The organism is Fictibacillus macauensis ZFHKF-1, from assembly GCF_000269865.1.
Classification (GTDB): Bacteria; Bacillota; Bacilli; order Bacillales; family Fictibacillaceae; genus Fictibacillus_C; species Fictibacillus_C macauensis.
In genome coordinates this window covers 1-55,755 of sequence record NZ_AKKV01000038.1, presented here as the reverse complement: position 1 = coordinate 55,755, position 55,755 = coordinate 1, and the positions used below count along the sequence as shown (strand labels likewise).

The 55,755-nt window shown below is 41.2% G+C and carries 57 protein-coding genes, 2 tRNA genes, 1 rRNA gene and 1 pseudogene; 60 read left to right on the top strand and 1 reads right to left on the bottom strand.

Annotated elements, in window-relative coordinates:
• Nucleotides 1–393 precede the first annotated feature (393 nt).
• The 11 genes from A374_RS16825 to rsmI all read left to right on the top strand — a co-directional run bounded on the left by A374_RS16825 (nt 394) and on the right by rsmI (nt 7,756).
• Nucleotides 394–555 carry a sigma factor G inhibitor Gin gene (locus tag A374_RS16825; protein WP_238535188.1) on the top strand — a complete coding sequence of 54 codons (162 nt, stop codon included), beginning with the start codon at nt 394–396 and terminating at the stop codon, nt 553–555.
• Between the two features lie 161 nt (nt 556–716).
• Nucleotides 717–2,126: an aminotransferase class I/II-fold pyridoxal phosphate-dependent enzyme gene (locus A374_RS16820; protein WP_040340697.1), complete on the top strand. Its 1,410-nt coding sequence runs from the start codon at nt 717–719 to the stop codon at nt 2,124–2,126.
• Between the two features lie 17 nt (nt 2,127–2,143).
• Nucleotides 2,144–2,788 carry a dTMP kinase gene (gene tmk / locus A374_RS16815; protein WP_007203440.1) on the top strand — a complete coding sequence of 215 codons (645 nt, stop codon included), beginning with the start codon at nt 2,144–2,146 and terminating at the stop codon, nt 2,786–2,788.
• Nucleotides 2,789–2,810: 22 nt separating this feature from the next.
• Nucleotides 2,811–3,140, top strand: coding sequence for a cyclic-di-AMP receptor (locus A374_RS16810; protein ID WP_007203439.1), 330 nt, complete (start codon nt 2,811–2,813; stop codon nt 3,138–3,140).
• Nucleotides 3,141–3,160: 20 nt separating this feature from the next.
• Nucleotides 3,161–3,601, top strand: a complete 441-nt coding sequence (locus A374_RS16805) for a YaaR family protein (RefSeq protein ID WP_007203438.1) — start codon at nt 3,161–3,163, stop codon at nt 3,599–3,601.
• 9 nt (nt 3,602–3,610) lie between these two features.
• Nucleotides 3,611–4,597, top strand: coding sequence for a DNA polymerase III subunit delta' (gene holB, locus A374_RS16800; RefSeq protein WP_007203437.1), 987 nt, complete (start codon nt 3,611–3,613; stop codon nt 4,595–4,597).
• A gap of 6 nt (nt 4,598–4,603) precedes the next feature.
• Nucleotides 4,604–5,431 carry a PSP1 domain-containing protein gene (locus tag A374_RS16795; protein WP_007203436.1) on the top strand — a complete coding sequence of 276 codons (828 nt, stop codon included), beginning with the start codon at nt 4,604–4,606 and terminating at the stop codon, nt 5,429–5,431.
• A gap of 15 nt (nt 5,432–5,446) precedes the next feature.
• Complete coding sequence (yabA, locus tag A374_RS16790; RefSeq protein ID WP_007203435.1) at nt 5,447–5,800, top strand: DNA replication initiation control protein YabA; 354 nt, start codon at nt 5,447–5,449, stop codon at nt 5,798–5,800.
• An 82-nt stretch (nt 5,801–5,882) separates the two neighbouring features.
• Nucleotides 5,883–6,626 (top strand): tRNA1(Val) (adenine(37)-N6)-methyltransferase, encoded by a 744-nt coding sequence (locus A374_RS16785; protein ID WP_007203434.1) that lies wholly within the window; start codon nt 5,883–5,885, stop codon nt 6,624–6,626.
• Nucleotides 6,616–6,900, top strand: coding sequence for a GIY-YIG nuclease family protein (locus A374_RS16780; RefSeq protein WP_007203433.1), 285 nt, complete (start codon nt 6,616–6,618; stop codon nt 6,898–6,900). The genes A374_RS16785 and A374_RS16780 overlap by 11 nt, the downstream gene beginning before the upstream one ends.
• Entirely contained in the window at nt 6,875–7,756 is an 882-nt protein-coding gene (rsmI, locus tag A374_RS16775; RefSeq protein ID WP_007203432.1) for a 16S rRNA (cytidine(1402)-2'-O)-methyltransferase, read from the top strand. Before A374_RS16780 ends, rsmI begins: the two co-directional genes overlap by 26 nt.
• Nucleotides 7,757–7,878: 122 nt before the next feature.
• Here rsmI and abrB read toward each other — a convergent pair whose 3' ends face one another.
• Nucleotides 7,879–8,163, bottom strand: a complete 285-nt coding sequence (abrB, locus tag A374_RS16770; RefSeq protein ID WP_007203431.1) for a transition state genes transcriptional regulator AbrB — start codon at nt 8,161–8,163, stop codon at nt 7,879–7,881.
• A gap of 638 nt (nt 8,164–8,801) precedes the next feature.
• Here abrB and metG point away from each other — a divergent pair.
• The 49 genes and pseudogenes from metG to A374_RS16530 form a co-directional block, all read left to right on the top strand.
• Entirely contained in the window at nt 8,802–10,751 is a 1,950-nt protein-coding gene (gene metG / locus A374_RS16765) for a methionine--tRNA ligase (RefSeq protein WP_007203430.1), read from the top strand.
• A 312-nt stretch (nt 10,752–11,063) separates the two neighbouring features.
• On the top strand, nt 11,064–11,831 hold the full coding sequence (locus tag A374_RS16760) for a TatD family hydrolase (RefSeq protein WP_007203429.1): 768 nt from the start codon (nt 11,064–11,066) through the stop codon (nt 11,829–11,831).
• A 101-nt stretch (nt 11,832–11,932) separates the two neighbouring features.
• Nucleotides 11,933–13,153 (top strand): resuscitation-promoting factor, encoded by a 1,221-nt coding sequence (locus tag A374_RS16755; RefSeq protein WP_007203428.1) that lies wholly within the window; start codon nt 11,933–11,935, stop codon nt 13,151–13,153.
• 168 nt (nt 13,154–13,321) lie between these two features.
• Nucleotides 13,322–13,882: a ribonuclease M5 gene (rnmV, locus tag A374_RS16750; RefSeq protein WP_007203427.1), complete on the top strand. Its 561-nt coding sequence runs from the start codon at nt 13,322–13,324 to the stop codon at nt 13,880–13,882.
• Nucleotides 13,879–14,754 (top strand): 16S rRNA (adenine(1518)-N(6)/adenine(1519)-N(6))-dimethyltransferase RsmA, encoded by an 876-nt coding sequence (gene rsmA, locus A374_RS16745; RefSeq protein WP_007203426.1) that lies wholly within the window; start codon nt 13,879–13,881, stop codon nt 14,752–14,754. Before rnmV ends, rsmA begins: the two co-directional genes overlap by 4 nt.
• Nucleotides 14,755–14,904: 150 nt before the next feature.
• Entirely contained in the window at nt 14,905–15,774 is an 870-nt protein-coding gene (yabG, locus tag A374_RS16740) for a sporulation peptidase YabG (RefSeq protein WP_007203425.1), read from the top strand.
• A gap of 279 nt (nt 15,775–16,053) precedes the next feature.
• Nucleotides 16,054–16,314 carry a biofilm formation stimulator Veg gene (veg, locus tag A374_RS16735; protein ID WP_007203424.1) on the top strand — a complete coding sequence of 87 codons (261 nt, stop codon included), beginning with the start codon at nt 16,054–16,056 and terminating at the stop codon, nt 16,312–16,314.
• A 158-nt stretch (nt 16,315–16,472) separates the two neighbouring features.
• The gene (locus tag A374_RS16730) at nt 16,473–16,622 is read left to right on the top strand and encodes a protein sspF (RefSeq protein ID WP_420794953.1); all 150 of its coding nucleotides are present in this window, start codon (nt 16,473–16,475) and stop codon (nt 16,620–16,622) included.
• Between the two features lie 128 nt (nt 16,623–16,750).
• Nucleotides 16,751–17,629: a 4-(cytidine 5'-diphospho)-2-C-methyl-D-erythritol kinase gene (gene ispE / locus A374_RS16725; RefSeq protein WP_007203422.1), complete on the top strand. Its 879-nt coding sequence runs from the start codon at nt 16,751–16,753 to the stop codon at nt 17,627–17,629.
• Nucleotides 17,630–17,703: 74 nt separating this feature from the next.
• Entirely contained in the window at nt 17,704–18,531 is an 828-nt protein-coding gene (gene purR / locus A374_RS16720; protein ID WP_007203421.1) for a pur operon repressor, read from the top strand.
• 3 nt (nt 18,532–18,534) lie between these two features.
• Nucleotides 18,535–18,912 (top strand): RidA family protein, encoded by a 378-nt coding sequence (locus A374_RS16715; RefSeq protein WP_007203420.1) that lies wholly within the window; start codon nt 18,535–18,537, stop codon nt 18,910–18,912.
• Nucleotides 18,913–19,191: 279 nt separating this feature from the next.
• Nucleotides 19,192–19,482: a septation regulator SpoVG gene (gene spoVG / locus A374_RS16710; RefSeq protein WP_007203419.1), complete on the top strand. Its 291-nt coding sequence runs from the start codon at nt 19,192–19,194 to the stop codon at nt 19,480–19,482.
• A 252-nt stretch (nt 19,483–19,734) separates the two neighbouring features.
• Nucleotides 19,735–21,108 (top strand): bifunctional UDP-N-acetylglucosamine diphosphorylase/glucosamine-1-phosphate N-acetyltransferase GlmU, encoded by a 1,374-nt coding sequence (glmU, locus tag A374_RS16705; protein WP_007203418.1) that lies wholly within the window; start codon nt 19,735–19,737, stop codon nt 21,106–21,108.
• Between the two features lie 57 nt (nt 21,109–21,165).
• Nucleotides 21,166–22,119 (top strand): ribose-phosphate diphosphokinase, encoded by a 954-nt coding sequence (locus A374_RS16700; RefSeq protein WP_007203417.1) that lies wholly within the window; start codon nt 21,166–21,168, stop codon nt 22,117–22,119.
• Nucleotides 22,120–22,244: 125 nt separating this feature from the next.
• Entirely contained in the window at nt 22,245–22,865 is a 621-nt protein-coding gene (locus tag A374_RS16695) for a 50S ribosomal protein L25/general stress protein Ctc (protein ID WP_007203416.1), read from the top strand.
• A 195-nt stretch (nt 22,866–23,060) separates the two neighbouring features.
• Nucleotides 23,061–23,624, top strand: a complete 564-nt coding sequence (gene pth, locus A374_RS16690) for an aminoacyl-tRNA hydrolase (RefSeq protein WP_040340696.1) — start codon at nt 23,061–23,063, stop codon at nt 23,622–23,624.
• Nucleotides 23,625–23,695: 71 nt separating this feature from the next.
• Nucleotides 23,696–23,926 (top strand): anti-sigma-F factor Fin, encoded by a 231-nt coding sequence (gene fin / locus A374_RS16685; protein ID WP_007203414.1) that lies wholly within the window; start codon nt 23,696–23,698, stop codon nt 23,924–23,926.
• A 183-nt stretch (nt 23,927–24,109) separates the two neighbouring features.
• The gene (gene mfd, locus A374_RS16680; protein ID WP_007203413.1) at nt 24,110–27,643 is read left to right on the top strand and encodes a transcription-repair coupling factor; all 3,534 of its coding nucleotides are present in this window, start codon (nt 24,110–24,112) and stop codon (nt 27,641–27,643) included.
• A 151-nt stretch (nt 27,644–27,794) separates the two neighbouring features.
• Nucleotides 27,795–28,331: a stage V sporulation protein T gene (gene spoVT, locus A374_RS16675; protein WP_007203412.1), complete on the top strand. Its 537-nt coding sequence runs from the start codon at nt 27,795–27,797 to the stop codon at nt 28,329–28,331.
• Between the two features lie 127 nt (nt 28,332–28,458).
• Nucleotides 28,459–30,051, top strand: coding sequence for a putative polysaccharide biosynthesis protein (locus tag A374_RS16670; RefSeq protein ID WP_007203411.1), 1,593 nt, complete (start codon nt 28,459–28,461; stop codon nt 30,049–30,051).
• Between the two features lies 1 nt (nt 30,052).
• On the top strand, nt 30,053–31,504 hold the full coding sequence (gene yabN / locus A374_RS16665; RefSeq protein WP_007203410.1) for a bifunctional methyltransferase/pyrophosphohydrolase YabN: 1,452 nt from the start codon (nt 30,053–30,055) through the stop codon (nt 31,502–31,504).
• Nucleotides 31,505–31,622: 118 nt separating this feature from the next.
• Nucleotides 31,623–31,895 carry an HU family DNA-binding protein gene (locus A374_RS16660; protein WP_007203409.1) on the top strand — a complete coding sequence of 91 codons (273 nt, stop codon included), beginning with the start codon at nt 31,623–31,625 and terminating at the stop codon, nt 31,893–31,895.
• 1 nt (nt 31,896) lies between these two features.
• Nucleotides 31,897–32,163 (top strand): RNA-binding S4 domain-containing protein, encoded by a 267-nt coding sequence (locus A374_RS16655; RefSeq protein ID WP_007203408.1) that lies wholly within the window; start codon nt 31,897–31,899, stop codon nt 32,161–32,163.
• Nucleotides 32,164–32,275: 112 nt separating this feature from the next.
• A complete protein-coding gene (yabP, locus tag A374_RS16650) occupies nt 32,276–32,599 on the top strand; it encodes a sporulation protein YabP (protein ID WP_007203407.1) in 324 nt (107 codons plus the stop codon).
• Nucleotides 32,596–33,198 carry a spore cortex biosynthesis protein YabQ gene (yabQ, locus tag A374_RS16645; RefSeq protein ID WP_007203406.1) on the top strand — a complete coding sequence of 201 codons (603 nt, stop codon included), beginning with the start codon at nt 32,596–32,598 and terminating at the stop codon, nt 33,196–33,198. The genes yabP and yabQ overlap by 4 nt, the downstream gene beginning before the upstream one ends.
• Before the next feature lie 11 nt (nt 33,199–33,209).
• Entirely contained in the window at nt 33,210–33,590 is a 381-nt protein-coding gene (locus A374_RS16640; RefSeq protein ID WP_007203405.1) for an FtsB family cell division protein, read from the top strand.
• A 66-nt stretch (nt 33,591–33,656) separates the two neighbouring features.
• Nucleotides 33,657–34,127 carry a S1 domain-containing RNA-binding protein gene (locus A374_RS16635; protein ID WP_007203404.1) on the top strand — a complete coding sequence of 157 codons (471 nt, stop codon included), beginning with the start codon at nt 33,657–33,659 and terminating at the stop codon, nt 34,125–34,127.
• Nucleotides 34,128–34,302: 175 nt separating this feature from the next.
• Nucleotides 34,303–34,379 (top strand) — tRNA-Met (locus A374_RS16630).
• 28 nt (nt 34,380–34,407) lie between these two features.
• Nucleotides 34,408–34,482, top strand: a tRNA-Glu gene (locus A374_RS16625).
• Between the two features lie 161 nt (nt 34,483–34,643).
• Entirely contained in the window at nt 34,644–37,133 is a 2,490-nt protein-coding gene (gene spoIIE, locus A374_RS16620) for a stage II sporulation protein E (protein WP_007203403.1), read from the top strand.
• Nucleotides 37,134–37,217: 84 nt separating this feature from the next.
• Nucleotides 37,218–37,967 (top strand): vWA domain-containing protein, encoded by a 750-nt coding sequence (locus tag A374_RS16615; protein ID WP_007203402.1) that lies wholly within the window; start codon nt 37,218–37,220, stop codon nt 37,965–37,967.
• Entirely contained in the window at nt 37,936–38,907 is a 972-nt protein-coding gene (locus tag A374_RS16610; protein ID WP_007203401.1) for a protein kinase domain-containing protein, read from the top strand. Before A374_RS16615 ends, A374_RS16610 begins: the two co-directional genes overlap by 32 nt.
• Nucleotides 38,908–39,001: 94 nt before the next feature.
• On the top strand, nt 39,002–40,402 hold the full coding sequence (tilS, locus tag A374_RS16605) for a tRNA lysidine(34) synthetase TilS (RefSeq protein ID WP_007203400.1): 1,401 nt from the start codon (nt 39,002–39,004) through the stop codon (nt 40,400–40,402).
• Nucleotides 40,403–40,416: 14 nt separating this feature from the next.
• On the top strand, nt 40,417–40,956 hold the full coding sequence (hpt, locus tag A374_RS16600; protein ID WP_007203399.1) for a hypoxanthine phosphoribosyltransferase: 540 nt from the start codon (nt 40,417–40,419) through the stop codon (nt 40,954–40,956).
• A gap of 66 nt (nt 40,957–41,022) precedes the next feature.
• A complete protein-coding gene (ftsH, locus tag A374_RS16595) occupies nt 41,023–42,966 on the top strand; it encodes an ATP-dependent zinc metalloprotease FtsH (protein ID WP_007203398.1) in 1,944 nt (647 codons plus the stop codon).
• 85 nt (nt 42,967–43,051) lie between these two features.
• Nucleotides 43,052–43,831, top strand: a complete 780-nt coding sequence (locus tag A374_RS16590; RefSeq protein ID WP_007203397.1) for a type III pantothenate kinase — start codon at nt 43,052–43,054, stop codon at nt 43,829–43,831.
• A 16-nt stretch (nt 43,832–43,847) separates the two neighbouring features.
• Entirely contained in the window at nt 43,848–44,732 is an 885-nt protein-coding gene (hslO, locus tag A374_RS16585) for an Hsp33 family molecular chaperone HslO (protein ID WP_007203396.1), read from the top strand.
• Nucleotides 44,733–44,815: 83 nt separating this feature from the next.
• Entirely contained in the window at nt 44,816–45,745 is a 930-nt protein-coding gene (cysK, locus tag A374_RS16580; RefSeq protein WP_007203395.1) for a cysteine synthase A, read from the top strand.
• Between the two features lie 209 nt (nt 45,746–45,954).
• Nucleotides 45,955–47,346, top strand: a complete 1,392-nt coding sequence (gene pabB / locus A374_RS16575) for an aminodeoxychorismate synthase, component I (RefSeq protein WP_050979769.1) — start codon at nt 45,955–45,957, stop codon at nt 47,344–47,346.
• Nucleotides 47,347–47,362: 16 nt separating this feature from the next.
• Nucleotides 47,363–47,962, top strand: a complete 600-nt coding sequence (pabA, locus tag A374_RS16570) for an aminodeoxychorismate/anthranilate synthase component II (RefSeq protein ID WP_007203393.1) — start codon at nt 47,363–47,365, stop codon at nt 47,960–47,962.
• Nucleotides 47,947–48,804 carry an aminodeoxychorismate lyase gene (gene pabC / locus A374_RS16565; RefSeq protein WP_007203392.1) on the top strand — a complete coding sequence of 286 codons (858 nt, stop codon included), beginning with the start codon at nt 47,947–47,949 and terminating at the stop codon, nt 48,802–48,804. Before pabA ends, pabC begins: the two co-directional genes overlap by 16 nt.
• 32 nt (nt 48,805–48,836) lie before the next feature.
• Entirely contained in the window at nt 48,837–49,676 is an 840-nt protein-coding gene (gene folP / locus A374_RS16560; protein ID WP_040340699.1) for a dihydropteroate synthase, read from the top strand.
• Between the two features lie 2 nt (nt 49,677–49,678).
• A complete protein-coding gene (gene folB / locus A374_RS16555; protein WP_007203390.1) occupies nt 49,679–50,041 on the top strand; it encodes a dihydroneopterin aldolase in 363 nt (120 codons plus the stop codon).
• A complete protein-coding gene (gene folK, locus A374_RS16550) occupies nt 50,038–50,565 on the top strand; it encodes a 2-amino-4-hydroxy-6-hydroxymethyldihydropteridine diphosphokinase (RefSeq protein WP_040340695.1) in 528 nt (175 codons plus the stop codon). The genes folB and folK overlap by 4 nt, the downstream gene beginning before the upstream one ends.
• On the top strand, nt 50,517–50,735 hold the full coding sequence (locus A374_RS20180) for a helix-turn-helix domain-containing protein (protein WP_007203388.1): 219 nt from the start codon (nt 50,517–50,519) through the stop codon (nt 50,733–50,735). The genes folK and A374_RS20180 overlap by 49 nt, the downstream gene beginning before the upstream one ends.
• Nucleotides 50,736–50,749: 14 nt before the next feature.
• A pseudogene (dusB, locus tag A374_RS16545) lies at nt 50,750–51,743 on the top strand (tRNA dihydrouridine synthase DusB).
• Between the two features lie 127 nt (nt 51,744–51,870).
• Entirely contained in the window at nt 51,871–52,287 is a 417-nt protein-coding gene (locus A374_RS16540) for a GreA/GreB family elongation factor (protein ID WP_007203385.1), read from the top strand.
• 12 nt (nt 52,288–52,299) lie between these two features.
• Entirely contained in the window at nt 52,300–53,793 is a 1,494-nt protein-coding gene (gene lysS / locus A374_RS16535) for a lysine--tRNA ligase (protein WP_007203384.1), read from the top strand.
• Nucleotides 53,794–54,217: 424 nt separating this feature from the next.
• Nucleotides 54,218–55,755 (top strand): 16S ribosomal RNA (locus A374_RS16530); the annotation flags it as partial.

Here is a 55,755-nt window from a genome sequence, read left to right as displayed (position 1 = left end):
AGCACTGTTGGAGACATCCAGCGGTGCTTTTTTCTATAAAGATACACAGATAGACAATGCCAGCAATCAGCACGCACAATTCCCCTGATCCTTCTGTTTGGAGAGTAACCGATCTCCTCCAACACGAAGGGTTTTTAAGATCCAATCATTTTCTTGTCATAACTTTATTTTTTCAGGGGTGCGTAAAGTACAGACACGAACAAAAGAATGCCTACATACAATGAGTTAACGTTCGCTAATCACTAATTTCATGAAGGGCGACTTCACTTGATGTTAACATTTTTTTAAAGATTGCTAACTTAGGAGAGTATAAACACACAGCCCACGGGAAACAATAAGGGCATGGAGGTGGCTGAAATGAAAGTATCAAGACAGTCTAATGGGGAAGTCTGTATGATTTGCGAACAATATAAAGAAACGGGAATCCACATTGTTCAACAATATATATGCCTTGAATGTGAAGAGCGTATTGTTGGCTGTGAACCTACTGATCCTTTTTATCAACATTATTTAGCGCAACTACGAAAATTAAACTTAGTTCATATTTCTAGTTAAGGCTTACAATATAAAACTTCTTTTTACGGCAAGAGACCTTCTAAGTAGGTCTCTTTTTATCGTGTTTGTGGAAACTTTTCACTCCTTGTAATCAACAGCAGAATGAGGCGAGTTATGCTAAAATGAAAAGATATTATATATTAACGAAAAAAGGATGAATTATGAGATTACCATTGTACGAGGCATTGTTGCAACACGCGGAAAAATCAAAAGGGATTTTTTACGTGCCAGGACATAAAAAAGGAAAAGTGGGCTTTCAACAGCATGAACCTCTTGCTGCAATTGCTTCCTTAGATGCCACTGAACTTACAGGCTTAGATGATCTTCATGAACCAGAGGGTGTTATAAAAGAAGCGCAAACTCTTCTGGCGCAATGGTCAAAAGCGCAACATAGCTACTTTCTAGTGGGTGGAAGTACAGCTGGTAATTTAGTTATGTTATTAGCGGCATTTCAGCCAGGAGATGTTGTGTTTGTACAGCGTAACTGTCATAAGTCCGTTTTAAATGGTTTAGAACTCGCACGGTTACGTCCAGTCTTTTTAGCTCCTGACATTCACACACAAGGACAATTTGCTACGGGTATATCTCTATCTGTCGTAAAAAAAGCGTTAAGACACTATCCTGATGCGAAAGGAATTATGCTTACGAATCCGAATTATTATGGTATATCACGAGACTTAAAAGAATTGATTACCATCATGCATGAACATAACATGGTCGTGTTAGTAGATGAGGCTCATGGAGCGCACTTCGGGGGAGATACAAGGTTACCGACAAATGCAATTGCGATGGGAGCAGATCTCGTTGTGCAATCTGCGCATAAAACGTTGCCGGCACTGACTATGGGAGCTTTTTTACACAGCAATAGTGAGCGCATTGATGAGGATCAGGTCAAACATTACTTACAAATGATCCAATCAAGCTCACCATCCTATCCAATTATGGCGTCATTAGACGTAGCGCGTAACTACGTACAACATTTATCACAGAAAGAATATGACGGCATACTAGCAGATATCTCATCGTTTCGAGAACATCTTAGCCAGATTGCTACCATTACAGTCCTACAAGCAGAAGGAAACGATGAACTAGATCCGCTAAAGGTTACCATTCAAAGTGTTACAGGTGTGTCAGGTTTTGAATTACAAGAAAGGCTGGAAGCACAAGGCATCTATACAGAATTAGCTGACTCGCTTAATGTACTGTTTATTTTGCCATTAGGGAAAATCGAGAACAAGGAGCGTTTGCTAGCCATCATAACAAACACTTTAGAGCAGGCATCAAGGGGTGACGGAGAGTTGAAGCGGACATGCCATACCGAAATTCCTGAAATCTCACCGCTTTCACAACCGTATGAATCCTTACGTACAATGAAAAAAAAGAAAGTATTAATTGCAGATGCAGTCGGCTGTGTGGCGGCAGAAGCGCTAATCCCTTATCCGCCTGGCATTCCTCTCATTGCGAAAGGTGAAGTCATTACAAAACAACAATTACATCAGTTTGAAGCACTGAAACGAGCAGGTGCTCGTTTTCATGGTGGGCAAAATAGGGTAATTACTATATATGAATAATAGAAGGAAGCGTTAAAGTGAACGGATTATTTATAACAGTAGAAGGGCCAGATGGCTCAGGAAAATCAACACAAATCATTTTATTAAAAGAGTTCTTAGAGCAACAAGGCATTCCGCATGTTGTGACACGCGAACCAGGAGGAACAGCAATTTCTGATCGCATTCGTTCCTTAATTCTTGATCCTGCTCATCAAGAAATGGTCGATGAAACAGAAGTGTTGTTATATGCTGCTTCGCGGGCGCAGCATGTTAAGGAAAAGATTATGCCTGCATTAGCGGAAGGAAAAGTCGTATTGTGTGATCGTTTCGTAGATGCATCGATTGCGTATCAAGCATATGGTTTAGGCATACCGGTTGAAGAAGTAAAAGCAGTGAATCGCTTTGCAACGGGAGGATTAATGCCTCATCGCAGTTACTTAATTGATATTGAACCAGGGGATGGTCGTAAGCGTATGATGCATCGCTATGCAGGAGAAAGTATGGATCGCATTGAACAAAAGGAATTAGACTATCATGAGCGCGTCCGTGCAGGCTTTAAATCGCTCTATAACGAAAATGAAGGACGATTTTGTTTAGTGGACGGTAGTCAATCAGTAGAAGCAGTCTTTCATACGATTGAAAAAGATATGAAAATCTTACTTTCCAACCGATATAATACGTGAGAAAACAGGAGGGAATTTTCTAATGAAAATGATCATTGCCGTTGTCCAAGATAAAGATGGCACAAAGCTTGCAGATGCCCTAGTCAAAAACGAATTTCGAGCAACGAAACTTGCTTCGACAGGTGGTTTTTTGAAAGCAGGAAATACGACTTTTATGATCGGGGTTAGTGACGATCAAGTCGAGCGTGTAATGGACATTATTAAAGAAAATTGTAAAAGTCGCAATCAGCTCGTGGCGCCTGTATCGCCAATGGGAGGAAATGCAGATGCTTACGTTCCGTATCCTGTCGAGGTAGCTGTTGGTGGGGCAACTGTGTTTGTTTTACCAATTGAAACCTTTCAACAGTTCTAACATAACGGGGGAATAAAGGAATGAAGATCACCCAAGAATTGCGACCGGTTTTTGAACAACGGACGAAAGAACCAATCATCGTTGAAGGACATCAATCACCGTTTCAACAAACGCTAGGTAGTGCACAGAAAAGTGTGCAAACGAATCAACTAGAAGAGTTATTACAAAGAGTAGAGCAACAAGGAAAGCGTGTTATTTATGCGCAAACATTAAAAGATGTTGCAGCGTATCGCCAACTCGTCCAATCTTTTATAAAAAAGGCTCTGGATGTTGGTTTACAACGAGAGCAAAAAGATGGCTGGAATGCTTATGGTCAACATGAAACGATGCAACTTGTTAAAGAAGTTGATCAAAAGCTAATCGCATTAACGGACAACGTAATTGGACAAGAAAGAAAACCGTTGGCCCTGTTAGAAGCAATTGGTGAAATTCAAGGGTTATTGATTAATATATATACGTAGGTGAAGAAAATGAGCTGGGAACCATTGCGTCAACGACAAGATAAAGTGGTAAAAACGTTAACAAATAGCATTAAGAAAAACCGCCTTGCTCATGCATATGTATTCGAGGGTGGACGTGGTACAGGGAAGATGGAGATCGCTCTTCAAGTAGCAAAGACATACTTATGTCGTGTGACACAAGATGCGAACCCATGTGGTGAATGTAAAGATTGCCGCCGGATTGATTCGCAAAACCATCCCGATGTCCATCGTGTTGCGCCTGACGGTCAATCTATAAAAATTGACCAAATCCGTGGATTGCAAAAGGAATTTGCTTATCATGGAATGGAATCGGATAAGAAGGTTTATATTATTGAACATGTCGATCGTATGACTGTCCAAGCCGCCAATAGCTTATTGAAGTTTTTAGAAGAGCCATCTGATGCAACGATTGCTCTTTTATTAACAGAACAAAAACATCGTCTCTTGGATACCATCCTTTCACGGGCTCAACTCCTTACCTTTACTCCTTTACCAACAGCGGCACTCATTGCTTCTCTTCAAGAGGAGGGTGTCTCTTCGCATATGGCTTCATTAGCTGCTGCGTTAACGAATGATCGCTCGGAAGCACTCGAAATTTGTAGGGAAGAGTGGTTTGCACAAGCACGAGACAAAGTGATACAATTAACAGAAGAGCTGAGAAATCGTCCCAACCAGGTCTTGGTTTCCTTACAGGAGAACTGGTTGTCGTTTTTTAAAGAGAAAGAACAGCTCGACTATGCATTAAACCTTTTATTGATCTGGTATAAAGATCTTTTATTTATACAGCTTTCAGAGCCAGAGCACCTCGTATTTGCCGATCAAATGCAAGCGTTGGAGCAACAAGCTCTACATATTTCACAGAAAGTGATCAGTGAAAAAATGCGAGCGGTACTGACCGCAAAACAACGTCTAGGTGCAAACGTTAACCCGCAGCTCTTAATGGAGCAGTTGGTGTTGCGATTACGGGAGGGATAATAGCCTGTGTATGAAGTAGTGGGTGTCCGTTTTAAAAAAGCGGGGAAAATATACTATTTCGATCCTGGCGACCTTGAAATCGACAAAGACACATTCGTAATTGTTGAAACAGCAAGGGGTATCGAGTACGGAAAAGTAGTAATAGCGAAGAAACAAGTAGGGGAAAATGATGTTGTACTCCCTTTAAAGAAAGTGGTCCGGACAGCAAATGAGAAGGATACACTTGCTGTAGAGGAAAATAAAAAAGCAGCGATCCAAGCGTTTGATCTTTGTACAGAAAAAATTACACAACATGAGTTGGATATGAAGCTTGTTGATGTGGAATATACATTTGATCGCAATAAAGTTATTTTTTATTTTACAGCCGATGGACGCATTGATTTCCGAGAGCTTGTGAAGGACTTAGCCTCAATCTTTCGAACGAGAATCGAACTTCGTCAAATTGGCGTAAGAGATGAGGCGAAGATGCTCGGTGGTATTGGTCCATGCGGACGTATGCTTTGCTGTTCTACGTTTCTAGGTGACTTCGAACCGGTATCCATTAAAATGGCCAAAGATCAGAATTTATCGTTGAATCCAGCGAAGATTTCTGGTTTATGTGGACGTTTAATGTGTTGTTTAAAGTATGAAAACGATTATTACGAAGAAGTCAAAAAAGAACTTCCTGATGTAGGTGAGCACATTACAACACCGGATGGAAGAGGTCGTGTTATTGGATTGAATATGCTTGAAAAGCTTGTCCAAGTTGAGTTACCAGAGCTTGAAAAAGTAACGGAATATACGTTGGATGAGTTGATGAAAGAAAAGGAATTGTTTACGCAAGCTACAGAATAATGAGGTGGAAAACACGTGGAGAAAGATCAAATTTTTTCCCGGGTGACCCATATGGAGCAGCAATTGGCCGCTTTAACAGAAGAAATCGGCAATCTAAAAGAAGATTTGGTGGCACTGCTCGAGCAGAATCATCATCTGCAAATGGAGAACTATAATTTGCGGAGTGCCATGAAACCGCAAGTAACAAAAGAAGCTGAATCGTCTAACCAAAAGCGGCCACTGTCACAAGAATCGGCAGATATCGGGGAAGGCTATGACAATCTGGCTAGGCTGTATCAAGAAGGATTTCATATTTGTAATTTGCATTATGGAAGCGTGCGGACAGAGGGCGATTGCTTATTTTGCCTCTCCTTCCTTAATAAGAAGTAAAAAGAGTCTTTCCGCTCGCGGAAAGGCTTTTTTTACAGTATAAAAACCATATGTGGTATGTAATGAAAGGAGTGAAAAAGAAATGGAACCTACTGTACATGAAGGTGAGCGTCTCGATTATTTAGTAGATGAGTCGTTAAAAATCATTCAGAGTCCTTCTGTCTTTTCTTTTTCTCTTGATGCTGTACTATTAAGTCGCTTTGCATATGTTCCTATTCAAAAAGGGAAGATTGCTGACCTTTGTACTGGGAATGGAGCGGTAGCTTTACTATTAACGAAGCGTACGAAAGCACACATTACGGGCGTTGAAATTCAGGAGCGCTTGAGTGATATGGCGGAGAGAAGTGTGCAACTGAATGGACTTCAGGAGCAAATTACTATTCATACAGGGAATTTAACAGCGTTTCCGAGCGTTCATCATAATGGCCGTTTTGATACCGTTGTTTGTAACCCACCGTATTTCTCTTCAAACAATGATCGTGACTACAATGATAATGAACATTTTGCCATTGCACGTCATGAAATTCATTGTACACTTGAAGATGTTGTTGCTGTGAGTAGTCAGCTTGTAAAACAGGGAGGAAAAGTTGCCTTCGTTCATCGTCCAGAGCGACTTTTGGATATAGTAAGTTTAATGCGGCACTATCGAATTGAACCGAAGCGTCTTCAGTTTGTCTATCCGAAAGCGGGTAGTGAAGCGAATATGCTCCTTATTGAGGGCATGAAAGATGGAAAACCAGATTTGCACATTTTACCGCCACTCGTTGTCTACACAGAAGGTGGTAACTATACAGAGCAACTTAAAAAGGTTTTTTATGGGAAATAGTCACTACGTCTATATGATTCGCTGTGGTGATGGAACCTTATATACGGGCTATGCTACTGATGTGCAGAAACGATTTTCTATGCATGAGCGAGGAAAAGGCGCAAAGTATACGAGAGGAAGAGGACCACTCGTTCTTGTCTACGAACAAGCCTATTGCTCAAAAGAAGAAGCAATGAAAGCAGAATATGCAATCAAACAACTGTCGAAACGTAAGAAAGAACAGTTCATTAAGAAAGGAGCTACTCCTCGTGTTTGTACAGAAGAGCTTTCATGAAGACAGTGGAATCTTATATTTAGTGCCCACTCCGATTGGTAATCTAGAAGACATGACCTTTCGAGGAATACGGATTCTAAAAGAAGCAGACTATATTGCAGCGGAGGATACGAGGCAGACGAAGAAGCTTTGTAATTATTTTGAGATCTCAACCCCGCTCGTTAGTTATCATGAGCATAATAAAGAAAGTAGTGGGGAGAAACTTCTCGAGCATTTAAAGAATGGGAAGACAATTGCTGTCGTAACAGATGCTGGAACACCAGCCGTTTCTGATCCTGGTTACGAGCTCGTTGTTAGTGCGTTACAGGAACAGATTACTGTCGTTCCTTTGCCGGGAGCGAATGCAGCAGTTTCCGCACTCATTGCTTCTGGTTTAGAAACGAAAGATTTTTATTTCTATGGCTTTTTACCTCGAGGGAAGAAAGAGCGAAAAGTACAACTTCAGAAGCTTAAAGGATATGGATTTACAATGATGCTGTATGAATCTCCACATCGTTTAAAAGAAACGTTAGCTGCCATGTTGGAGATTCTCGGAAACCGAAAAATTGCGATTGCGCGTGAATTAACGAAGAAATATGAAGAGTTTGTTCGTGGAACGTTACAAGAAGCGGTAGACTGGGCACAAGCAACCGAGCTAAAAGGGGAGTTTTGTTTAATTGTCGAAGGCTGTTCAGACGAAGAGCGTAATGCGTTGCAAGAACAATCGACGTGGTGGGAACATTTATCTCTCATAGAGCATGTGAATCATTATATCGAAGAAGAGCAGGTAAATAGTAAAGAAGCCATTAAGAAAACGGCCAGTGATCGGGATTTGTCGAAACGTGAAGTCTATCAAGCGTTTCATGTGGAACAATAACATAGGGAAGATATGCTTTTAAGCAATAATAACTCCAGCATTGGTACTTATCTTTTCTAGTTTTTTACGATAATACAGAAAAAAAAGACCGTAGCGAGGGAAGTCGCTACGGTCTTTTATACTTACTTGCTTGTTTCAAGTTGTTTTTGAAGCTCGTTCATGATTTCTTGAGCGCCTTCTGGGCTAAGGATGATTTTCCCACCAGCAAGTGAGTAGTTATCATCAGATACTTCACCAGTAACAGCACATGTCATGTTAGGCTTGTATTTTTTAAGGATGATGCGATCATCATCAACGTAGATCTCCAATGCGTCTTTCTCCGCAATTCCAAGCGTACGGCGCAATTCGATTGGAATTACCACACGTCCTAATTCATCAACTTTACGAACAATACCTGTAGATTTCATTTTAGTAATCTCCTCCCGAATAATAAAAAATAGTGTAAACCTCGTATTATCTCTATATAATCGTCATAATTCGACAAAATCTCACGAACTAATCATACCAATATTTCCAGTTGAGGTCAACTATTTTGCTAACAAAAATTTTACTGAATAATTACCCTATTTTCGATATGCTCAATCATATCATATTCTCCTATAAAACAGAAAGCAATAAGTTTTGAAGTTTCTTCTTCATTTACAAATTTATTACTGGTAATTGCGCATTAGCTATTCGTCACTATTCGACAAAACTTTCAGTAAAAAAAAACACTTACTCTTTTCTATTAGATAGACTTCTCTTTACCTTGACAGAACTTTGCCGATTTAGGTATATTTTGAGTGAAGAAATGAGCATAATGAAAGTATTTATATAATGTTTTCGCACCTGTACTGTATTTTATGTCCTGTTTTTACACTTTTTTTAAATAAAATGTCGAAAACAATAGAATAGCAGTGCAATCCCCTTAGATCTGTAAAAATTACAGAAGATTACACCTTAATAATGGTATACTTTTACGTACAATGAACTCTGTCCCTTCTAGTGTAGCTGGGACTTTTTTTAAATACGAGTCTATTACAATTTATCGGAGGAATTTAGAATCATGGGAGAAAAAACGTTTTATTTAACAACCCCGATCTACTACCCAAGTGGAAAGCTACATATTGGTCATGCTTATACGACGGTAGCAGGTGATGCGCTTGCCCGTTATAAACGGTTAAAAGGCTATAATGTCCTTTATTTAACAGGTACAGATGAGCATGGTCAAAAAATTCAACAAAAAGCGGACGAAAATAACGTGTCGCCACAAGCATATGTAGATAACATGTATGAAGGAATTAAAGAGCTGTGGCAAAAGCTTGATATTTCTTACGATGATTTTATTCGTACGACAGAAAAGCGCCATACAGATACGGTAGAGAAAATCTTTAAGCAGCTTCTTGATCAAGGCGATATTTATCTTGGCGAATATGAAGGATGGTACTGTACGCCGTGTGAATCGTTTTTCACAGAAACACAATTAGTAGACGGAAAATGTCCGGATTGTGGTGGTGAAGTAAAACGTGTGAAAGAAGAAAGCTACTTCTTTAAAATGAGTAAATACGCAGATCGCTTGTTGAAGTACTATGAAGATAACCCTCATTTCATTCAACCAGAGTCGCGAAAAAATGAAATGATTAATAACTTCATTAAACCGGGTCTAGAAGATCTAGCGGTTTCACGCACATCGTTTGATTGGGGCGTAAAAGTACCAGGCAATCCTAAGCATGTTGTTTATGTATGGATTGATGCCTTATCGAATTACATTACAGCGCTTGGTTATGGATCACAGCAAGATGAGAAATTTAAAACATTTTGGCCGGCTAATGTACACTTAGTGGGTAAAGAGATTGTACGCTTCCATACTATTTATTGGCCTATTATGCTGATGGCACTTGATTTACCACTACCTGATCAAGTATTTGCACATGGTTGGTTATTAATGAAAGACGGCAAAATGTCTAAATCAAAAGGCAATGTAGTTGATCCAGTTACATTAATCGATCGTTATGGTTTAGATGCCCTTCGTTACTACTTATTGCGTGAAGTTCCTTTTGGCTCAGATGGGGTCTTTACACCGGAGAGCTTTGTTGATCGTATCAATCATGATCTAGCAAATGATCTTGGGAACTTATTGAATCGTACAGTTGCCATGATTCATAAATATTTCGACGGTGAAGTGCCAGCTTATGAAGGAAATGTAACGAGCTTTGATGAAAGTCTTGTTGCGTTTGCGAATGACACGATTGCTAAAGTAGAAAAAACAATTGAATCGATGGAATTCTCTGTAGCGCTAGCGAGCATTTGGCAACTTGTTAGTCGAACGAATAAATACATTGATGAGACGACACCTTGGGTCTTAGCAAAAAATGAAGAAGATCGAGCTGCATTAGGTTCCGTAATGTATCACCTTGCTGAATCATTACGCATCGTATCCATTCTTATTCAACCATTTATGACGCTTGCGCCAAAGAAAATTTGGGAGCAATTAGGCTTACAAGCAGGTGAACATACTGCATGGGATTCACTCTATACGTTTGGAACGCTTCCTAAAGGGACACGTGTTGCTAAAGGGACACCAATTTTCCCTCGTCTTGAAAACGAAGAGGAAGTTGCCTACATTAAACAAGCAATGGTAGGTTCAGCTCCTGCGAAAGCACAAGAACCAATTGTTGAAAAAGAAGAAGTAGACGAGATTACAATTGACGACTTTACGAAAGTAGATTTACGAGTTGCTGAAGTTATTGCGGCGGAGCCTGTTAAAAAGGCAAATAAGCTATTAAAGCTTCAACTTGATTTAGGTTATGAAAAACGTCAAGTTGTATCAGGTATTGCAAAGCATTACTCTCCTGAAGAGTTGGTAGGTAAAAAAGTAATTTGTGTAACAAATCTAAAGCCTGTTAAACTTCGCGGTGAGTTATCAGAGGGAATGATTTTAGCGGGATCAGCTGGTGAAGAACTAATATTAGCGACAGTCGCTCAATCATTACCAAATGGATCAAAAGTGAAATAAACCAAATGAAAAGGATATCAACTCTGTAAAAAATCAGAGAGTTGATATCCTTTTTTGTGAGATTTTCTGACGTTGCAAACAGGGATAATGATATTTTGAAATAATAAAATCTCAGACCCTTTTATAGAATGCAAGTGAAAAAAGTGCTATGTTTCCTAGTGTTTAGAGCTTTTTAGTGATTTTTAAGAAGTTATTTTTCTGTACATTCTTTTTCTAATGTAATCAAATTGTAATGGAATTGTTACTCCGCCGACTTGGAGTATTGGGACTAATGTATGATAGACTGTGAAAGAATTAGGGAGGGTTATCTCTATGTTTGATACACACACGCATTTAAATGCAGAACAATTTCAAGAAGACGTAGAAGCAGTTATACAACGAGCACAAGATGAAGGTGTTACGCATATGGTCGTTGTCGGCTTTGATCGACCAACGATTACCGGCGCAATGAAACTCGCGGATACATATGACTTTATTTATGCAGCTGTAGGATGGCATCCAGTAGATGCTATTGATATGACAGAAGAGGATCTTCAATGGATTGAAGACCTAGCAGCGCATCCGAAAGTTGTTGCGATCGGTGAAATGGGGCTGGATTATCATTGGGATAAATCCCCGCATGATGTGCAAAAACGCGTCTTTCGTCAACAAATACAATTAGCTAAACGCGTGAAATTGCCGATTATTATTCATAATCGAGAGGCAACGCAAGATGTTGTAGACATTCTTAGAAGTGAAGGTGCAGCCGAAGTTGGAGGCATTATGCATTGCTACAGTGGCAGTGTTGAAGTTGCTCAAGAATGTCTTGATATGAATTTTTATATTTCTTTAGGTGGACCGGTTACGTTTAAGAATGCGAAGAAACCGAAAGAAGTAGCAAAGGAAGTGCCATTGGATCGCCTGTTAATTGAAACAGATTGTCCGTATTTAGCACCTCATCCGCTGAGGGGAAAACGCAATGAACCAGCATACGTGAAGTATGTAGCGGAAACAGTAGCTGAATTAAGAGAAATGCCGTTAGAAGAGCTTATTGAGCATACAACTGCTAACGCAAAACGTCTCTTTGGTCTTCAAACGTAGTAAAGCTTTGCTGTTTGATGTAAAAAATAGCCATTTCTTCAAGGTAATAGAACTTTAGAAGAAATGGCGCATGTTTAATTTTTAAAGGGGGAATGAGGAACATGAACAAGGGGAATGAAAAGAAATGGTATCATTTATTTTCAAGAAAACTTGTCTTTATCTCAGTAGCCATTTTGGTATTAGCAGTTACAACGGGTTTTGTAAGCTATGAATCTACAAAGACTGATCTTACCATTGTTGCGGACGGACAGACAAAAGAGTTCAGTTCACATGCGGAAAACGTTAGGGATGCGCTTTCTGATTTTGGTATTCATGTAACAAAGCATGATTTAGTAAGTCCAGGGCTTGATGCCGATTTGAAAAGTGGGATGACCATTGAATGGACACCTGCACATGAAATTACGTATACGAAAAACGGGCAAACGGTAACGGAATGGTCGACTGCTCGAACGGTTAAGCAGTTTTTAAACGATCATCATCTATCACTAACAGCTCATGACCGTGTTTCACCGAGTGTAGATACACTTTTAAAAGATACAAAAACGATTAATGTACAAAAGGCTTTTTCCGTTCTTTTAACAGAAGGCAAGAAGAAGAGTAAGAAAGTATGGACCACTTCGACTACCGTCGTTGATCTTTTAAAGAAGCAGCACATAAAAGTAGGAAAAGAAGATCGTGTGGAACCTTCGCTAGATGCTGATGTAACAGATGGCATGAAGGTAAATGTGATCTCCGTTAAAAAGACCACCGATGTAGTTGAGGAACGTACGCCTTTTAAAACAGTTACGCATAAGGATGGTAGCTTGGAAAAAGGAGAAAAGAAAGTAATTCACCCAGGTAAAAAAGGGAAAATTGCGAAAAAGTATAAGGTCACTCTTGAAAACGGGAAAGAAGTTTCCCGTGAGTTAAAAGATACGAAAACCCTCAAGAAAAGCAAGGATGAAGTAGTTGCTATTGGAACAAAATCTTCTGCTGACGTGTCAGGAGAGAGCACTCATTCACCGACCGTTTCACGTGGAACGAAGTCAGAAGGTAGAGAACTGTTAGTCACAAGCACGGCTTATTCTGAGAGCTGTGCAGGCTGTACAGGACGAACGAGCACGGGAATTGATTTGCGTGCAAACCCAAACATGAAAGTAATTGCAGTCGATCCGAGTGTTATTCCACTCGGTAGCAAGGTGTACGTTGAAGGATATGGATACGCGATTGCTGGTGACACTGGTGGAGCTATTAAGGGAAATCGAATTGATGTCTTTTTCTCTTCGGAATCTCGGTGTTCTGATTGGGGACGCCGTCAAGTACGCGTGAAAATTATTGATTAGCATTTTATAATAGAAGAAACTGGGTATAAAAAGCAGAGGGTACTCCTCTGCTTTTTATTTTCCTATAGAGAAAGTAAGGGTATACTAGGAAGGGAGTTTATTTAGAATAAGTCTATTCCTATGTGGTCTATTGAGCAAAAACATAGCATTCTACGGTTGGAGGAACGAATGAAAATAAAAGAAATAATCGTCGTAGAAGGAAAAAGTGATACACTTGCCATTCGTCATGCAGTGGATGCAGATACATTAGAAACGAACGGTTCTGAAATTAGTGAGGAGACAATTGCCCGCATTAAAATGGCGCAAGAAAAGCGTGGGGTCATTGTTTTTACTGATCCTGATTTTCCTGGTGAGCGCATTCGCAAAATCATTACTGAGCGGGTTCCAGGCTGTCAGCACGCCTTTTTACCTAAAGCAGAAGCGATTGCTCGTAATAAACGAAAATTAGGTGTGGAGCATGCATCTAAAGAGGCGATTCGCGAAGCATTGCTTAATATAAAGCGTGATGTAGTAGATGAGGTTGAAATTATTTCATGGGACGACTTACATGCAGCCGGTTTATTAGGTGGTCCACAAGCGAAGGCGCGCAGAGAACAGCTCGGGAAGCAACTGAAAATCGGATATATGAATGGAAAACAACTCTATAAACGATTAAAAATGTTTCAAATTACAGAACAAGAATTTATTACGGCGCTACAAACCGTTTTAGAGGAGGAACAGCAAGGATGAAGGACATTTCAAATCCTCAAAGCACGAAAGAAATATTAAAGAAACACGGCTTTACGTTTAAGAAAAGTTTGGGCCAAAACTTTTTAATTGATCGAAATATTTTAAGTAATATCGTTGCCCAAGCCAACTTAACTGAAGAATCAGGTGCGATAGAAATTGGCCCAGGGATTGGTGCATTAACAGAATTTATTGCGCGGGAAGCAAAGAAGGTTGTAGCTTTTGAAATCGATCAGCGTCTGTTGCCTATTTTAAAAGAAACGTTAGCGCCTTATCCTCACGCGTCTGTCATTCATTCTGACATTCTTGAAGCAGATGTTCATGAAGTGATTACACGTGAATTTCAGGGCATTGAGGACATTATGGTCGTTGCCAATCTTCCGTACTATGTAACGACCCCGATCATTATGAAATTGCTTACTGAAAAATTACCGATCCGCGGCATTGTTTGTATGATTCAAAAAGAAGTAGCTGACCGTCTAGCTGCAAAGCCGGGTACGAAAGAGTATAATTCCTTATCGATTGCCATTCAATATTATGCAGAAGCTGAAACGGTTATGAAAGTTCCGAAGACTGTTTTCGTTCCTGCACCGAATGTTGATTCTGCAGTAATACGATTAACCATTCGTAAAGAACCGCCAATTAGCGTGAAAGATGAAACGTTTTTCTTTGCATTGATTCGAGCATCCTTTGGACAACGTCGCAAGACATTGTGGAATAACCTCATCAATAACCTAAATCTTAGTAATCAAAAAGAAGCGCTGCAAGCTGTTTTTGATACAACAGGAATCGATCCTAAGCGTCGAGGGGAAACCTTGACGATTGAGGAGTTTGGTATCTTGTCTGATGCCATTGGACCACTTGTAAAGGAATAGTGTAGCGTTAAGCCTCTAGAATTTTCTGGAGGCTTTTTCTTGGTGGACGTGACTTTTTTAGTAAAAGACTTCTAACAGAAACGCCCGATTCATATGTTTAAAAGAAGATAAGGCAGCAAGGCGCTGGTTTTTTAAACAGGGGGAATTCAGGTGAAACTTGAAATCGGAACCGTCGTTGGAAGAACGTCGTATCAATGTGATTTAATGTTTCGAGTGATCGGTTTTAATGACGACAAATCAATCGCTGATTTAGCGGGAGATGAAATGCGTCTTCAAGCTGACGCGCCGGTGAGTGATTTAGTTGTTATGTCACAACAAGATCAGCATGAGCACCGCCAAGTAACTCAAGTAAAGGAAGAATCATCCTATAAATTATTTCGTCAAGATTATCATCTGTTACGTCAAAAGCGCGAATATCTATCAACGAATGGTTATGAATACGATCATTCCTATTTTGAATTGCCGGGCAGAGTGCTCCATGTAGATGGAGATCCTATGTACTTAAATAAATGTCTCGAGCTATATAAGCGTTTTGGTGTACCGGTGTATGGGATTCATATGAAAGAGCCTGATATGCCTGAGCGTGTTCCGGCGCTCGTTGATGAAGTTCGCCCAGATATACTAGTCATTACCGGACACGACGCCTATATGAAGACGAAAGGAGCGGCGGATGATTTACAGGCCTATCGTCATACGAAATATTTCGTGCGGACTGTCCGAGAAATTCGTCGTAAGTATCCACAACTCGATTCATTAATGATTTTTGCAGGAGCATGTCAATCGCATTTCGAATCGTTAATTAAAGCCGGTAGTAATTTTGCAAGCTCTCCTTCACGAATTAATATTCATGCGTTAGATCCAGTTTATATTGTATCGAAAATCAGCCTTACTTCATTTATGGAACATGTGAATGTAATGGATGTTTTACGCAATACGTTAACAGGAAGAGAAGGCTTAGGTGGCGTAGAATCACGAGGATTTCTTCGCACGGGAATGCCTCTTAACACACAAACATTGTAAAGAAACTCTCCGGCAAGCTCGTTGCTGGGGAGTTCTTTTGCTGGTTATAAGAAGTGCTTTTTTTATTCTAGAAAAATGGTGCATTAACCGTAATTTTTGTCTTTCACAACAAAATTCTACAAACTGTACATAATTTTTTTGATTGTCCACATAATAAAAGTGAAAAAAAGGATAAATTATCATTGACATAAGTAATTTAAAATTGCTATAATTTTAGGTTTTAATTTGACAAAAAGTAGCGATTTATGTTACAATTTGTCTAAGTGAGGTGGAGCCGATATGGGTAAAACGATTGTGGACATTAGACAAATTTTAGAGTCTAACGTGGGTAAGAGACTTTCTCTTAGAGCAAACGGCGGCCGTCGTAAGACGATCGAGCGTATGGGAACTTTAGAAGAAACCTACCCTGCCGTATTTATTATTAAACTGGATCAGGACACCAACGCTTTTGAACGTGTTTCTTACAGCTACGCTGACGTATTAACAGAAACCGTTGAATTAACTTTCATAGAAGAATCCCAGGTGGTTAGCGGGCAGTAAGAGGTCTTACTGCTTTTTTTTTGCTTGCACCGACATATGCGCCCAACAACTGGGCGTTTTTTTTATTTCTAATCCAAAAGTAAGACATACATAGAGAACGGCCCTTCGTAAAATACTAGGAAGAAAAGGAGTGAACGAAAGTGGGCAAAAAGCGTGGAATGATGTCAGAATCTTTAAAGACAACACTCGCTAAAGATTTAGGCTTTTACGATACGGTACAACAAGAGGGTTGGGGCAGTATTAGCGCCAATGATGCAGGCAATATGGTGAAGCGTGCGGTAGAAATCGCTAAGCAAAACTTAAAATAAAAAAAGCCAGAGCACACGCATAGAACACATGAGTGACTGCTCTGGCTTTTGTGTACGATAGTAAATCTAGAGTGGATGCGTAATTTATGATAGTATCAACTTATCAAAAAATTTTAGGGGAATCTTTTATGAATGAAACGAAGATATCCATTAAAGCACCTGCGAAAATTAACTTATCTCTCGATGTTTTAGGGAAACGGGCAGATGGATACCATGAAGTGAAAATGATTATGACCACTGTTGATCTCGCCGATCGTGTTGAGATGACCTTGCTTCAAGAAGACAAAATTACAATTGAATCAACAGGCGGATTTGTGCCACTTGATCATCGTAATTTGGCTTATCAGGCAGCGATGCTGTTAAAAGAGACGTTTCATATTAAAAAAGGCGTGGCCATTCATATTGACAAGCATATCCCGGTTGCTGCCGGCCTTGCCGGGGGCAGTAGCGATGCAGCTGCAACATTAAAAGGACTGAACCACATTTGGAAGCTAGGTCTTTCGCTTGATGAATTGGCGGAGCTTGGCGCTAAGATTGGCTCTGACGTATCGTTTTGTGTGTATGGCGGAACAGCCATTGCTAGTGGACGTGGTGAAAAGATACAACATATTACGGCGCCACCACCATGCTGGGTATTATTAGCGAAACCACCAATTGGGGTTTCCACGGCAGAAGTATATCGAAGAGTGAACATGAATACAGTTGTGCATCCTGATCTCGATGGTATGGTGGATGCGATTGAAGATGGAAGCTATAAGACAATTTGCAACAAACTCGGCAACGTTCTAGAATCGGTGACGCTTGCACTTCATCCAGAAGTGAAGCATTTAAAAGAATTAATGCTACGTCTTGGTGCAGATGGTGTGCTCATGAGTGGTAGTGGACCTACTGTATTCGGTTTATTTCAGCATGAAACAAGAGCGAATCGAGCGTACAATGGGTTGCGAGGTTTTTGTCATGAAGTATTTGCCGTTCGATTGTTAGGTGAGGAGCAAGAGGAGAACTAAGTACTTTCCTTATTGATAAAAACCGTATGAAAATGGTATATTAACCATATAATATTCGGTTTTGGAGGAACAGGATGAAACTTAAACGAAGTGGAAGAATGGTCGACCTAACAACATATTTGTTGAATCATCCTCATCAATTGATTCCTTTATCTTATTTTGTTGAACGGTATCAGTCTGCTAAGTCATCAATTAGTGAAGATTTAGGCATTATTAAAGAAAACTTTGAATACCAGGGAATTGGCTCGCTCGTAACGGTAGCGGGAGCCGCTGGCGGTGTAAAATACATTCCTTCCGTTTCAAAAGAAGAAGCAGAAGAAACCATTGAAGAGCTCATTGACCTTCTAGAAGATCCTGAACGGCTTTTGCCCGGCGGATATTTATATTTAACGGATATGATTGGAAACCCTACCCTCGTCAATCAAGTAGGTCGATTGTTTTCGTCTGTGTTCTCACATTTGAAAATTGACACCGTCATGACGGTAGCAACGAAAGGTATTCCGTTAGCTTATGCTGTGGCTACACAGCTTAACGTTCCGGTTGTAATTGTCCGCTCTAACAGTCGAGTGACAGAAGGGTCTACCGTGAGTATTAATTACGTATCAGGCTCTTCCAAACGCATTCAGACGATGGCACTTGCAAGACGAAGTATTAAGAAGGATGCGAACGTTCTCATTATCGATGACTTTATGAAAGCAGGTGGGACTATTCGCGGCATGATTAGTCTCATTCAAGAATTTCAAGCACACGTTGCAGGGATCGGTGTACTCGTTGAATCAGAAGACGGAGCAGAACGACTCGTCAATGATTATGTTTCACTTACTCGCTTAGCAGGCGTGAATGAGAAAGAGAAACGAATTGAAGTGGAACAAGGAAACTACTTTCAAAAAAGGGAGAGTTGATGAATGAAATCCGTACATACAAAGGGAGCACCTGCGGCAATTGGTCCGTATTCGCAAGGAATGATTGTAAATAACATGTTCTATAGCTCAGGACAAATTCCGCTAACAGCAGAAGGTACGCTCGTTACGGGTGATATTGTTGATCAAACACATCAAGTAATGAAAAATGTGCAAGCTGTATTAACAGCTGCTCAAGCTTCTTTTGATTCTGTAGTAAAAACAACGGTCTTTATAAAAAACATGGATGATTTTGTGAAGATCAATGAAGTGTATGGAGAATATTTTGGTGAACATAAGCCAGCGCGCTCGTGTGTTGAGGTGGCAAGGTTACCGAAAGATGTTGACATCGAAATAGAAGTCATTGCCCTCGTTACACCTTAAGAAAGCGGAAGACTCTTTAGACGGAAAACGTCTTAGGGGTCTTTTTTTGTTCAGAAAAAGAGCCAGCTAGTATACGATTTTCATGAAGAAGGAGGAATCTCCGCTGTGCGTGAGATTCCTCTTTCTTCATTTCATGCTTTACAAGAGATATTTAGGAAAAAGCAACCATGGATATTGCTGTAATTTTTTAAAAATTTTTTATTTTATCAGAAGGAATTTAAGAGAAAATGAAGAAATCTTGTAATACGTTCTTATTTATGGAAAAAGGTGGTGTTTGTAATGGAAGTAACAGACGTAAGATTACGACGAGTTACAACAGACGGTCGAATGAAAGCGATTGCTTCGATTACGATTGATCATGAATTTGTGATTCATGATATTCGTGTGATCGATGGCAATAATGGTATGTTCGTGGCAATGCCTAGTAAAAGAACGCCAGATGGAGAGTTTAGAGATATCGCTCATCCGATTACGTCAGGCACTCGCGAAAAGATTCAAAATGCTGTACTGACGGAATATCATAGGATGGGTGAAATGGAAGCTGCTTTTGAAGAAGCAGGAGCATCCTAAAAAAAAACACAAGAACTCCTTCGGGGGTTCTTTTTTGCTTGTTCTCTTACATAAATAGGTAGCTAGTCGTAGAGGGTTGAAACGGAAGTTATGACAAGGATTAGAAATTTTCAAGCAAAGATATACATTATATATTCCTAAAATTAACAATACCTTGACAAATCCTTCACACTGCTTGAAATGACAAGCATTATAGAGTATATTTTTTAATGGAATATTAGAGTGTTTTTAGTTAAAAAAATGGAGGTCATTATGAGTAATCGCTATGCAGTAGTGTTAGCTGCAGGTCAAGGAACAAGAATGAAATCCAGCTTATATAAAGTCCTACATCCTGTATGCGGCAAACCGATGGTACAGCATGTAGTGGATCAGATTACAAAGCTACATACAAACAAAATAGTAACAGTTGTTGGTCACGGAGCCGATTTAGTAAAGGAACAGTTAGGAAGTTCCTCAGAATATGTATTGCAAGAAGAACAACTTGGTACAGCGCATGCAGTTAGCCAAGCGAAGCAACTTCTTGCCAATGAAGAAGGAACGACACTCGTTGTTTGTGGTGATACACCACTTATGACAGCGGAAACGATGGAAAAATTGCTTGCAGAGCATCAGAAGGCAGGAGCAAAAGTAACGATTCTAACTGCTCATGCCGAAAATCCTGCTGGCTATGGTCGTATTATCCGCCAAGCAGACGGTACAGTTGCTCGCATCGTTGAGCATAAAGATGCATCGGAAGAAGAGCGTCTTGTACAAGAAATTAATACTGGAACGTATTGCTTTGATAATCAAGCATTATTTACGGCGTTAGCTTCTGTTAGTAACGATAACGTCCAAGGGGAGTACTACTTACCTGATGTGGCGGAAATATTGAAAAAACAAGGTGAAGTTGTCGCTGCCTATCAAACCGCTTCTTTCGACGAGACACTAGGGGTAAACGATCGCGTAGCGCTTTCGCAAGCAGAGCAAATTATGAAACAACGAATTAATGAGCAGCATATGAGAAATGGCGTGACTCTTATTGATCCACAACAAACGTATATTTCTTGTGATGCTGTGATCGGTCAAGACACCATTCTATATCCAGGAACAATTATAACCGGTGCTTCTGTAATTGGAGAAAACAATATAATTGGGCCGAATAGCGAAATTAAAGATAGTACGATTGGAAACGGAAATACAATTAAGCAATCTGTAGTGAATGATAGCGAAATTGGGAACGATGTATCTGTTGGACCGTTTGCTCATATTCGCCCTGCTTCCTCCATTGAAGATGATGTGAAGATTGGTAACTTTGTTGAAGTGAAGAAGTCAGTCATGGCGAAGGGCAGTAAAGCTTCTCATTTAAGCTACATTGGAGATGCTGAGATTGGTAAGGACGTTAATCTTGGTTGTGGCTCTATTACCGTTAATTATGATGGTACGAATAAGTTTGTTACGAAAGTGAAGGATGGAGCCTTTATTGGATGTAACTCTAACTTAATTGCCCCGGTAACAATCGGCGAAAATGCCTATGTGGCAGCTGGCTCAACCATCTCTAAAGATGTGCCAGGTGAAGCCCTAGCTATTGCTAGAAGTCGTCAGATGGTTAAAGAAGATTATGTTTCCAAGCTTAAAGGCAAGAAATAAAAGCATAAGTACTTTATTTAAAAATAAGCAGTTAAAAAACGGAAGGAATAGGTGTTAATGGCTACTAGTTATGTTGACTCTACATTGAAGGTATTTACGTTAAATTCAAATATTGAATTAGCTGAAGAAATTGCAAAGCATATCGGAATTGATCTTGGAAAGAGCTCGGTTACTCATTTTAGTGATGGCGAAATCCAAATTAATATTGAGGAAAGTATTCGCGGTAGCGAAGTTTACATCATTCAATCGACAAGCAATCCTGTAAATCAGCATTTAATGGAGCTTCTCATTATGATTGATGCGTTAAAGCGCGCTTCTGCAAAAACTATCAATGTGGTCATTCCATACTACGGATATGCGCGACAAGATCGAAAAGCACGCGCACGTGAACCAATCACTGCAAAACTAGTAGCAAACCTTCTTGAGACAGCCGGTGCAACACGTGTTATTACGATTGACTTGCACGCAACTCAAATTCAAGGTTTCTTTGATATCCCAGTCGATCAGCTTCTTGGGGTGCCTATTTTGGCCAATTACTTTGAAAATAAAAAATTAGACGACATTGTTGTTGTATCACCAGATCATGGTGGTGTAACACGTGCGCGTAAAATGGCGGATCGTCTGAAAGCACCGATTGCAATTATCGATAAACGTCGTCCGCGTCCGAACGTAGCGGAAGTAATGAACATCGTTGGTAACATTGAAGGCAAAACAGCCATTTTGATTGACGATATTATTGATACAGCAGGAACCATTACACTTGCTGCAAATGCGCTTGTCGAAAATGGCGCAAAAGAAGTGTATGCATGCTGTACGCACCCTGTTCTTTCAGGACCGGCGATGGAACGTATTCAGAACTCGCATATTAAAGAGCTTGTTGTTACGAATACGATTGTATTGCCTGAAGAAAAACGCACAGATAAGGTGACTCAGCTTTCTGTAGCACCGTTGCTAGGAGAAGCGATTATTCGCGTACACGAGCAATTATCTGTTTCTAAATTATTTGATTAATAAACTCACAAAAAGCCTCAAAAGAAACGGCAACGTTCTTTGAGGCTTTTTTCTTTGTGTGTTTAAGATTAAGAAAAAAAGGGTACATTTTTTAGGAGACTTATTTTAGGAAGGGTGAGAGCATTATGGCAACGCAACTTAAAGCCAATAAACGTCAAACGGAGAAACGTTCGTATATTACTCAAGTTAGAACAGAGGGAAATGTACCAGCAGTTGTGTATGGCAATGGTATAGAAGCTCAACCTATCTCTGTTGAAGAAGTCGAATTTATTAAAGTACTTCGAGAAAATGGTTTAAACGGCGTAATCTCCTTAAATACAGAAGGAAAAACGATTCCGGTTATGGTTCAAGAAGTACAGCACGATCGCTTGAAAAACGAAGTGAGACATGTTGACTTTCTCGTCGTTGATTTGAAAAAAGAAGTAGAAGCAGAGATTCCAGTTAACATCGTAGGCGACTCGCCAGGTGTTAAAGAAGGCGGCGTATTAACACGTGTTCTTCATACGGTTACTGTAAAAGCAAAACCAAATGATTTGCCAGAACATATTGATGTTTCAATTGAAAAACTAGGTGTAGGCGACTCATTCCTTGTTAATGACTTATCAAAAAATAGCGCGTATGAACTAATCAGTGACGGTGAGGAAGTTATTCTTACTGTAACGCCTCCTACTGAACTTTCTTCTGAAGAGGAAGCGGACGAAGGAAATGATTCAGAACCTGAAGTGATTGGCGAAGCAAAAGAATAATAAATAAAGAAAGAAAGGTGTGGCCTACGAGCTACACCTTTTTTTCGTAAGTTTTTCATGTTCAAAAACGCTTGCGCTTAAAGATTTTCGAGAATTTAGTGTATACTTAAGATAGGCAAGTTTTTATAAGGAAGAACAGACAGGCGGGGTGGGAGCATCCTGCGTTTTTAAGTATATATAGAGAGTGAGGATTACATGGTGAGATGGTTTGTGGGGTTAGGTAACCCAGGGAAACAATTTGAAAAAACCCGTCACAATGTAGGATTTTTCGTTATTGATGAATTATCTAAACGATTTGGGATTGAATTAAATCAAGCGAAGTTTAATGGCTTGTATGGATCAGGAATGGTAAATGGTGAAAAAGTATACTTACTAAAACCATTAACGTATATGAACCTATCGGGCGAAAGTGTTAGACCGTTTATGGATTACTTTAAATTGGACGTCGAAGATTTAGCGGTTATTTATGATGACCTTGATATGCCTTGTGGAAAACTGCGACTTCGTCAAAAAGGAAGTGCCGGCGGTCATAATGGCATGAAATCTTTAATTCAGCATTTAGGGACAGATACATTTAATCGTGTGCGCTTTGGAATCGGTCGTCCAACGAATCGTCAACCCGTTCCAGACTTTGTGTTAAGCACATTTGCAAAAGCAGAAGAAGAGGCTGTAGCGTCCTTAGTGACTAAATCAGCTGATGCATGTGAGGCATTTTTAGAAATGCCGTTTAATCGCGTTATGAATGCTTTTAATGGCTAAGTCGAATAGAACCACCTCGTTTCGTTCATAATGAAAGTAGAAGATTGTCCGAAGCGGAGGAGGCCTATTCCATGTCTATTCATTATCAATGTCGTCATTGTGGTCAACATATGGGAAGTTTACATGAGCTTGATGTGACGAGTGAGCAATTAGGATTTCATCAGTTAACTGTGGAAGAACGAAATGAAATGTTAGCTTATGATGAAGTCGGCAATGTCCATGTCAAAATTATATGCGAGGATTGTCATGAAGCACTTACTCAAAACCCGGACTACTACGAACTTGATCGATGGATTCAATAGAAAGTTGCTTTGGTGAAGATAACCAAGGCCTTTTTCTATGTATTCTATAGATTGAAAGGTTGCTAAATTTTAAAAACGTACCCATGTCTGTGGGAAAAAACGGTCAAGAATCGCGGTGCGTTCGCATATACAACATAGTACTGAGAAATACATTGGCTGTATTTCATCAGGGGGGAGGTTTACATGCTAGGACTGAAACACTATTACAAAAATGGCGAAGATGTTCAGGGCATCTTAACGGGACTTCAAGAACAGTTAAAGGAGCAGCTTGTTGCGGGCTTATCAGGCTCTGCAAGAACGCTGCTCATTGCCTCGTTATATGAAAGCTCTAATCGAGCACAGCTCGTCATTACTCATAACCTTTATCAAGCGCAGAAATTATATGAAGATCTCAGTACGCTGCTACCTGTAGAATCTGTTTATTTATATCCAGTGAATGATTTGATTTCCTCGGAAATTGCGATTGCTAGTCCAGAATTGAAAGCACAGCGCTTGGAAGTTCTAAATTTTCTAGCTCATGGTGGGAAGGGAATTATTATTGCGCCAATCGCTGGAACACGCCGGTTCTTACCACCGAAAGAACTGTGGAAAAAAAGTCAGCTTGTGTTTCGAACTGGAGAAGAAATTGAGGTTGACACCATTTTTCAACAGTTAATTGCAATGGGATATGAACGTGTGAGCATGGTAAGTGCACCAGGAGAATTTAGCATGCGTGGTGGGATCCTCGATATTTATCCGCTAACGGAACAGATGCCCATTCGAATTGAATTATTTGATACAGAAATTGACTCTATTCGTTATTTTGAAGCGGACACACAACGCTCTGATCGTAAAGTAGAGGCGGTTGTCATTGGACCGGCCCAAGAGATTATTTTGTACGACGAACAGTATGCAGAAGCCGTTGGAAGAATGGAAGAAGGCTTAGCAGCTACGTTGAAAAAAATAAATGATGCTTCTGTCAAAGAGACATTAGCTCAAAAGATTACGTATGAAATTGAACAATTAAAAGAAAAGCAACGCTTTCAAGGAATGTATAAGTACATTTCTATGTTTTATGAATCTACATCAAGTCTGCTTGATTATGTACCACAAGATAGCATCATCATTATGGATGAGGTTGGACGTGTTCAAGAGATGGCTGTTCAGTTAGAAAAGGAAGAAGCTGAATGGCATACCTCGCTTTTAGAGCAGGGAGAAATTTTAACAGATGTGCGTCTGTCACAAGAGCGCGACGTTCTTGTGCAAACAGAGCTTCAGCGTGTGTATTTATCGTTGTTCTTACGTCATGTTCCCCATACCAATCCACAGAACATTATTAATGTGGAAAGTAAAGCAATGCAAAATTTTCATGGCCAACTCCAAGTATTAAAAGGAGAGATTGAGCGATGGAAGAAAACCGGCTATACGGTTGTTTTTCTTGCTGTGAATGAAGAACGAGCGAAGCGTTTGGAGCGCGTATTAGCAGATTACGATATGGAAGCTAGTGTGATTGCGAAGGATACGGAGCTGCAACCTAAAGTGAACCAAATTTTAATTGGCGACTTATCTGGTGGATTTGAATCACCAAAGCTTAAGCTTGCAGTCATTACAGAAGAAGAAGTCTTTACGAAAAAAGCAAGACGTCCTATTCGTTCGCAAAAAATGTCCAATGCGGAGCGGATCAAAAGCTATTCTGAGCTGAAAGTAGGCGACTATGTTGTTCATGTCAATCATGGAATCGGTAAATATTTAGGAATTGAAACGCTTGAAATTAAAGGTGTTCATAAAGATTATTTACACATTGTATATGCCGGTAATGATAAGTTGTATGTGCCGGTTGAACAAATCGATCAAGTGCAAAAATTTGTTGGTTCAGAGGCGAAAGAACCGAAAATTTACGCGCTTGGCGGAAATGATTGGAAGAAAGTAAAAAGCAAAGTTCAATCATCTGTTCAAGATATTGCCGATGATTTAATTAAGCTTTACGCTGAACGAGAGGCAAGCGTTGGTTACGGCTTTAATAAGGATGGTGCCGAACAACAAGAGTTTGAGTCTTCTTTTCCTTATCAAGAAACGGAAGATCAACTACGTGCGATTGATGAGATTAAAAAAGACATGGAACGATCACGTCCGATGGATCGCTTGTTGTGTGGTGACGTTGGGTATGGAAAGACAGAGGTAGCTATTCGTGCGGCCTTTAAAGCCATTATGGATGGCAAGCAAGTCGCATTTCTTGTGCCAACTACTATTCTTGCACAGCAGCATTATGAAACGTTCCGTGAACGCTTTGCTGATTTTCCTATTACAATCGGCTCATTAAGCCGTTTCCGCTCGCGTAAAGAGCAAAATGAAGTGCTAAAAGGCTTAAAGAAAGGTACAGTCGATATTGCAATTGGAACACATCGTTTGCTTTCAAAAGACGTGGAGTATCATGACTTAGGCTTATTAATTATTGATGAGGAACAACGGTTTGGAGTTTCACATAAGGAAAAAATTAAGCGCCTAAAATCAAATGTTGACGTGTTGACGCTAACGGCAACACCGATTCCACGAACGTTGCATATGTCAATGCTTGGTGTGCGTGATTTATCGGTTATTGAAACACCGCCTGAAAATCGTTTTCCAGTGCAAACATATGTTGTAGAATACGGAGCCTCGCTCGTCCGTGAGGCAATTGAGCGGGAGCTAGGCCGTGGTGGGCAAGTATACTTCTTGTATAATCGCGTTGAATCGATCGAACGGATGGCGGAGCAAATTGCCTCACTGATTCCTGATGTAAAAGTGGCAGCCGCTCACGGTCAAATGTCTGAAAATGAACTAGAAGGCGTCATGCTTGATTTCTTAGAAGGCAATACAGATGTACTCGTTTCAACGACCATTATTGAGACAGGTGTAGATATTCCTAACGTCAATACATTGATTGTTTATGATGCGGATAAGATGGGGCTTTCCCAGCTGTATCAGCTGCGTGGTCGTGTAGGGCGATCGAATCGTGTAGCCTATGCATACTTCACGTATCAGCGTGATAAAGTGCTAACAGAAGTTGCGGAAAAGCGTCTTCAAGCCATTAAAGAATTTACAGAATTAGGTTCAGGCTTTAAGATTGCTATGCGTGATTTAACGATTCGTGGTGCGGGTAACTTGCTCGGTGCACAGCAACATGGCTTTATTGATTCTGTTGGGTTTGATTTATATTCTCAAATGCTTCAAGAAGCGATTGAAGAACGTAAAGGCGACGCACCTAAGAAAGCCGCGGTTATTATTGAAATGAATATTGAGGTAGATGCCTATATTCCTTCCACTTATATAGAAGATAGCAAACAAAAAATCGATATGTACAAGCAATTTAAAGCCGTTAGCTCACTTAAAGATGTTGATGAGCTTCACGATAGCCTAATCGATCGATTTGGTGACTATCCTGTGGAAGTGGAATGTCTCCTTCTCATAGCGCGCATTAAAGAATTAGCAAAGCGTGAGCATGTAGATCGCATCGATCAAAAAGGCGATATCGTGACCATGCTTCTTACAAAAGAGGCAACAGACAAAATAGATGGTGCGAAACTGTTCGATGTTGTAAATAAGATTGGCCGCTTTATTAATCTTGGTGTAGAAAATGAGCAGCTAAAAGTAGTCTTCAACAAGAAACGCGTTTCTGATAAAGAGCTCCTAACGTCGATGGAAAAAGTCTTAAAGAAATTCCGAAGCGTTAAAAAAGCAAAGGTCGATGCAAAGGCGTAAAATTTTGGAAATAACATGCTGGTAAATTTCATGAATAGAACTCGCGAGGTAACAAATAATAATTGCAGGGAATGGAACATTCTTCATATGAAGGTTTCATTTATGTAGTACATCCAGTGATTACATCATTTGAAAGCGAGGGCATTAAAACATGAAAGCAACTGGTATTGTTCGCCGCATTGACGATTTAGGGCGGGTCGTTATTCCAAAAGAAATTCGACGTACCCTCCGCATCCGCGAAGGAGATCCGTTAGAAATTTTCGTCGATCGTGATGGCGAGGTTATTTTAAAGAAGTATTCGCCGATTAATGAATTAGGTGATTTCGCAAAGGAATATGCAGAATCATTAGCCGATAGTTCTGGTCATACCATTTTAATTGCAGATCGCGATACATTTATAGCAGTAGCAGGTGGATCAAAGAAAGAGTACTTAAACAAAAGTGTTGGTACGATGATTGAATCTGCGATGAATGATCGTAAGCCGCAATTAAACGCTACTGCCAGTGAAATTGAAGTAGTAGACGGCATGAAAGAAAGTGCAGCTTATGTCATTGCTCCGATCATTGCTAGTGGAGATCCGATTGGTGCAGTCGCCATGCTCGCAAAAGAAGGACAAAAAATTTCAGAGCTAGAACAAAAGCTTGCAGAAACTGCTGCTGGATTTCTTGCTCGCCAAATGGAAAATTAAGAAGAAGGAAGCCAATTCTGGCTCCTTCTCTTTTTTATGGCGAGGAAGGTTTGCTAGCAGGCATTCAGGCTTTACAATCCCTTTTTATGCTATAATACGTTTGTTTTATTCTTTCATGGGGGCGACTATGAATACTCAGTCCAAGCGGGTGTGGCAAGGCGCATTCTTCCTTGCTGTTGCCATGTTTATTGTGAAAATTTTAAGTGTACTATATCGAATACCTTATCAAAATATTACCGGCAATGAAGGGTTTTATGTATTTCAACAAGTGTACCCGTTTTATGGAATCGCGGTTGCTTTTGCTGTTTCTGGTTTCCCTGTTGTACTTTCGCGGCTGTTGGCAGAAGGGGGGGCGGATGCGGTAAAGCGGGCGCGCGTAATCTCCAGTGCTGCATCTACGTTTTTTACTGTCGGATTGGTTTGTTTTATTGTTTTGTTCACAAGCGCACGAGCTATTGCACGATTGATGGGCGACGAACAATTATTTTTACCGATTCAAGCTACGGCTTATTTGTACTTAACCGTTCCTGTTGTTGCTGTCTTACGAGGTTTTTTTCAGGGAGAAGAGAGCATGATGCAAACAGCCTACTCACAAATTGCTGAACAAGCTGTTCGTGTCGCTTGCATAATCGGGCTTTCCTATTACTTTGTCGCTCATGGAGCGGACGTATACAGCACAGGTGCCGCTGCGACATTTGGTTCAACCGTAGGCTCCGTAGTATCCATCGTATTGCTTGGATTTTATCTTTTGCAAAGACGAAGTGTTAGGAAGACGAAGCTTGTCTTTATGAGGCCTTCATTAAAGGTTGGCTGGCAGCTCTTAACGGCCGGTTTACTATTGACGGCAAGTTCAATGATTATGATTATCTTTCAATTAAGTGATGTTTTTACATTTGGTAACCTCCTGCAAAGAGAAGGGTTTTCACTAGCTGATGTGCAACGTGCTAAGGGGGTTTTTGATCGCGCCCAACCGTTATTGCAGCTAGGTACCGTTGTTGCGACTTCCTTATCACTCGCTACTGTGCCGGCTATTACGATAGCCAAACAACAAGGCGATCGTTCTCGAATGAGAGAGATTTGTACAAAGTCACTTCAGCTTGTATTTATGGTGGGGCTTGCTGCAGGCGTCGGGCTCGCTGTTATTATTAAGCCCGTTAATGTCATGTTGTTTCAAACAACAGAAGGTTCTGTGGATTTAGCAATTATGGGCATAGCCATTCTCTTTTTCTCTTTATTTATTACATCGACCGGATTGTTGCAGGGGTTACGCTATTCGCTATGGCCTGTTCTCGGTTTACTCGGTGCCGTTGCCGTAAAGATAGCGGGTAACCTCTTATTGATGCCCGCTCTGCATGCAACGGGCGCAGCTATCGCTACTGTATGTGGAGCTGCAGTGGCGGCAGCAATCAATATCCTTGTATTACAACGCAAAACGGCGTTTATGACGTATGGAACATTTCATGGCATGCGCATGGCATTCGTTGCAGGGGTGATGGCCTTGGCTACATTTGCAGTCAAAGAAGAACTTTATACAATGGTATCTATGCAGCATCGCTTGTCAGCCGTGGTTGTATCTATTACTTCAGCGGTCGCTGGTGCAGTCGTTTTTGGAGTGGGAGTCGTGTTGCTGCGCGTCGTGAAGCTAGAAGAGATGATCAAGCGGGAAAAGCTTATGAAAATAACGTCACTTTATAAACGTTTAAAAGAAAGAAGGAATTAGAATGGGACAAAGCATTACGATTGTAGGGCTTGGAGCGGCAGGACTTGATGAAATGACGCTCGGGATCTATCGCATGGTAAAAGAAGCGAAGCATGTGTATGTGCGCACGATGGATCATCCGGCCGTTCAAGAGTTAGAGCAAGAAGGCGTAACGTTTACTGCTTTTGATGAAGTGTATGAAAAGCATGATGATTTTCAAGCAGTCTATGAAGAGATTGCTGCATTTTTATTTGATCAAGCCGCTTCAAACGATATTCTATATGCCGTTCCTGGTCATCCGTTAGTTGCTGAGCAGACGGTGCAACTGTTGTTGCACCAGTGTGAAGAAAAGGGAATTACTGTTACGGTCGCAGGTGGTAAAAGCTTTCTAGATGAAATGTATACGGCGTTAAAAATAGATCCGATTGATGGCTGTCAAATTCTTGACGGAACGAACTTAAAGCGAGAAAATATTGTCATTCGTCAACATGCCATCATTGTCCAAGTATACGATGCATTTATTGCTTCTGAAGTAAAATTAACGCTCATGGAAAAATATAAAGACGATCATGAAGTAGCTGTCGTGACAGCGGCAGGAAGTCGTGCTGAATCCATTACGTGGGTAAAGCTGTATGAGTTGGATCATGCTTTGCAGTTAAATAATTTAACAGCGGTATATGTGCCGCCTGTCACCTCACGTGAGGCTCAATATCGTGATTTTGACCATTTGCGTGAAGTTATTGCCGTTCTGCGCAGTCCTGAGGGGTGCCCATGGGATCGTAAACAAACCCATCAATCGCTTAAGAAGTATTTGCTTGAAGAAGCTTATGAAGTGCTTGAAGCCATTGATGAAGCGGACGATGATCATTTGGCAGAAGAGCTTGGGGATGTATTGCTACAAGTATTATTACATGCGCAAATTGGTGAAGAAGAAGGCTATTTCTCCATTGATGATGTGATTGCGGCCCTTGCTTCCAAAATGATTCGTCGTCATCCACACGTGTTCGCTGATGTCTCGGTTCAAACAGCAGAGGACGTGGTAAAGAATTGGGATGCGATCAAAGCTGAGGAGCATGGGGAGCGACCTTCTAGCTCTGCATTGGATGGCATAACAAAAGGACTGCCAGCTTTGTCGAGAGCACAACAGCTGCAGGCGAAAGCGGCAAAGGTAGGCTTTGATTGGACAGAGCCAGAACCGATTATTGCCAAGCTTCGTGAAGAATTTGACGAATGGAACCAAGCAGAATCGGAAGACGAGCGATTAAAAGAATTTGGCGACATCGTTTTTACAATTGTTAATTTAGGACGCTATTATGGTATTGATGTCGAAGAAGCGTTAACATCAACGAATCAGACGTTTCAAAAGCGCTTTACGTACATTGAGCAAGCATTGTTGGCATGCGGGAAAACACCACAAGAGGCAACATTAGAAGAAATGGATGCTTTGTGGAACAAAGCAAAAGAAAATTTGTAGAATTAGGAAGGATTTTGTTTTTCCTTAGAGAATAATTTTCGATAACCGGGTTAAACCCTTATGATTTCGGGAGTCATTCCGAATGATTTGAATGAATGCCAAGGAGGTTTTAATGATTATGAACAAAAATGAACTGGTCACCAATATTTCTGAGAAATCAGGCTTAACAAAAAAAGATGTTGAAACGGTTGTAAATGGTCTTGTGGATGAGATTACAGGTGCTTTAAAAGAAGGACAGAAGGTTCAATTCGTAGGTTTTGGCACGTTTGAAACGCGTGAGCGCTCAAGCCGCACGGGTCGTAACCCGCAAACTGGCGAAGAAATTAACATTCCAGCCTCTACTGTTCCTGCGTTCCGCCCAGGTAACAAGTTAAAGGAAGCTGTAAAGTAAGATGCGATTAGATAAGTTTCTTAAAGTCTCCCGTCTTATTAAAAGAAGGACGGTAGCGAAAGAAATTTCGGATCAAGGACGCATTTCCGTAAACGGTAAGCAAGCAAAGTCATCCACAACGGTAAAAGTGGGCGATGAACTGTCCATTCGTTTTGGGCAAAAGCTTGTGACTGCACGCGTAGACGCGCTTAAAGAATCCACCAAAAAAGAGGACGCAGCACTCATGTACACCATCATCCAAGAAGAATCACTTCAACCATCTGAGTAAGAGTCTATTCATAGGCTCTTTTTTTTATGGAAACGAACGAGCATAGGACGACTCCTTAGTTCTAACGTTGTCCCCCTTTTCATACACATAAAGCAAAAGAGGGGGATATCTCATGGAATCTTACTACAATTCCGGCTCCGGCCCGATGAACAAAAACAGTGTTAACCTTCCAGATCAAAATCATGATGTGAAGATGATTGGTAGAAAAAAATTAGAAATCACTGGCGTTAAGCAAGTAGAAAGTTTTGATAATGAAGAATTTCTTTTAGAAACGACAATGGGTTTTTTAGCGATTCGTGGCACCAATCTTAAAATGAAAAATTTAAATGTTGAATCCGGCGTGGTTTCCATTGAAGGAAAAGTTTTTGATCTTGTTTATTTGGATCAGCAGAGTGGTGAAAAATCTAAAGGATTTTTTGGCAAGCTGTTCAAATGACGTTATCTGTACAGTTTCAAACGATGTTAGCAATGGCAGCTTCAGGAATATGGGTTGGAATGGCTATGGATACGTATAGCCGCTTTCTTCGTGAACGACGAAAGTGGTACTGGCTACATTTTCTTAATGACCTATTATTTTGGTTGCTCCAAGCATTCATCGTTTTTTTCGTATTATTATCTGTAAATCATGCCGAACTTCGCTTTTATGTTTTTATTGCTTTATTATGTGGATTTAGTTGTTATAAAGCCTTGCTACAAAATGTTTATAAAGTTGCATTAGAGGGTATTATACGGGTGGTTATGCGACTGTATCGTTTTTTCGTTCGTCTTTTCTATGGACTTATTGTTACACCTGTTAAATGGGTCGTTGTCACCATTTCAATCATAGTTCTTTGGATTCTACGCGCAGTATGGAAGATCATTTTAACGGTATTGAAACTTGTTCTCCTTCCGATGAAATGGTTATTAAGTCCGCTTTTGCGTTTCATTCCAAAGCAAACATGGTATACTTTAAAAAGTAAATGGCTTGCATTTGCAGGGATTCTTATTTCTCTGAAGAATACAGTCAAAAAATGGTTTCGAAAAGAGGAGAAATAGGGAGGTTGAGCATGGTCCAGTATGAACAAAAAAAAATAGCAGAACTAGATACGGGCTACGTAAAGGAACATCATCTCCAGCAACAGCTTAAAGACAAGCGTAGACGGGGATTATTTCGTCGCCTTGCAGTGTTCTTTGTGATTTTTGCGTGTCTCTGTGGACTGCTGATTTCTCATTTGCATTCACAACAAACGGCAATTGATCAAAAAGAACGCGAAGAGCTACAATTGAAAAAAAAGGTAGCTACCCTCAAGAAACAACAGTCACAACTCAAGCAAGACGTGCATAACTTGAATAACATTGATTATATTAAGGACCTAGCTAGGAAGAAATTTTTCATGACAAGTAAAGATGAAACAGTCTTTATTGATGAGAATAGTTCCTCGCATTGACAGCCTTGAATTTTCATATGTATAATAAAGTAAACTTAAGAATACCTAAGGAGGAGCATTTTCTTCATGTCAATTGAAGTAGGCAGCAAGTTGCAAGGTAAGGTTACAGGGATTACTCATTTTGGTGCGTTTGTAGAGCTGCCAGGAGGCACGACCGGACTTGTACACATTAGTGAAGTTGCAGACAATTACGTCAAGGATATCAATGATCATTTAAAGGTCGGCGATGAAGTCGAAGTTAAAGTCATGAATATTGAAAAAGACGGCAAAATCGGCTTATCTATTAAAAAGGCAAAGGATCAACCAGCGCCTGTAAGAAATAGTTACGGACCACCTAAGAGTGGATTCGGACAATCTAAAGGTGGCTTTAACAAGCCGCGTAAAGGTGCACCACGTGGAGGCGGTAACGGCTTTAGTGGAGCTCTTACTTTCGAAGATAAAATGAGTAAATTTCTCAAAGATAGTGAAGACCGTCTGGCAACGTTAAAGCGCCAAACTGAGTCCAAGCGCGGCGGACGCGGTGCTCGTAGAGGCTAAGCAACTGCTATTATAATGCTCAAGCATTTTTAACCTTTTATAATAATTAACGTCTCCTTTTGGAGGCGTCTTTTTTTATAGAAAATCACTCTTCTGAAATTTTATTTATATTTTTTGAAAATGCGTTGACAAAACTATTCGTTATATTGTAATATACTACTTGTGTCGTTGATATGGCGGTGTAGCTCAGCTGGCTAGAGCGTACGGTTCATACCCGTGAGGTCGTGGGTTCGACTCCCTCCGCCGCTACCATTTTAACTACTAATTACATATATGTATTGGCCCGTTGGTCAAGCGGTTAAGACACCGCCCTTTCACGGCGGTAACACGGGTTCGAATCCCGTACGGGTCACCATTACATAAAATTGCTCAACCCTGTATTTTTATATAAAAATACAGGGTTTTTTGTATTTGTCCGTCGATAAGTTTTTGAAACAAGCTCTGTTCGTTTGACAAAAAATGTGAAGAATGCCCGTTATAATGAGACACACAAAACAAAAACGGGTGGTGTGGAGAATGTTTCAAAAGGCGGATGAAAATGTGATCGAACCAATGCGTGCCATGGTATGGCTTGAGAAGACCCAAAATGTATCACGTGGGGCAAGTAAGAAACTGATGCACCGTGTAGAGAGGGTACTGCTTAATTGGCGGTTGCTGCTCTTTGCAGTGGGTTTCCTTTTAGGACGAGCCATGATCTTATCTGAAGTTACTCCCTTTGCGTTACCTCTTATTGCCTCTGTCTTCATCTTGCGAAAAGAACGGATCGGGATTGCCTTCTTAGCGTTAATCGCTGGGGCGCTATCACATACACCAATGAATGTTTTCTACATAGTGCTTGGCGTAGCCTCGTATGCACTGTTTCAAAAAGGCGTAAACCTTTTTGCTAAAAAGAGAATAAGATGGGTACCGGTTGCGGTTTTTGCGGCAAGTTTTACCGCTAGATTGGCTGTGACGGTCGTTACAGAAGGGAAACCACCAGTAAGTGCTTATTTAACAGGTGCTGTGGAAGCAGGACTTGCGTTTGTTTTAACGTTAATCTTCTTGCAAAGCATTCCGCTGTTAAACTTTAAAAAAGCGCCACAAACACTAAAAAACGAAGAAGTTATATGTTTTATGATTATGCTTGCTTCTATATTAACAGGAACGATTGGCTGGGAACTGTATGGCTACTCGATTGAACATATCGTATCGCGTTATTTAGTTATGTTATTTGCCTTTGCAGGTGGAGCAGCTATTGGATCCACTGTCGGCGTTGTAACTGGATTGATTTTAAGCCTTTCCAACGTGGGAAGTTTACCGCAAATGAGCCTTTTGGCGTTTTCTGGTTTGCTTGGTGGACTATTAAAAGAGGGAAGGCGAATTGGCGTTAGCATCGGGTTGTTGCTCGGTACGATGTTAATTGGTATGTATGGAGGAAGTGGAACAATTACACAAACGCTTATTGAAACGACTATTGCCATTGCGTTGTTTTTTATTACCCCTAAATCTGTCGTTGCCAACATTGCCCGCTATGTACCGGGTTCGCGTGAACATTCCAATGAACAACAACAATATGTAAAGAAAATTCGTGATGTAACCGCTTCGCGTGTCGAACAATTTTCGACGATGTTCCAAGCGCTTTCTCATTCTTTTGACGCGTACGGAGTAGAGGAAGAAGAGCGAGAAAGTCGAGAGCTCGATTTCTTTTTAAGCAATGTAACAGAAAAGACGTGCCAAAATTGCTTTAAAAAAGAACAGTGTTGGGCTGTCCATTTTACTAAAACGTATGAATTAATGACAGACATTATGACTGAGCAAGAACAGTTTCAAGAAATAAAAAATCGCAAGCTAAAGGTTGAATGGGAAAAACATTGTGTAAAACCCGATAAAATTAGTGAAGCAATTCGTAAGGAACTCTCTCATTATCATGCTAGTCAAAAATTAAAGCAGCAAGTACAAGAAAGCCGCAAACTTGTTGCTAACCAACTGCTAGGTGTATCGCAAGTGATGGGGAATTTTGCAAAGGAAATTCAAAAAGAGCATGCTAACCACCAAGTACAGGAAGAGCAAGTAAAAGACGCAATTGCACGGGCTGGCATAGAGGTCGGACATATTGATATTTATAATCTTGACACATCCAATGTAGATATAGAATTAAGCATTCCTAATTGCCAAGGCAGCGGTGAGGCTGAAAAAATTATCGCGCCGCTTCTATCGGACATTCTTGGTGAGACGATCATTGTAAAAAAGGAAGAATGCGGCTTTTACCAAAATGGCTTCTGTCATGTAGTATTTGGCTCGGCTCGGGAATTTGTAATAGATATTGGGATTGCTAGTGCGGCTAAAGGCGGGGCCTTCGTATCGGGTGACTCGTATTCTACCATTGAGCTTGGCGGTGGAAAGTATGCGATCGCTATTTCTGATGGCATGGGAAACGGGGAGCGTGCTTCGAAGGAAAGTAATGAAACGTTAGAGTTGCTACAAAAAATATTAAAATCAGGCATTGATGAGGAAGTGGCTATTAAGTCGGTTAACTCGGTCCTTTCCTTACGAACGACAGATGAGATTTTCTCAACGCTTGATTTAGCGATGGTTGATTTACAAGATGCCTCGTTAAAGTTTTTAAAAATCGGATCGTCACCAAGCTTTGTGAAACGCGGAGATCAAGTGCGTGCGATTGAAGCATCGAATTTACCAATTGGTATTATTGAAGAGTTTGACGTTGACGTTGTAAGTGATCAGTTAAAGGCTGGAGATTTACTCATTATGATGAGTGATGGCGTGTATGAAGGTCCTAAGCATGTTGAGAATATTAATGTTTGGATGAAACGCAAAATTAAAGAAATGAATACGGACGATCCGCAAGCGGTTGCCGATTTGTTAATGGAAGAAGTCATTCGCACTGGATCGAATTGCATTGAAGATGATATGACCGTTGTTGTAGCAAGTATTCGTCGTAACATTCCAAAGTGGGCGTCCATTCCACACTTTCCGAAGATTACGATTAAGCGGCAAAAAGCACAATGATTTTTTTGCAGTTAGTCGTATAATTCATCTCATCGATGACAAGGATGGTACCAAGTAACTTTTGAAGGATGAGAGGTGTTATCGATGGATTTAAAAAAAGGAACGTTGCGCCAAGTACTATTAATTACTGATGGGTGTTCCAATCATGGTGAAGATCCCATTGCGATGGCGGCTTTAGCAAAAGAACATGGCATTACCGTAAATGTTATTGGGATTTTAGAAGAGCGGAATGAAGAATATCATCGTAAAGGATTAAAGGAAGTGGAAGAAATCGCGATGGCTGGCGGTGGCGTAAGTCAAATCGTCTATACGTCGCAACTTTCACAAACAGTACAAATGGTAACGCGAAAAGGAATGGCCCAAACAATTCAAGGTGTTATTAATAGTGAACTATCACAAATCTTAGGAAAAGATGCTGTAATTGAAGATCTAGCGCCGCAACAGCGGGGTGAGGTCATGGAAGTGGCAGATGACCTTGGAGAAACGATGGATTTAGAAGTGTTAATATTAGTTGACGCATCGGGCAGTATGGAAAAGAAGTTGGCAACCGTCCAAGAATCACTCATTGATTTATCCATTTCCTTAAATGCGCGTATGGGCTTTAATCAATTTTCACTGTACGCGTTCCCTGGAAAGCGTGAAGAATGTGAACAGCTGATAGACTGGACACCGCGGTTAAATACTTTAAGTAGTATTTTTAGTAAATTGTCGTCAGGTGGAATTACCCCGACTGGTCCGGCGTTAAAAGTGGCATTGGCAGAATTTACGGACAGGCTTTCGAAAAGGAGAATGATTTCCGGTGATGAGGAATACATCGAAGGCTCAGGATTTTAAGTTTCAAGCCGGTGAACGAATCGTTGGCAAGTGGCACCATCATGAATATACCATTCTTTCTGTCCTTGGAGCCGGTGCGACAGGGACTGTTTATTTAGCGCAACATAAGAGTGGGAAAGTCGCTCTAAAAGTAGGCTTTGAAACACCCTCTATTATTTCGGAAGTAAATGTGTTAAAACATTTTGCGAAGGTCCAAGGAACAGTGCTTGGGCCTTCTTTAATCGATGTCGATGATCATGTTGCAGACGGTACCATTATTCCATTTTACGTGATGGAGTATTTGGATGGTGTTTCTTTGTTTTCTTTTATGAAACAGCATCAGCAAGAATGGTTATCGGTATTCTTCTTACAGTTATTAAGTGATCTGCAATTGTTACACCAAGCGGGATGGGTATTTGGCGATTTAAAGCCAGATAACGTATTAATCGTCGGACCTCCCTATCGCATTCGTTGGCTTGATGTTGGAGGAACAACACAAATTGGTCGATCCATTAAAGAATATACAGAGTTTTTTGATCGCGGCTATTGGGGGTTAGGATCGCGTGTTGCGGAACCTTCTTATGATTTATTTGCCTGTTGTATGATAATGGTGAATATTGCGTACCCAAAGCGTTTTGAGAAGCTAAAAGCGGGGAATGACCAATTGAAAGAAGCTGTTATGCATAGTCCTTTATTAGCACCGTATGCTCCTGTCATTAAAAAGGGGCTGTATGGGAATTATGCTTCGGCGGAAGCGATGAAACAAGAGTTACTCTCATTGCTGCATAAGAAAAAGCACGTTATGCCACAGCAACAGGCAAAGACTACCGTTGCATCCTCTCGAATACAGCACAAGAAACAGAGCCGTCACAATAAAAGAGGCGTCGCTTTTGAACTTCTCTTACTCGGTACGTTTTTCCTTGTTGTCTATTTCTTTTATTTATGGAGTCAGTCAATGTGAACGTTTTATGGCTATGTAAAGGATCACTGCATAATGTCTCGCCGTTTTGATATACTGAACGGGAAAGTTTGCACAGTAGGAAGGACGAGAAGAAGTGTTTCAAGCAGTTGATGAGCTCATTAAGAAATTTAACATGATTGCTCCTGGTCAAACCATTGTGGTGGGTGTTTCTGGGGGGCCAGACTCGATGGCGTTGTTGCATTATTTATGTAGCCTGCGAGAAAGCTTGCGCTTAACCATTGTTGCAAGTCACGTTGATCATCAGTTGCGTGGTAAGGAGTCACAGGAAGATTTAGCTTTTGTTGCTGCCTATTGTCGTCAATGGGATGTGCCTTTTAGCGGAAAAGCGATCGACGTAGCAGCCTATAAAAAGCAACAACAACTTACGAGTACGCAGGTAGCAGCTAGAGAATGTCGCTACGCATTTTTTAAAGAAGTAATGGCCTCGTACCACGCAGATGCGTTGGCACTTGCTCATCATGGCGATGACCAGATTGAAACGATGCTGATGCGTATGACGCGAGGAAGTTCGAGTGGCGCTCTTGCCGGCATAGCAGCAGTACGTCCGTTTCATACGGGAGTCCTCATCCGTCCTTTCTTAGGAATAACAAAAGAGGAAATAGAGCATTATTGTAAAGTACATTCTTTTGCCGTGCGACAGGATGCGACAAACGACTTAGACGATTATACAAGAAACCGTTTTAGGCATTATGTACTGCCATTTTTAAAAAAAGAAAACCCAAATGTTCATAAAAGATTTCAAGTAATGAGTGAAACCATTTCTGAAGATGAAGCGTATATGATAGAGCGTACAGAGGAGCAAATGAAGAAAGCAATCCTTGTTCAAAACGAGCAGGAAGTACAGGTTTCTGTTTCAACATATCTTCATATGCCAATTCCTTTACAAAAAAGGGCGATTACACTAATATTAAACTATCTATATAAGCAAACACCTTCATCTCTTTCCTCGGTACATAAGGAGAGCTTTTTAGCTTTACTCAATAGCGATCATCCATCTGGACAACTACATTTTCCGCAAGCGCTTCACGTTGTTCGTTCGTATGATATGTGTTCATTACATTTTTTGTCAGCTGAACAACCTAGTGCGTATGAACAGAAGCTGTTTGAGGATCAAGTCGTAGATGTTCCCGGGGGAACACTTTCTTTTGAGTTAAAAAAGGATATTCCATATGAACAAAAGGGAAAAGATGTTTTTGTATGTGATGTTAAAAGTGTAATACTCCCATTAACTGTGCGCACCCGCAAACCAGGGGACAGAATGATCATTAATGCTTTAGGCGGCACTCGCAAAGTAAAGGATATCTTTATTGACGAGAAGGTTGATCGAACAAAGCGTGATCAATGGCCCATTCTTGTGGATGGATCTGGTGCAATACTTTGGATTCCGAACGTTAGGCACGCCGTAATCCCACAATCAGATAAGACAGAGCAATGGGTAGTCTTACAGTTTCAAAATTCCTGCCAGGACGTCTAGGAGGCCAAAGCAACATGCATGATGAAATGAAAGAAGTATTAATTTCCGAGGAAACTCTTCAAGAGAAAATTAAAGAACTCGGTGCCCAGTTATCAAATGAATATCAAGATCGTTTTCCACTTGTGGTTGGTGTCTTAAAAGGAGCGCTTCCTTTTATGGCGGATCTTATTAAAAAAATGGATATTCATTTGGAGATTGACCTCATGGCTGTTTCTAGCTATGGTGCTTCTACTGTGTCATCAGGAGAAGTGAAAATTATTAAAGACCTTGATACATCGCTAGAAGGACGCGATATCATCATTGTCGAAGATATTATAGACAGCGGCTTAACCTTAAGCTATCTTGTCCAACTATTTAAGCATCGCAAGGCAAATTCAGTGAAGATTGTTACCCTTCTTGATAAGCCGACCGGCCGTAAAGTTGATATTAAACCAGACTTAACGGGCTTTACTGTACCTGATGCATTCGTTGTCGGATACGGACTTGATTATGTGGAGCGTTATCGCAACCTCCCGTATATCGGTGTATTAAAACCAGAGGTGTATGAAAAGTAAGACGGATGTAGCAATATGCAATAATAAATGCAATTCATTGTCTCATTGTTATTGAGGAGGTAAGGAATGAATCGGGTCGTCCAACAGGTCATATTTTTCGTGTTAATTTTTCTAGCAGTATTTGGAGTTGTCCATTTCTTTCAAGGATCAAGTACAAATGTTTCTAAAATCCACTACTCAGAGTTAACACAGTATATTTCAGAAGGAAAAATTAAAGTAATTGAGTATCAGCCGGAAAATGGTGTGTATGCTGTTAAAGGTAAAACAACAAATGACAAAGTATTTGAAACGTATACACCAGCTGCTGATGAATCCATTAAGCAGCTATCCAAATTAGCTTCTGATGCGAAAGCAAAAGGGATCGATGTTTCTATTAAGCCAGAAGAGCAAACAAGTGGGTGGGTGACGTTCTTCACGTCCATTATTCCATTTGTCATTCTCTTCATCCTATTCATCTTCTTGATGAATCAAGCCCAAGGTGGCGGAAGCCGTGTTATGAACTTTGGGAAAAGTAAAGCAAAACGTTACAATGAAGAGAAGAAGAAGGTTACATTTAAAGATGTAGCCGGCGCAGACGAAGAGAAGCAAGAGCTTGTAGAAGTGGTAGACTTCTTGAAAGATCCACGCAAGTTCTCAGCAGTTGGCGCGCGTATTCCGAAGGGTGTTCTTTTAGTAGGACCTCCAGGAACAGGTAAAACATTACTTGCTCGAGCTGTAGCAGGTGAAGCAGGCGTTCCGTTCTTCTCTATTTCAGGTTCTGACTTCGTGGAAATGTTTGTTGGGGTCGGTGCTTCACGTGTACGTGACTTGTTCGATAATGCGAAGAAGAACGCACCTTGTATTATCTTTATCGATGAAATTGATGCAGTAGGTCGTCAACGTGGTGCAGGTCTTGGTGGTGGACACGATGAACGTGAACAAACGCTTAACCAATTGCTCGTTGAAATGGATGGCTTCGGTGCAAATGAAGGAATTATTATCATTGCAGCAACAAACCGTCCAGACATTCTTGACCCAGCTCTTCTTCGTCCAGGTCGTTTTGACCGCCAGATTACGGTCGGTCGTCCGGACGTTAAAGGTCGCGAAGAAGTACTGCAAGTTCATGCTCGCAATAAACCGCTTAGTGCGGAAGTATCGCTGAAAACGATTGCGATGCGCACACCAGGATTCTCTGGTGCAGATCTTGAGAATTTGTTAAATGAAGCTGCACTCGTTGCGGCACGTCAAAATAAAAAGACAATTGATATGGACGATATCGACGAAGCGGTGGATCGCGTCATTGCCGGTCCAGCCAAAAAAGGTCGCGTCATTTCTGAAAAAGAAAAGAATATTGTTGCCTATCATGAAGCAGGTCATACTGTCATTGGCTTAATCCTTGAAGGAGCAGATACTGTTCATAAAGTAACGGTTGTTCCTCGCGGTCAAGCAGGTGGTTATACAGTCATGTTACCGAAAGAAGATCGCTACTTTATGACAAAACCAGAACTACTTGATAAAATCGTTGGTTTGCTAGGTGGTCGTGTAGCGGAAGAGCTTACGTTTAATGAAGTAAGTACGGGAGCTTCTAATGACTTCCAACGTGTTGCAGATATTGCTCGCCGAATGGTAACAGAATTTGGTATGAGTGATAAGCTTGCACCAATGCAATTTGGATCAAGCTCAGGTGGCCAAGTGTTCTTAGGTCGTGATTTTAATAACGATCAAAATTACAGTGATGCCATTGCACGTGACATTGATATGGAGATTCAACATATCGTTAAAACTTCGTATGAGCGTTGTAAGCAAATTCTTACAGAACACAATGATAAATTAGAAATCATTGCTCAAACACTTCTTAAAGTGGAAACACTGGATGAAGAACAAATTAAAGAGCTTGTCAAAACAGGTAAGCTTCCAGAGCGTAAAGTGATTTCACCTTCTGCCGATCAGGAACTGAAATTAACGTTCCAAAAGAAAGAAGAAGAAGTGAAGAACGAGGAACCACCAACTGAAGATAAGAAAGAAGATTAATTTCAAAACAAGGATGCCTCTATGATTAGGGGCATCCTTTTTAAAAGGATTTCTTTTAATTTTGACATGAAGTGAGGCGTCATACATGATTTTTGTCTTTGATGTAGGGAATACAAACATTGTACTAGGGCTTTATCATGAAGAAGAGCTTCTTCATCATTGGCGTATTAGTACGGCTAGAGAAAAAACGGAAGATGAATATGGCATGCTTATTGTCAATTTATTTAAAGAAGCATCCATTGCTAAAGAAGCCATTGAGGGCATTATTATTTCATCCGTCGTCCCACATATTATGTCGACGTTAGAGCGTATGTGTTTAAAATACTTTCATCGCAAGCCACTTCTAATTGGACCGGGCATCAAGACAGGCTTAAATATCAAATATGAGAATCCACGCGAAGTTGGTGCCGACCGCATTGTAAATGCGGTAGCTGCTATCCAATTGTATGGAGCGCCAGTCATCGTAGTTGATTTTGGAACAGCAACAACGTATTGTTACATTAATGAACAGGGACATTATATGGGTGGTGCCATTGCTCCCGGGATCAATGTGGCAACAGAAGGCCTTTATAAAAATGCAGCTAAACTTCCACGCATTGAAATTTCCAAGCCTCCAAGCGTTATAGGCAAAAATACAGTCAACGCTATGCAATCTGGGTTATTATTTGGATATGTCGGTCAGGTTGAAGGGATCGTCAAACGCATAAAGCAAGAAACGAACGTGAATGCAACAGTGGTAGCAACGGGCGGAATGGCAGGCTTAATTGCCGAAGAGTGTGCTGAAATTGATGTAGTAGATCCGTTTTTAACACTGAAAGGATTACACGTTATTTATTGCAAAAATACACATAAAGATAAATGGTAAGGAAAAGGTGAAGGATATGTCAGATTATTTAATTAAGGCACTTGCATATGATGGACAAATTCGTGCTTATGCAATGAAAGGTACAGAGATGGTAGGGGAGGCGCAACGCCGACACATTACATGGCCAACTGCTTCGGCTGCCCTTGGTCGTACGATGATGGCTTCCACGATGATGGCGGCAATGTTAAAAAGTGATAAACATAAGATTACTGTAAAAATTGAAGGAGAGGGACCGTTAGGCGCGATCATCGTTGATGCAGCACCAAACGGCGATACACGGGGTTATGTTCATAATCCGCATGTGCATTTTGATTTAAATCAACACGGTAAGCTTGATGTAGCGCGAGCAGTCGGAGGGACAGATGGATATTTATCTGTTGTAAAGGACCTTGGTCTTCGCGATAATTTTACGGGTCAAGTGCCACTTGTATCAGGCGAAATTGGTGATGATTTTACGTATTACTTTGCTTCTTCTGAACAAGTACCTTCTGCTGTTGGTGTAGGTGTACTTGTTAATCCCGATAATAGCATTTTAGCGGCAGGTGGTTTTATCATTCAAGTATTGCCGAATGCAGATGATGCAGTCATTTCTGCGTTAGAACAGCGCATTAAGACGATTGAACCGATTTCTAAATTGATTGAACGAGGCTTAACACCAGAAGAAATTCTTTATGAGCTACTAGGTAAGGACAATGTGAAGGTACTAGAAACAATGTCAGTTCAATTTCAATGTACATGCTCTCGCGAAAGAATTTCTAATGCATTAGTTTCTTTAGGAAAAGAAGAAATTCAAGCTATTATTGAAGAAGAAGGGCAAGCGGAAGCACATTGTCACTTTTGTAATGAAAAATATGTCTTTGATCGTGAAGAATTAGAACAGCTTCAAGAGGAAAGCCGGTAATTACCATATAAATTGACAGACGCTTCGAATCGTTGGTACACTAAATCCAATAAAACTACTCGGAATTAAGGGGCGTGAATAGGATGGCAAGAATAGCAAATTCAGTTACAGAGCTTATTGGACAAACGCCGGTTGTAAAATTAAACCGCTTGAACAATGAAGCTCACGCAGATGTATATTTGAAATTAGAGTTTATGAACCCGGGAAGTAGCGTTAAAGACCGCATTGCTTTAGCCATGATTGAAAAAGCAGAGCAAGATGGTAAGCTAAAAGCCGGTGATACGCTAATAGAACCGACAAGTGGTAACACGGGTATTGGGTTAGCGATGGTTGCTGCTGCTAAAGGGTATAAGGCTATTCTTGTTATGCCTGATACAATGAGTATGGAACGTCGGAATTTGCTTCGTGCTTATGGAGCAAGTCTTGTCTTAACACCAGGTGCAGAAGGAATGGGCGGAGCGATTCGGAAAGCGGAAGAGCTGGCTAAAGAGCACGGCTACTTTTTAGCACAACAATTTAATAACGAAGCAAACCCAGAAGTTCATCGGCAAACAACAGGAAAAGAAATAGTAGAACAATTTTCTGAAGGACTCGATGCCTTTGTTGCTGGTATTGGTACGGGTGGAACGATGACAGGATCTGGTGAAGTGTTAAAGCAAGCTTTTCCATCCATTAAATTGTATGCAGTAGAACCGGCAGATTCTCCTGTTTTAGCTGGTGGAAAACCTGGTCCGCATAAAATTCAAGGAATTGGTGCTGGATTTGTGCCATCGATTTTAAATACATCACTTTATGATGAAGTGATTCCCATCACAAATGAAGAATCTTTTGAGTATGCGCGACGAGCGGCAAAGGAAGAAGGAATTCTAGGTGGAATTTCATCTGGAGCGGCGATTGCGGCAGCTCTTAAAGTTGCAGAAAAGCTCGGTAAAGGAAAAAAGGTGTTAGCCATCATTCCGAGTAACGGAGAGCGTTACTTAAGCACACCACTTTATCAATTTGATGATGAATAAGAAAAAAAGAGCTGTTGCCTATGTGCATCAGCTCTTTTTTTATGTGATGAGCTAAGTTCCATCAAGTGGTAAGTGAGGTCGATTATTTTTATCGCCACAGTGATTGCTGTTCAGTTACAATAGATACCATAAAGAGAGATTTTAGGAGTGTGACAGCCGTGGATCATCAAACGACTACGCGACGTGATTGTCGCTATACGAAAATTTCCATGCAACCCAATGAATGGTTTGCTCGTTACCAAGCATTTAGTAAACATGAAACGCATCATGTACTACTTGAAAGCGGTCAAACCGGTAACTATAGTGTAATGGGAGTGAAACCAAGTGCCACTATTTCTGCGAAAAATGGTGAGGTAACGATACAGAATGCTGAGGAAACGATCGTTCGTAAAGGCAAGGTACTTCCTATTATTAAAGAATGGCTAGCTGCCTTTGACTGTTCACGAAAAATAGGGATGCCAGACTATTATGGTGGAGTGATAGGCTATTTTAGCTATGATATTGTGCGTGAAATTGAAAAGCTTCCCTCACTGTCGGAAGATGATCTTGCGTTGCCAGATGTATACTTGTATATGTTTGATGAGTTGTTTGTTTATGATCATAAAGCCGGCTATTTATGGATGATCGTTTATTTTGAAGATGACGGTACAGAAGCCGAACAACGCCTTTTACACTTAAAAAAAGCTTGGGAACAACAACCAGAAAACATTCACCAGCTAGCATTTGAACGAAATGAAGAAGTGAAAGCAAGTGTTTCATTAGATGAGGCTGCCTTTTCTGCTGCCGTTTTACGGATTCAAGACTATATTGCAGCAGGCGATGTGTTTCAAGTGAATTTATCGGTTCGCCAAACACAACCGCTTAAAACGCACCCAATGGCGATTTATGAACAGTTACGTCACATGAACCCTTCTCCTTATATGGGCTATTTTCATTCACCTGAGTTCCAGCTAGTTAGTGCCTCGCCTGAATTGCTTGTGAAAAAGAAAGAGCGCTTGATTAGTACACGGCCGATTGCTGGTACGCGGTCTCGTGGAAAAACACCTGAGGAAGATGCTGCGTTAGCGGCGACTTTAATTGAAAATGAAAAAGAGCGTGCCGAGCACGTAATGCTCGTTGATTTAGAACGTAATGATCTTGGTAAAGTGAGTGAATATGGCTCCGTTTATGTTGATGAATTTATGACGATTGAAAAATACTCACATGTGATGCACATTGTTTCGAATGTCCAAGGCATATTGCGTCAATCATCTGATGCGTATGACCTGTTGGAAGCGACCTTTCCTGGTGGTACAATTACCGGCGCGCCTAAAATTCGAACGATGGAAATTATTGAAGAACTTGAGCCTGTGCGTCGAGGGGTATATACTGGCTCTATCGGCTGGATTGGATTTGATGGTGATATGGAAATGAATATCGCTATTCGAACAATGGTTTGTCAAGACGGTGCTGCCCATGTACAAGCAGGTGCAGGCGTCGTTATTGATTCTAATCCAAAAGCTGAGTATAAGGAATCATTAAAGAAGGCAGCGGCACTTTGGCGAGCAAAAGAACTCGCAGAAGAAGCAGCAAGCAAAACAGTTGAGAAGAGTAGAGCTTAGAGGAGGAAGATGAGAAATGATTATGATGATTGACAATTATGATTCGTTTACGTACAACTTGGTGCAGTACTTAGGTGAGCTTGGCCAAGAACTGATCGTTAAAAGAAATGATGAAATTACGTTAGAAGAAATTGAGGCGCTACAGCCAGATTATTTAATGATTTCACCTGGACCTTGTTCCCCCAATGAAGCAGGAATCAGCATGGATGCTATTCGTTATTTTGCAGGGAAAATCCCGATTTTTGGGGTGTGCCTTGGTCATCAGTCGATCGCTCAAGTGTTCGGCGGAGATGTCGTGCGGGCAGAACGATTGATGCATGGAAAGACGTCGATGATTGCTCATGATGCGAAGACGATCTTTGCAAACCTAGATCAGAACATGACCGTAACACGTTATCATTCATTAATCGTTAAACCAGAAACGTTGCCTTCGTGTCTAGAAGTGACAGCAACTACCGCAGAGGGTGAAATAATGGCTCTTCGTCATAAAGAACTTCCAATAGAAGGTGTACAATTTCATCCTGAGTCAATTATGACTCAGACTGGTAAACAAATGTTGCAAAATTTTATTAACCATTATGAAACTAAAAGGAATACGGTATGTACCTCTCGATAAATGGCAAACTTGTTACAGAGAACGAAGCGGTTATATCTCCGTTTGATCATGGCTACATGTATGGCTTAGGTGCTTTCGAAACGCTTCGGGTTTATGATGGTCATCCCTTTTTATGGAATGATCATATGGAGCGGTTAAGAGAAGCGCTACAAGCATTAAATATTACCTATGATTTAGACAATCAGAAAGCATGGATGGAAACAAAACGGCTTCTGCGTCGTAATCAGTGGAGAAACGCTTATATTCGCTTTAATATTTCGGCTGGCATAGGCGGAATTGGTTTACAGACAGAAGCCTATCAACAGCCTACGGTCATTATTTATGGTAAACCGTTACCTAAAGACGGACCTTACAATGAAAAGAAGCTCGTGCTATTACAAACGACTCGAAATACACCAGAAGGTACTAGTCGTATAAAATCTCATCACTACCTAAATAGTGTCCTCGGTAAACGTGAGCTGCAGCATCCTTTAACAGAAGAAGGCCTCTTCTTAACACAAGAAGGCTATGTAAGTGAAGGGACTGTTTCAAATGTTTTCTGGACAAAAAATCAAATCTTATATACACCGAGCCTCTCAACGGGTATTTTAAACGGAATTACACGCCAATTTGTTATGATGGCTGCGAAACAGTCGGGTCTAATTGTAGAAGAAGGGGAATTTACAGTACAGGATATAGCAAGTGCTGACGAAATTTTCCTAACTAACTCTATTCAAGAAATCGTGCCTGTGAGCAACTTTTTAGACAAGGCATATCCAGGCGCAACAGGTATGCACGTACAAGCTCTCTTGTTTTTTTATCATAGCAACCGTTGTGAGCGTTGGAGTATGAGAGATGAGTAAGAAGGAGGCGGAGAACCGTGGAACAGAAGATGATGACGAATGACCGGAGTCGCATCATTCGTTGCGGCAAGCATACGCTTGATTTATCAAAAAAGACGTACATCATGGGTATTTTAAATGCAACGCCGGATTCTTTTTCCGATGGTGGTCGCTTTGACTCTGTGGAGCTAGCCGTTCAGCGTGCAAAGGAAATGGTTGCTGATGGAGCAGATATTATAGACATTGGTGGAGAATCAACACGACCTGGTGGCGAAAAAGTTAGCTTAGAAGAGGAGCTTCGGCGAGTAGTTCCTGTTATTTCAGCAGTAGCCAAAGCGGTTGATGTCCCCATTTCTGTCGATACGTACAAAGCAGAAGTTGCGCACCAAGCGATTGTAGCTGGCGCTCATATCATTAATGATGTATGGGGAGCAAAAGCAGATCCACAAATGGCGGAAGTTGCTAGTCAGCATCGTGCGCCGATTATTCTAATGCATAATCGAACAAATCGTGATTATGTAGAGTTTATGCCTGATGTGCTGGCTGATTTGAAAGATAGTGTAGCCAAAGTAGTGAAAGCTGGCGTTTCTTTAGACGCAATTATTTTGGATCCAGGTATCGGTTTTGTAAAAACTCAAGCGCAAAATCTAGAAACGATGCGCAATCTTCATAAAATTGTAGCACTTGGCTATCCAGTGTTATTAGGAACATCACGAAAATCAATGATTGGTCACGTATTGGATTTACCAGTTGAAGACCGCGTGGAAGGAACGGCAGCGACGGTTTGTTTAGGTATTGAACGCGGTTGTTCAATCGTTCGAGTCCACGACGTAAAAGCGATGAGTCGAACGGCAAAAATGATGGATGCAATGCTTGAAATAGGGAGGATGTAATCATGGATAAAATTTACATGAATCAACTCGCATTTTACGGCTATCATGGTGTGTTTCCAGAAGAAACAAAGCTTGGTCAACGTTTTATTGTTGATCTAATCTTAGAATTAGATCTTGCGCCCGCAGGACATAGCGATGACATAGAACAATCTGTTCATTATGGAGAAGTGTACGCATTAGTGAAAGAGATTGTCGAAGGTGAGCCACGCAAACTCGTTGAAGCAGTTACAGAGTCAATTGCTGAAGCCCTTCTAGAGAGCTTTTCGCTCATTCAGCAATGTACCGTAAAAGTCATTAAGCCCGATCCACCTATTCCCGGTCATTATGACTCTGTAGCTATTGAAATGACAAGAGGTCGTAGTTGATGAATGAAGCCTACGTTTCCCTCGGATCGAACATCGGTAATCGAGCGGCTTACTTGAACGACGCGCTTACCATGATTAGCGATATGGAGCAAACGGAATTAGCGGCAGTATCATCTCTGTATGAAACAGAGCCTGTCGGTTATACGGAGCAACCGTCTTTTTTAAATATGGTGATCGCGCTCCATACATCACTTACTCCTTTTGCTTTACTGAAGGCATTGCAGGAGATTGAGCAAACGTTAAAAAGAACACGTGATATACGATGGGGTCCGAGAACGATAGACCTTGACATTTTGTTGTATAATAGGGAACGTATACTGACGGAACAACTGCACATTCCTCATCCGCGGATGCTGGAACGTGCTTTTGTGCTCATTCCGTTAATTGAAATCGCTCCTGAGTTACAAGTACCTGGCGAGGAAAAATCGTTAGCAGAACTTGTTAACCAGTTACAAGACAAAGAGGGTGTACACAAGTGGAAGAGCAACGATGGGGAAGAAGAATCAGAGCCTTTCGAAAGCTGAAAGGGTACACCCAGGAAAGCTTTGCGCGAGACTTGGGTATTTCGGTATCGGTTCTTGGGGAAATAGAGCGTGGCAATCGCCAGCCGAAACAAGAGCTAGTAAGCCGAATGGCAACACTTTTTCAAATTTCTATAGATGAGTTAACCGAAGACGGTAGTCTTCAACAGTAAAGCGAGGTGAGAACGTGTTAGAAATAGGTGGAATTCCCTTGAAAAATCAAGTTGTACTTGCGCCAATGGCGGGTGTTTGTAACCCGGCTTTTCGCTTGATTGCGAAGGATTGGGGCAGGCTTAGTTTGTGCGGAAATGGTAAGTGACAAGGGAATCCTGCATGAAAACGAGAGATCCTTAAAGATGTTATACGTAGATGAGCGGGAAAAACCATTAAGTCTTCAAATTTTTGGTGGAGAACGTGAATCTCTCGTTGCTGCAGCTAAGTATGTAGATAAAAATACAAATGCCGATATTATAGATATCAACATGGGTTGTCCAGTTCCTAAAATTACAAAGTGTGATGCAGGAGCACGTTGGCTTCTTGATCCTGATAAGATTTATGAAATGGTAGCCGCAACCGTTGATGCTGTACAAAAGCCCGTCACCGTTAAAATGAGAATTGGTTGGGACGAAGATCATGTTTATGCAGTGAAAAACGCACAAATGGTTGAACGTGCTGGCGGTGCAGCCATTTCACTGCATGGTCGCACACGTGTGCAAATGTATGAAGGGCGCGCTAACTGGGATATCATTAAGGAAGTGAAACAGAACATTTCCATTCCACTAATTGGAAATGGTGATATTTCTACACCTCAAGAAGCAAAGTACGCACTTGATACGTACGGCGTAGACGGTGTGATGATCGGACGTGCCGCTCTTGGTAATCCGTGGATGCTCTATCGTACGGTGCAATATCTAGAGTCAGGCATCATTGCCCCTGAACCAACCCCTCGTGAGAAAATGGATATTTGTATGTTGCATATGGACCGCTTAATTGATATTAAAGGTGAATTTGTTGCGGTTCGAGAAATGCGTAAGCATGCAGCATGGTACTTAAAAGGGTTGCCAAAGACAGGGACAGTACGTAATGCTGTTAATGAGCAAACAACACGTGACGGCATGAGCAATTTATTGTACGGTTATGTTGCCGAAATAGAAGAGAAGCATGAAGATCAAGTAAGCTAACTGATTTTTTTAGAATAAACGATGGCCAGAAAACCCTTCTGGCTATTGTTGCACTTATAGTTTATATACACCTCCATCTAGTGATATCTTCATTGACTTATTGATTATGAAATAAGGAGGAAGAGAAATGGAAGACAAGATTTTCCTCACCCTAGAGGGCGCTAGAGCACTACAAGAAGAGGTCGTGGCCTTACAAGCGAAAGAATTAGCAGGTAAAGAAAAAGAACAGGTCTTTTTTTCAGAACGAAAAAGGATGCTTTCGAATGTCTTGTCACGTGCTGAAGTATTACCTTCAGAGTGGTACCCGGGAACTGTGGTAGAAGTAGGTTCTCAAGTGACGCTGTTAGACCGAGCTTTTGACGATGAATATACGTATACGCTCGTTCATCCATTTGAAGCGGATCATAGGACGTACAAGCTTTCATCCCAATCACCGCTCGCTTGTGCCCTAATTGGGCAGCCACTATATGCCCACATCAACCTCTCGCTTGCTGGAGGAGAGCTTTCCTATGAAATAACCAACATACTAAACTGTAGAAAGTAGGAGAATGAGTTTATGAGCCAGGATATGGAATTAAACGATTTACTGCGCGTACGCAGAGAAAAATTGAATGCACTACAAGAGAGTGGACAAGATCCATTTGGCACGAAATATGTTCGTACGCATGCTGCGCAAGACATTTTAACGCAGTTTGAAAATGTAACAAAAGAAGAGTTAGAAGAACAAGGCGTTGAAGTAACCATTGCAGGTAGAATTATGACAAAACGCGGCAAAGGTAAAGCTGGTTTTGCTCACATTCAAGACTTAACAGGACAAATCCAAATTTATGTACGTTTAGACGCTGTAGGTGAAGAGTCATATAACCTATTTACAACAATTGATATCGGGGACATTGTCGGTGTAACTGGTACTGTGTTCAAAACAAAAGTAGGCGAGCTTTCTGTTAAGGCGAAAGACTTTCAACTATTAACAAAATCCTTACGTCCACTTCCGGATAAATTTCATGGGTTAAAAGATGTTGAACAACGTTATCGTCAGCGCTATGTTGACCTTATTATGAATCCTGAAGTAAAAAATACGTTTGTGGAAAGAAGTAAAATTATTCGTTCAATGCGTCGCTACCTCGATGATCACGGCTATCTAGAAGTAGAAACGCCAACGATGCATTCTATTGCAGGTGGTGCATCCGCACGTCCATTTATCACTCACCATAATGCGCTTGATATGGAACTTTATATGCGTATTGCTATTGAGCTTCATCTAAAACGCCTCATTGTTGGTGGATTAGAAAAAGTATATGAAATCGGTCGCGTATTCCGCAATGAAGGTGTATCCACTCGTCATAATCCGGAGTTTACGATGATTGAGCTATACGAAGCTTATGCAGATTACCACGATATTATGGAATTGACTGAAAATCTTATTGCTCATATTGCAAAAGATGTTTATGGTAGTACAACTGTTCAATATGGTGAGTATGAAGTGAATCTTGAACCAAAATGGAAAAGAGTCCACATGGTTGATGCAGTTAAAGAAGCAACTGGTGTAGACTTCTGGCCTGTTATGACAACAGAAGAAGCGCGCGCGTTGGCAAAAGAACATAATGTACATGTAACGCCTGCAATGACATACGGTCATATTGTTAATGAATTCTTTGAGCAGTTTGTAGAGGAAACGCTTATTCAACCAACGTTTGTTTACGGTCATCCTGTGGAGATTTCACCACTTGCTAAAAAGAACACAGAAGACGAGCGTTTTACAGATCGTTTTGAACTATTTATTGTTAGCCGTGAGCATGCTAATGCCTTCTCTGAATTAAATGACCCAATTGATCAGCGCGAACGCTTTGAAGCGCAATTAAAAGAACGTGATCAGGGGAATGACGAAGCGCACATGATGGATGAAGATTTTGTAGAAGCTTTAGAGTACGGTATGCCACCAACAGGCGGATTAGGGATCGGCATAGATCGCCTCGTAATGCTATTAACAAACTCGCCATCTATTCGCGACGTCCTGCTATTCCCGCAAATGCGTCATAGTGAGAAGTAGGGAGAACATGAGAGTACAGCCTGTTAGAATGAGGACAGGCTGTTCTTTTTCTTCTATATAACCTAAGGATAAAAGGGAAGAAAGAAAAGAGAATCACTTTTTTGAAGTTTTTTTAAAAAAAGTATTGCAATGATTATTAATAGGTGATATATTATTACTTGTCGCTGGACAACATAACGAAAGCGGTCAACGAATGAATCGATTTTAAAAAACGCTAAAAACTTTTTAAAAAAGATTGTTGACAAGATGAAGACAGCGTGTTAAGATAAATGAGTCGCCACTGAGCGACAAGGAACGACGGCAAAACAGCCGCGTTCGACAAAAACAAAATGTTCTTTGAAAACCAAACAAAAGCCAGAGTAAGTCAGGGATTATACAATCCCATCAATTTCTTTAAAACTTTTTAAGAGCTATATCAAACACTTTATTGGAGAGTTTGATCCTGGCTCAGGATGAACGCTGGCGGCGTGCCTAATACATGCAAGTCGAGCGAACAGATGAGAAGCTTGCTTCTCAGACGTTAGCGGCGGACGGGTGAGTAACACGTGGGCAACCTACCTATAAGACGGGGATAACTCCGGGAAACCGGGGCTAATACCAGATAATCAAGAAGAACACCTGTTTTTCTTGTGAAAGTCGGTTTCGGCTGACACTTATAGATGGGCCCGCGGCGCATTAGCTAGTTGGTGAGGTAACGGCTCACCAAGGCCACGATGCGTAGCCGACCTGAGAGGGTGATCGGCCACACTGGGACTGAGACACGGCCCAGACTCCTACGGGAGGCAGCAGTAGGGAATCTTCGGCAATGGACGAAAGTCTGACCGAGCAACGCCGCGTGAGCGATGAAGGCCTTCGGGTCGTAAAGCTCTGTTGTCAGAGAAGAACAAGTATCGGAGTAACTGCCGGTACCTTGACGGTACCTGACCAGAAAGCCACGGCTAACTACGTGCCAGCAGCCGCGGTAATACGTAGGTGGCAAGCGTTATCCGGAATTATTGGGCGTAAAGCGCGCGCAGGCGGTTCCTTAAGTCTGATGTGAAAGCCCACGGCTCAACCGTGGAGGGTCATTGGAAACTGGGGAACTTGAGTGCAGGAGAGAAAAGTGGAATTCCACGTGTAGCGGTGAAATGCGTAGAGATGTGGAGGAACACCAGTGGCGAAGGCGGCTTTTTGGCCTGTAACTGACGCTGAGGCGCGAAAGCGTGGGGAGCAAACAGGATTAGATACCCTGGTAGTCCACGCCGTAAACGATGAGTGCTAGGTGTTGGGGGGTTCCACCCTCAGTGCTGACGTTAACACATTAAGCACTCCGCCTGGGGAGTACGGCCGCAAGGCTGAAACTCAAAGGAATTGACGGGGGCCCGCACAAGCAGTGGAGCATGTGGTTTAATTCGAAGCAACGCGAAGAACCTTACCAGGTCTTGACATCCTCTGACCACTTGAGAGATCAAGCTTTCCCCTTCGGGGGACAGAGTGACAGGTGGTGCATGGTTGTCGTCAGCTCGTGTCGTGAGATGTTGGGTTAAGTCCCGCAACGAGCGCAACCCTTGACCTTAGTTGCCAGCATTCAGTTGGGCACTCTAGGGTGACTGCCGGTGACAAACCGGAGGAAGGTGGGGATGACGTCAAATCATCATGCCCCTTATGACCTGGGCTACACACGTGCTACAATGGGTGGTACAAAGGGTTGCGAAGCCGCGAGGCTAAGCCAATCCCAAAAAGCCACTCTCAGTTCGGATTGTAGGCTGCAACTCGCCTACATGAAGCCGGAATTGCTAGTAATCGCGGATCAGCATGCCGCGGTGAATACGTTCCCGGGCCTTGTACACACCGCCCGTCACACCACGAGAGTTTGTAACACCCGAAGTCGGTGAGGTAACCTTTTGGAGCCAGCCGCCGAAGGTGGGACAGATGATTGGGGTGAAGTCGTAACAAGGTAGCCGTATCGGAAGGTGCGGCTGG

Coding starts and splice junctions, on each gene's coding strand:
- A374_RS16755 (WP_007203428.1), top strand. CDS start 11,933: ATGAACAAGGGGAATGAAAAGAAATGGTATCATTTATTTTCAAGAAAA.
- A374_RS16610 (WP_007203401.1), top strand. CDS start 37,936: ATGAGGAATACATCGAAGGCTCAGGATTTTAAGTTTCAAGCCGGTGAA.
- fin (WP_007203414.1), top strand. CDS start 23,696: ATGTCTATTCATTATCAATGTCGTCATTGTGGTCAACATATGGGAAGT.
- A374_RS16695 (WP_007203416.1), top strand. CDS start 22,245: ATGGCAACGCAACTTAAAGCCAATAAACGTCAAACGGAGAAACGTTCG.
- cysK (WP_007203395.1), top strand. CDS start 44,816: ATGGCAAGAATAGCAAATTCAGTTACAGAGCTTATTGGACAAACGCCG.
- rnmV (WP_007203427.1), top strand. CDS start 13,322: ATGAAAATAAAAGAAATAATCGTCGTAGAAGGAAAAAGTGATACACTT.
- A374_RS16640 (WP_007203405.1), top strand. CDS start 33,210: ATGGTCCAGTATGAACAAAAAAAAATAGCAGAACTAGATACGGGCTAC.
- metG (WP_007203430.1), top strand. CDS start 8,802: ATGGGAGAAAAAACGTTTTATTTAACAACCCCGATCTACTACCCAAGT.
- pth (WP_040340696.1), top strand. CDS start 23,061: ATGGTGAGATGGTTTGTGGGGTTAGGTAACCCAGGGAAACAATTTGAA.
- hslO (WP_007203396.1), top strand. CDS start 43,848: ATGTCAGATTATTTAATTAAGGCACTTGCATATGATGGACAAATTCGT.
- spoVT (WP_007203412.1), top strand. CDS start 27,795: ATGAAAGCAACTGGTATTGTTCGCCGCATTGACGATTTAGGGCGGGTC.
- abrB (WP_007203431.1), bottom strand. CDS start 8,163: ATGAAATCTACAGGTATTGTTCGTAAAGTTGATGAATTAGGACGTGTG.
- ftsH (WP_007203398.1), top strand. CDS start 41,023: ATGAATCGGGTCGTCCAACAGGTCATATTTTTCGTGTTAATTTTTCTA.
- A374_RS16785 (WP_007203434.1), top strand. CDS start 5,883: ATGGAACCTACTGTACATGAAGGTGAGCGTCTCGATTATTTAGTAGAT.
- A374_RS16715 (WP_007203420.1), top strand. CDS start 18,535: ATGAAATCCGTACATACAAAGGGAGCACCTGCGGCAATTGGTCCGTAT.
- rsmA (WP_007203426.1), top strand. CDS start 13,879: ATGAAGGACATTTCAAATCCTCAAAGCACGAAAGAAATATTAAAGAAA.
- veg (WP_007203424.1), top strand. CDS start 16,054: ATGGGTAAAACGATTGTGGACATTAGACAAATTTTAGAGTCTAACGTG.
- A374_RS16655 (WP_007203408.1), top strand. CDS start 31,897: ATGCGATTAGATAAGTTTCTTAAAGTCTCCCGTCTTATTAAAAGAAGG.
- glmU (WP_007203418.1), top strand. CDS start 19,735: ATGAGTAATCGCTATGCAGTAGTGTTAGCTGCAGGTCAAGGAACAAGA.
- pabC (WP_007203392.1), top strand. CDS start 47,947: ATGTACCTCTCGATAAATGGCAAACTTGTTACAGAGAACGAAGCGGTT.
- A374_RS16670 (WP_007203411.1), top strand. CDS start 28,459: ATGAATACTCAGTCCAAGCGGGTGTGGCAAGGCGCATTCTTCCTTGCT.
- A374_RS16635 (WP_007203404.1), top strand. CDS start 33,657: ATGTCAATTGAAGTAGGCAGCAAGTTGCAAGGTAAGGTTACAGGGATT.
- A374_RS16810 (WP_007203439.1), top strand. CDS start 2,811: ATGAAAATGATCATTGCCGTTGTCCAAGATAAAGATGGCACAAAGCTT.
- purR (WP_007203421.1), top strand. CDS start 17,704: ATGAAACTTAAACGAAGTGGAAGAATGGTCGACCTAACAACATATTTG.
- A374_RS16805 (WP_007203438.1), top strand. CDS start 3,161: ATGAAGATCACCCAAGAATTGCGACCGGTTTTTGAACAACGGACGAAA.
- A374_RS16660 (WP_007203409.1), top strand. CDS start 31,623: ATGAACAAAAATGAACTGGTCACCAATATTTCTGAGAAATCAGGCTTA.
- pabA (WP_007203393.1), top strand. CDS start 47,363: ATGATTATGATGATTGACAATTATGATTCGTTTACGTACAACTTGGTG.
- folP (WP_040340699.1), top strand. CDS start 48,837: ATGACGAATGACCGGAGTCGCATCATTCGTTGCGGCAAGCATACGCTT.
- A374_RS16540 (WP_007203385.1), top strand. CDS start 51,871: ATGGAAGACAAGATTTTCCTCACCCTAGAGGGCGCTAGAGCACTACAA.
- A374_RS16700 (WP_007203417.1), top strand. CDS start 21,166: ATGGCTACTAGTTATGTTGACTCTACATTGAAGGTATTTACGTTAAAT.
- A374_RS16590 (WP_007203397.1), top strand. CDS start 43,052: ATGATTTTTGTCTTTGATGTAGGGAATACAAACATTGTACTAGGGCTT.
- A374_RS16820 (WP_040340697.1), top strand. CDS start 717: ATGAGATTACCATTGTACGAGGCATTGTTGCAACACGCGGAAAAATCA.
- A374_RS16615 (WP_007203402.1), top strand. CDS start 37,218: ATGGATTTAAAAAAAGGAACGTTGCGCCAAGTACTATTAATTACTGAT.
- pabB (WP_050979769.1), top strand. CDS start 45,955: ATGCAACCCAATGAATGGTTTGCTCGTTACCAAGCATTTAGTAAACAT.
- spoVG (WP_007203419.1), top strand. CDS start 19,192: ATGGAAGTAACAGACGTAAGATTACGACGAGTTACAACAGACGGTCGA.
- hpt (WP_007203399.1), top strand. CDS start 40,417: ATGCATGATGAAATGAAAGAAGTATTAATTTCCGAGGAAACTCTTCAA.
- ispE (WP_007203422.1), top strand. CDS start 16,751: ATGAATGAAACGAAGATATCCATTAAAGCACCTGCGAAAATTAACTTA.
- A374_RS16825 (WP_238535188.1), top strand. CDS start 394: ATGATTTGCGAACAATATAAAGAAACGGGAATCCACATTGTTCAACAA.
- mfd (WP_007203413.1), top strand. CDS start 24,110: ATGCTAGGACTGAAACACTATTACAAAAATGGCGAAGATGTTCAGGGC.
- spoIIE (WP_007203403.1), top strand. CDS start 34,644: ATGTTTCAAAAGGCGGATGAAAATGTGATCGAACCAATGCGTGCCATG.
- holB (WP_007203437.1), top strand. CDS start 3,611: ATGAGCTGGGAACCATTGCGTCAACGACAAGATAAAGTGGTAAAAACG.
- lysS (WP_007203384.1), top strand. CDS start 52,300: ATGAGCCAGGATATGGAATTAAACGATTTACTGCGCGTACGCAGAGAA.
- A374_RS16730 (WP_420794953.1), top strand. CDS start 16,473: ATGATGTCAGAATCTTTAAAGACAACACTCGCTAAAGATTTAGGCTTT.
- A374_RS16760 (WP_007203429.1), top strand. CDS start 11,064: ATGTTTGATACACACACGCATTTAAATGCAGAACAATTTCAAGAAGAC.
- yabN (WP_007203410.1), top strand. CDS start 30,053: ATGGGACAAAGCATTACGATTGTAGGGCTTGGAGCGGCAGGACTTGAT.
- yabQ (WP_007203406.1), top strand. CDS start 32,596: ATGACGTTATCTGTACAGTTTCAAACGATGTTAGCAATGGCAGCTTCA.
- A374_RS16780 (WP_007203433.1), top strand. CDS start 6,616: ATGGGAAATAGTCACTACGTCTATATGATTCGCTGTGGTGATGGAACC.
- yabP (WP_007203407.1), top strand. CDS start 32,276: ATGGAATCTTACTACAATTCCGGCTCCGGCCCGATGAACAAAAACAGT.
- folB (WP_007203390.1), top strand. CDS start 49,679: ATGGATAAAATTTACATGAATCAACTCGCATTTTACGGCTATCATGGT.